General features: G+C 68.3%; 52 protein-coding genes and 2 tRNA genes (1 of these 54 cut by a window edge). 38 read left to right on the forward strand and 16 right to left on the reverse strand.

Annotated features, from left to right (window positions below; genetic code table 11):
• Positions 1-270 precede the first annotated feature (270 nt).
• From ACZ6YV_RS29245 to ACZ6YV_RS29255, 3 genes are all read right to left on the reverse strand, one after another.
• Positions 271-714 (reverse strand): GNAT family N-acetyltransferase, encoded by a 444-nt coding sequence (locus ACZ6YV_RS29245; RefSeq protein WP_465512657.1) that lies wholly within the window; start codon positions 712-714, stop codon positions 271-273.
• Positions 711-1,748: an MBL fold metallo-hydrolase gene (locus ACZ6YV_RS29250; protein WP_465512658.1), complete on the reverse strand. Its 1,038-nt coding sequence runs from the start codon at positions 1,746-1,748 to the stop codon at positions 711-713. The genes ACZ6YV_RS29245 and ACZ6YV_RS29250 overlap by 4 nt, the downstream gene beginning before the upstream one ends.
• Before the next feature lie 363 nt (positions 1,749-2,111).
• Positions 2,112-2,921 carry an LURP-one-related family protein gene (locus ACZ6YV_RS29255; protein ID WP_465512659.1) on the reverse strand — a complete coding sequence of 270 codons (810 nt, stop codon included), beginning with the start codon at positions 2,919-2,921 and terminating at the stop codon, positions 2,112-2,114.
• A gap of 120 nt (positions 2,922-3,041) precedes the next feature.
• On the opposite strand from ACZ6YV_RS29255, the gene ACZ6YV_RS29260 reads away from it, so the two are divergent.
• The 4 genes from ACZ6YV_RS29260 to ACZ6YV_RS29275 are packed head-to-tail and all read left to right on the forward strand — an operon-like array spanning position 3,042 to position 7,439.
• The gene (locus tag ACZ6YV_RS29260; RefSeq protein ID WP_465512660.1) at positions 3,042-4,079 is read left to right on the forward strand and encodes a methionine synthase; all 1,038 of its coding nucleotides are present in this window, start codon (positions 3,042-3,044) and stop codon (positions 4,077-4,079) included.
• A 22-nt stretch (positions 4,080-4,101) separates the two neighbouring features.
• Entirely contained in the window at positions 4,102-4,806 is a 705-nt protein-coding gene (locus ACZ6YV_RS29265) for a hypothetical protein (RefSeq protein ID WP_465512661.1), read from the forward strand.
• A 10-nt stretch (positions 4,807-4,816) separates the two neighbouring features.
• Positions 4,817-6,949 carry an NAD-dependent DNA ligase LigA gene (ligA, locus tag ACZ6YV_RS29270; RefSeq protein ID WP_465512662.1) on the forward strand — a complete coding sequence of 711 codons (2,133 nt, stop codon included), beginning with the start codon at positions 4,817-4,819 and terminating at the stop codon, positions 6,947-6,949.
• Positions 6,942-7,439 carry a GNAT family N-acetyltransferase gene (locus tag ACZ6YV_RS29275; RefSeq protein ID WP_465512663.1) on the forward strand — a complete coding sequence of 166 codons (498 nt, stop codon included), beginning with the start codon at positions 6,942-6,944 and terminating at the stop codon, positions 7,437-7,439. Before ligA ends, ACZ6YV_RS29275 begins: the two co-directional genes overlap by 8 nt.
• 72 nt (positions 7,440-7,511) lie before the next feature.
• On the opposite strand, the gene ACZ6YV_RS29280 is transcribed toward ACZ6YV_RS29275, so the two are convergent.
• The gene (locus ACZ6YV_RS29280; RefSeq protein ID WP_378238009.1) at positions 7,512-8,165 is read right to left on the reverse strand and encodes an ACT domain-containing protein; all 654 of its coding nucleotides are present in this window, start codon (positions 8,163-8,165) and stop codon (positions 7,512-7,514) included.
• Between the two features lie 258 nt (positions 8,166-8,423).
• On the opposite strand from ACZ6YV_RS29280, the gene gatC reads away from it, so the two are divergent.
• The 11 genes from gatC to ACZ6YV_RS29335 all read left to right on the forward strand — a co-directional run bounded on the left by gatC (position 8,424) and on the right by ACZ6YV_RS29335 (position 18,694).
• Positions 8,424-8,723, forward strand: a complete 300-nt coding sequence (gene gatC, locus ACZ6YV_RS29285; protein ID WP_005162012.1) for an Asp-tRNA(Asn)/Glu-tRNA(Gln) amidotransferase subunit GatC — start codon at positions 8,424-8,426, stop codon at positions 8,721-8,723.
• The gene (gatA, locus tag ACZ6YV_RS29290) at positions 8,720-10,234 is read left to right on the forward strand and encodes an Asp-tRNA(Asn)/Glu-tRNA(Gln) amidotransferase subunit GatA (RefSeq protein ID WP_465512664.1); all 1,515 of its coding nucleotides are present in this window, start codon (positions 8,720-8,722) and stop codon (positions 10,232-10,234) included. The genes gatC and gatA overlap by 4 nt, the downstream gene beginning before the upstream one ends.
• Position 10,235: 1 nt before the next feature.
• On the forward strand, positions 10,236-11,516 hold the full coding sequence (locus ACZ6YV_RS29295; protein WP_465512665.1) for an AAA family ATPase: 1,281 nt from the start codon (positions 10,236-10,238) through the stop codon (positions 11,514-11,516).
• A complete protein-coding gene (locus ACZ6YV_RS29300) occupies positions 11,517-12,170 on the forward strand; it encodes a hypothetical protein (RefSeq protein WP_465512666.1) in 654 nt (217 codons plus the stop codon).
• Positions 12,167-13,672, forward strand: a complete 1,506-nt coding sequence (gatB, locus tag ACZ6YV_RS29305; RefSeq protein WP_465512667.1) for an Asp-tRNA(Asn)/Glu-tRNA(Gln) amidotransferase subunit GatB — start codon at positions 12,167-12,169, stop codon at positions 13,670-13,672. Before ACZ6YV_RS29300 ends, gatB begins: the two co-directional genes overlap by 4 nt.
• Positions 13,665-14,171, forward strand: a complete 507-nt coding sequence (locus ACZ6YV_RS29310; protein ID WP_465512668.1) for a hypothetical protein — start codon at positions 13,665-13,667, stop codon at positions 14,169-14,171. Before gatB ends, ACZ6YV_RS29310 begins: the two co-directional genes overlap by 8 nt.
• A 99-nt stretch (positions 14,172-14,270) precedes the next feature.
• Positions 14,271-15,332 (forward strand): Gfo/Idh/MocA family protein, encoded by a 1,062-nt coding sequence (locus tag ACZ6YV_RS29315; RefSeq protein ID WP_465512669.1) that lies wholly within the window; start codon positions 14,271-14,273, stop codon positions 15,330-15,332.
• On the forward strand, positions 15,329-16,246 hold the full coding sequence (locus ACZ6YV_RS29320; protein WP_465512670.1) for a DUF6807 domain-containing protein: 918 nt from the start codon (positions 15,329-15,331) through the stop codon (positions 16,244-16,246). Before ACZ6YV_RS29315 ends, ACZ6YV_RS29320 begins: the two co-directional genes overlap by 4 nt.
• Entirely contained in the window at positions 16,236-16,952 is a 717-nt protein-coding gene (locus ACZ6YV_RS29325; protein ID WP_465512671.1) for a cupin, read from the forward strand. The genes ACZ6YV_RS29320 and ACZ6YV_RS29325 overlap by 11 nt, the downstream gene beginning before the upstream one ends.
• Before the next feature lie 25 nt (positions 16,953-16,977).
• A complete protein-coding gene (locus ACZ6YV_RS29330) occupies positions 16,978-18,375 on the forward strand; it encodes an alpha/beta hydrolase family protein (RefSeq protein WP_465512672.1) in 1,398 nt (465 codons plus the stop codon).
• 88 nt (positions 18,376-18,463) lie between these two features.
• Complete coding sequence (locus ACZ6YV_RS29335; protein WP_465512673.1) at positions 18,464-18,694, forward strand: hypothetical protein; 231 nt, start codon at positions 18,464-18,466, stop codon at positions 18,692-18,694.
• A gap of 52 nt (positions 18,695-18,746) precedes the next feature.
• Here the strand turns inward: ACZ6YV_RS29335 and ACZ6YV_RS29340 are convergent, their stop codons facing one another.
• A complete protein-coding gene (locus ACZ6YV_RS29340; RefSeq protein WP_465512674.1) occupies positions 18,747-19,979 on the reverse strand; it encodes a PQQ-dependent sugar dehydrogenase in 1,233 nt (410 codons plus the stop codon).
• A gap of 62 nt (positions 19,980-20,041) precedes the next feature.
• On the opposite strand from ACZ6YV_RS29340, the gene ACZ6YV_RS29345 reads away from it, so the two are divergent.
• The 3 genes from ACZ6YV_RS29345 (at position 20,042) to ACZ6YV_RS29355 (ending at position 22,424) form a co-directional block, all read left to right on the forward strand.
• Entirely contained in the window at positions 20,042-20,947 is a 906-nt protein-coding gene (locus tag ACZ6YV_RS29345) for a 2-hydroxyacid dehydrogenase (RefSeq protein WP_465512675.1), read from the forward strand.
• Between the two features lie 32 nt (positions 20,948-20,979).
• Entirely contained in the window at positions 20,980-21,804 is an 825-nt protein-coding gene (locus ACZ6YV_RS29350) for a DUF72 domain-containing protein (RefSeq protein WP_465512805.1), read from the forward strand.
• A gap of 77 nt (positions 21,805-21,881) precedes the next feature.
• Positions 21,882-22,424, forward strand: a complete 543-nt coding sequence (locus tag ACZ6YV_RS29355; protein WP_465512806.1) for a DoxX family protein — start codon at positions 21,882-21,884, stop codon at positions 22,422-22,424.
• Between the two features lie 102 nt (positions 22,425-22,526).
• Here the strand turns inward: ACZ6YV_RS29355 and ilvD are convergent, their stop codons facing one another.
• Complete coding sequence (gene ilvD / locus ACZ6YV_RS29360; protein WP_465512676.1) at positions 22,527-24,371, reverse strand: dihydroxy-acid dehydratase; 1,845 nt, start codon at positions 24,369-24,371, stop codon at positions 22,527-22,529.
• Positions 24,372-24,444: 73 nt separating this feature from the next.
• The gene (locus tag ACZ6YV_RS29365) at positions 24,445-24,915 is read right to left on the reverse strand and encodes a PH domain-containing protein (protein ID WP_465512677.1); all 471 of its coding nucleotides are present in this window, start codon (positions 24,913-24,915) and stop codon (positions 24,445-24,447) included.
• Between the two features lie 321 nt (positions 24,916-25,236).
• Between ACZ6YV_RS29365 and ACZ6YV_RS29370 the strand changes: the two genes are divergently transcribed.
• The 4 genes from ACZ6YV_RS29370 (at position 25,237) to ACZ6YV_RS29385 (ending at position 29,041) form a co-directional block, all read left to right on the forward strand.
• Positions 25,237-27,105 carry an acetolactate synthase large subunit gene (locus ACZ6YV_RS29370; protein ID WP_465512678.1) on the forward strand — a complete coding sequence of 623 codons (1,869 nt, stop codon included), beginning with the start codon at positions 25,237-25,239 and terminating at the stop codon, positions 27,103-27,105.
• Complete coding sequence (gene ilvN / locus ACZ6YV_RS29375; RefSeq protein WP_005162051.1) at positions 27,102-27,608, forward strand: acetolactate synthase small subunit; 507 nt, start codon at positions 27,102-27,104, stop codon at positions 27,606-27,608. Before ACZ6YV_RS29370 ends, ilvN begins: the two co-directional genes overlap by 4 nt.
• 38 nt (positions 27,609-27,646) lie before the next feature.
• Entirely contained in the window at positions 27,647-28,660 is a 1,014-nt protein-coding gene (gene ilvC, locus ACZ6YV_RS29380) for a ketol-acid reductoisomerase (protein ID WP_465512679.1), read from the forward strand.
• A gap of 117 nt (positions 28,661-28,777) precedes the next feature.
• On the forward strand, positions 28,778-29,041 hold the full coding sequence (locus ACZ6YV_RS29385; RefSeq protein WP_465512680.1) for a DUF397 domain-containing protein: 264 nt from the start codon (positions 28,778-28,780) through the stop codon (positions 29,039-29,041).
• Here ACZ6YV_RS29385 and ACZ6YV_RS29390 read toward each other — a convergent pair.
• The 5 genes from ACZ6YV_RS29390 to ACZ6YV_RS29410 all read right to left on the reverse strand — a co-directional run bounded on the left by ACZ6YV_RS29390 (position 29,038) and on the right by ACZ6YV_RS29410 (position 33,722).
• Entirely contained in the window at positions 29,038-29,919 is an 882-nt protein-coding gene (locus tag ACZ6YV_RS29390; protein ID WP_465512681.1) for a nuclear transport factor 2 family protein, read from the reverse strand. The two genes, ACZ6YV_RS29385 and ACZ6YV_RS29390, sit on opposite strands and share 4 nt — an antisense overlap.
• Before the next feature lie 80 nt (positions 29,920-29,999).
• Entirely contained in the window at positions 30,000-30,941 is a 942-nt protein-coding gene (locus ACZ6YV_RS29395) for an NADP-dependent oxidoreductase (protein ID WP_465512682.1), read from the reverse strand.
• Positions 30,942-31,040: 99 nt separating this feature from the next.
• A complete protein-coding gene (locus ACZ6YV_RS29400; RefSeq protein WP_465512683.1) occupies positions 31,041-31,997 on the reverse strand; it encodes an ankyrin repeat domain-containing protein in 957 nt (318 codons plus the stop codon).
• Positions 31,981-32,817 carry a TIGR03620 family F420-dependent LLM class oxidoreductase gene (locus ACZ6YV_RS29405; RefSeq protein ID WP_465512684.1) on the reverse strand — a complete coding sequence of 279 codons (837 nt, stop codon included), beginning with the start codon at positions 32,815-32,817 and terminating at the stop codon, positions 31,981-31,983. The genes ACZ6YV_RS29400 and ACZ6YV_RS29405 overlap by 17 nt, the downstream gene beginning before the upstream one ends.
• A complete protein-coding gene (locus ACZ6YV_RS29410; RefSeq protein WP_465512685.1) occupies positions 32,814-33,722 on the reverse strand; it encodes a TIGR03620 family F420-dependent LLM class oxidoreductase in 909 nt (302 codons plus the stop codon). Before ACZ6YV_RS29410 ends, ACZ6YV_RS29405 begins: the two co-directional genes overlap by 4 nt.
• Positions 33,723-33,818: 96 nt before the next feature.
• On the opposite strand from ACZ6YV_RS29410, the gene ACZ6YV_RS29415 reads away from it, so the two are divergent.
• From ACZ6YV_RS29415 to ACZ6YV_RS29440, 6 genes are all read left to right on the forward strand, one after another.
• Positions 33,819-34,385 carry a TetR/AcrR family transcriptional regulator gene (locus tag ACZ6YV_RS29415; protein ID WP_465512686.1) on the forward strand — a complete coding sequence of 189 codons (567 nt, stop codon included), beginning with the start codon at positions 33,819-33,821 and terminating at the stop codon, positions 34,383-34,385.
• Positions 34,386-34,524: 139 nt separating this feature from the next.
• Positions 34,525-36,123, forward strand: coding sequence for a phosphoglycerate dehydrogenase (serA, locus tag ACZ6YV_RS29420; protein WP_465512687.1), 1,599 nt, complete (start codon positions 34,525-34,527; stop codon positions 36,121-36,123).
• Positions 36,124-36,417: 294 nt separating this feature from the next.
• Complete coding sequence (locus ACZ6YV_RS29425; protein ID WP_465512688.1) at positions 36,418-39,822, forward strand: S8 family serine peptidase; 3,405 nt, start codon at positions 36,418-36,420, stop codon at positions 39,820-39,822.
• A 236-nt stretch (positions 39,823-40,058) separates the two neighbouring features.
• Positions 40,059-41,102: a 3-isopropylmalate dehydrogenase gene (locus tag ACZ6YV_RS29430; protein WP_465512689.1), complete on the forward strand. Its 1,044-nt coding sequence runs from the start codon at positions 40,059-40,061 to the stop codon at positions 41,100-41,102.
• Between the two features lie 282 nt (positions 41,103-41,384).
• Positions 41,385-43,010, forward strand: coding sequence for a citramalate synthase (gene cimA / locus ACZ6YV_RS29435; protein WP_465512690.1), 1,626 nt, complete (start codon positions 41,385-41,387; stop codon positions 43,008-43,010).
• 19 nt (positions 43,011-43,029) lie between these two features.
• A complete protein-coding gene (locus tag ACZ6YV_RS29440) occupies positions 43,030-43,803 on the forward strand; it encodes a fumarylacetoacetate hydrolase family protein (RefSeq protein ID WP_465512691.1) in 774 nt (257 codons plus the stop codon).
• Between the two features lie 67 nt (positions 43,804-43,870).
• Here the strand turns inward: ACZ6YV_RS29440 and ACZ6YV_RS29445 are convergent, their stop codons facing one another.
• On the reverse strand, positions 43,871-45,109 hold the full coding sequence (locus ACZ6YV_RS29445; protein WP_465512692.1) for an FAD-dependent oxidoreductase: 1,239 nt from the start codon (positions 45,107-45,109) through the stop codon (positions 43,871-43,873).
• Between the two features lie 554 nt (positions 45,110-45,663).
• Between ACZ6YV_RS29445 and ACZ6YV_RS29450 the strand changes: the two genes are divergently transcribed.
• The 5 genes from ACZ6YV_RS29450 (at position 45,664) to ACZ6YV_RS29470 (ending at position 47,307) form a co-directional block, all read left to right on the forward strand.
• Positions 45,664-46,398, forward strand: coding sequence for an HAD family hydrolase (locus ACZ6YV_RS29450; RefSeq protein ID WP_465512807.1), 735 nt, complete (start codon positions 45,664-45,666; stop codon positions 46,396-46,398).
• A gap of 51 nt (positions 46,399-46,449) precedes the next feature.
• Positions 46,450-46,521: transfer RNA gene (locus ACZ6YV_RS29455), tRNA-Gln, on the forward strand.
• Positions 46,522-46,650: 129 nt separating this feature from the next.
• Positions 46,651-46,723 (forward strand) — tRNA-Glu (locus tag ACZ6YV_RS29460).
• Positions 46,699-46,995 (forward strand): hypothetical protein, encoded by a 297-nt coding sequence (locus ACZ6YV_RS29465; protein WP_465512693.1) that lies wholly within the window; start codon positions 46,699-46,701, stop codon positions 46,993-46,995. Before ACZ6YV_RS29460 ends, ACZ6YV_RS29465 begins: the two co-directional genes overlap by 25 nt.
• Before the next feature lie 42 nt (positions 46,996-47,037).
• Positions 47,038-47,307, forward strand: coding sequence for a hypothetical protein (locus tag ACZ6YV_RS29470; RefSeq protein WP_465512694.1), 270 nt, complete (start codon positions 47,038-47,040; stop codon positions 47,305-47,307).
• 198 nt (positions 47,308-47,505) lie between these two features.
• Here ACZ6YV_RS29470 and ACZ6YV_RS29475 read toward each other — a convergent pair whose 3' ends face one another.
• On the reverse strand, positions 47,506-48,306 hold the full coding sequence (locus tag ACZ6YV_RS29475) for a recombinase family protein (RefSeq protein ID WP_465512695.1): 801 nt from the start codon (positions 48,304-48,306) through the stop codon (positions 47,506-47,508).
• A gap of 80 nt (positions 48,307-48,386) precedes the next feature.
• On the reverse strand, positions 48,387-49,004 hold the full coding sequence (locus tag ACZ6YV_RS29480; protein ID WP_465512696.1) for a TetR/AcrR family transcriptional regulator: 618 nt from the start codon (positions 49,002-49,004) through the stop codon (positions 48,387-48,389).
• A 543-nt stretch (positions 49,005-49,547) separates the two neighbouring features.
• Between ACZ6YV_RS29480 and ACZ6YV_RS29485 the strand changes: the two genes are divergently transcribed.
• The 5 genes from ACZ6YV_RS29485 (at position 49,548) to ACZ6YV_RS29505 (ending at position 54,744) form a co-directional block, all read left to right on the forward strand.
• Positions 49,548-50,378, forward strand: a complete 831-nt coding sequence (locus tag ACZ6YV_RS29485) for an SDR family oxidoreductase (protein WP_465512697.1) — start codon at positions 49,548-49,550, stop codon at positions 50,376-50,378.
• Positions 50,371-51,642 (forward strand): MFS transporter, encoded by a 1,272-nt coding sequence (locus ACZ6YV_RS29490; protein WP_465512698.1) that lies wholly within the window; start codon positions 50,371-50,373, stop codon positions 51,640-51,642. Before ACZ6YV_RS29485 ends, ACZ6YV_RS29490 begins: the two co-directional genes overlap by 8 nt.
• 533 nt (positions 51,643-52,175) lie before the next feature.
• On the forward strand, positions 52,176-52,517 hold the full coding sequence (locus ACZ6YV_RS29495) for a type VII secretion target (protein ID WP_465512699.1): 342 nt from the start codon (positions 52,176-52,178) through the stop codon (positions 52,515-52,517).
• A gap of 465 nt (positions 52,518-52,982) precedes the next feature.
• Positions 52,983-53,525, forward strand: a complete 543-nt coding sequence (locus ACZ6YV_RS29500) for a DUF4232 domain-containing protein (protein ID WP_465512700.1) — start codon at positions 52,983-52,985, stop codon at positions 53,523-53,525.
• Between the two features lie 184 nt (positions 53,526-53,709).
• The gene (locus ACZ6YV_RS29505; protein WP_465512701.1) at positions 53,710-54,744 is read left to right on the forward strand and encodes a helix-turn-helix domain-containing protein; all 1,035 of its coding nucleotides are present in this window, start codon (positions 53,710-53,712) and stop codon (positions 54,742-54,744) included.
• On the opposite strand, the gene ACZ6YV_RS29510 is transcribed toward ACZ6YV_RS29505, so the two are convergent.
• A protein-coding gene (locus ACZ6YV_RS29510) for a S8 family peptidase (RefSeq protein WP_465512702.1) crosses the window boundary here: on the reverse strand, positions 54,707-57,424 show its 3' portion. Its footprint extends 1,242 nt past the window's final position; the window shows 2,718 of its 3,960 coding nt (coding positions 1,243-3,960); its start codon lies beyond the right edge, outside the window; it ends in the stop codon at positions 54,707-54,709. The two genes, ACZ6YV_RS29505 and ACZ6YV_RS29510, sit on opposite strands and share 38 nt — an antisense overlap.

Below are 57,424 nucleotides of genomic sequence, written 5' to 3' on the forward strand. Positions count from 1 at the left end.
TCCCAAATCCTTCACCGTCGATCTGGGCGTCCGCCGGGATCGTCACCTTCGCGCAGGTCGGCGGCAGGTAGGCAAATACCGGTCCGCCCTAACCCCACTTGCCACTCACGACCACCTCGACCCGGCGCGGTCTGGCGGGGCGGCGATGTCGCGAAAGCCACTTTCGGGACACCAGACGTCGCGAAAGTGGCTTTCGCGACACGCTGCGACGAGCATCACCCGCAATGGGGGCTTCGACCTCCGCGTTTAGTCGACTAAACGCGGCGGGAGTCAGAACTTCAGCTTGAAGCCGGTGTGGCTCGCCTCGAAACCGAGCCGCTCGTAGAACCGGTGCGCGTCCTCGCGTTTCACGTCCGACGTCAGCTGCACGAGCGCGCAGCCCCGTCGCCGTGACTCCTCGATCGCCCACGTCATCAGCTCCCCGCCGAGGCCGGAGCCGCGATGGCTCGCCCGCACCCGGACGGCCTCGATCTGCCCGCGCAGCGAGCCTTTCCTTGCCAGGCCGGGAATGATCGACAGCTGGAGCGTGCCGACGGCCTCTCCGGCGTCGTCGGCGACGATCAGCAGCTGTGCCGGATCGGCGTCGATCTCCTCGAACGCCTTGAGGTACGGCGTGAGGTCGTCGGCGGAATCGCGGGTGCTGCCGATCTGGTCGTCGGCGAGCATCCCGACGATCGCCGCGACGTCTTCCCGGCGGGCTTCACGGATGATCATGAGACGTAGTGTCGCACCCCGTCGGACTCGGTCGCGGTGAGTTTCCCTTGCGCCACCAGCAGATCCAGATGCGAACTGGTCTCGAGGACGGCGAGCATCTGGTTGAACGGGTCCATCTCGTCGAGTTTGCGCTTCCGGCGGGTCCAGCCCAGCCGCAGCGCGACCTCGTACGCCGTCGTGACGTCCGCGGTGATCTCGGCGCCCATGACCTCCAGGCGGTCGCGGTGGTGCTCCAGCAGTTCGTCCACGCGGGCGTGGACGCTGTCGGTGACGAGGCCGTGCGCGGGCAGCATGCGCCGGTCCGGCATCTCGCGCACCAGGCGCAGGGAGTCGAGGTAGTCGCGCAGCGGCAGTTCGGCGGGCACCGGCTGGAATCCGATGGACGGCGTGATGTGCGGAAGCACGTGGTCGCCGGAGAACACCAGCCCCGCCTCGTCGTCGACGAAGACGACGTGCCCGGCCGTGTGGCCCGGCGTGTGCACGATGTCGAACTCGCGGCCGGGCACGATCGCGCGTTTGCCGGGGGCGAGCCATTCGTCGGGCTGCTCCCACAGATGCGCCTCGGTGTGTCGGACATCGCCGAAGGCCTTGGCGAGCACCTCGACGACGGGGGCCGCGCCACAGCGCTCCAGCAGGCCGACCTGCGCCTCCATCGGGAAGCGGTCCGGATCGCCGGAGCGCGTCAGCGACGGCTCTTCGAGCTTGCCGAGCCCGACCTTGCCGCCGAATTCGCGGCGCAGTTCCACGGCCATCGTGTAGTGATCGCGATGTACGTGGGTGATCAGGAATTCGTCGATGTCGCCGAGACCCGCGCCGAGCGCCTTGAGTCCACGCGAAAGCCGCTCGCGCGCCGACTCCAGCGCCCAGCCCGAGTCGACGAGGACCAGGCGGGTGCCGTCGGTGACGACGTAGACGTTGACCGCGCGCAGCGCGTCGTGCGGCAGGGGCAGCGGGATCCGGTGGACCCCCGGCGAAACCGTGTAGACGCCTGGCTCGGCCCAGTCCCGGTCGCCGTCTTCGGGCAACGGCTCCATGGTGACCTCCGTCCCGGACGCACTCCAGTGTGCCGCCCCAGTTCCTCCACTTTGTGCCGCCGGAAGCCGAGTGTCCACTTGAGTGGGGTGAGACCCCGGTCACTTGCCGGGAATGGGCCGCTACCGCGAGGTCCGCGACGCGGATCGATGCGGACCACTGCGGAACATGCCGGGCGATGTGCTGCGTATAGGCAGTCCGGCCAGGGTTACCGCGAGGTTCACCGTCAGTGTCAAGTCGAACTTGACGCTGACGGTGAACCGGTTACTCCGGCCCTTTTTGCCATGGGCCATCACCTCCACCCCTGAAATGCTGCGCGGGCGTGCGCTCGGCAGCATCGACGGGGTTCGGAACCCCGTTAGCGCTCAGCCCTTGTCGTCCTGCTTCAGCGCGGTGTCGATGGTCAGCGCCGAGGCGACCACCATGGAGGCCAGCGGATCCCGCAGCGGCCGGTGGATCTCGACGACGTAGTTGTCGGCGGTGGTGAACGCGGCCTTCACGAAACCGCCCCAGGTCTTGGTGATCCGCGCGATCTCGACGTCGGCGTCGTCCTTGATCACGAAGTTCCACGCCCGCCAGTTCTCCGCGAAGATCCCGCCGACCTTCTGACCGTTGACCAGGAAGCCCAGCCGGATCTTGCCGAAGACGTTCTCCTGCACGATCTCCCCGATCGGGGAGTCGTCGGCCTTCGTCACCAGGAACCGGGATTTGAACACCTTCGCCGGTCGCGTCACCTTCAGCACGGTGCTGTGGTTCGCGTCGCGGATTTCGAAGCGGTGGGTCAGGTACTGGTCGTAATTCGTCAGCAGCCGGATGGCCTTCTTGAACGTGCTCTGCCCGACCTGGACGACGCCGCCGAGCCGGTTGCCGTTCTGGTCGAACACCCCGAACTCGTTGGACATCTCGATGAGTTTCGCGCGCTGGTTGACCACCAGCACGGGTTCGGAGAACAGGGTCCCGCCGCCGGTGGCCCCACCGCCCCGGCTCTGGGTTCCCTTCGCCACCTGCGCCCGGATCTTGTCCGGGTCGTGCGCACCCTCGATGTCCAGTTCGATCATCTCGGCGTCGTGGGACGGCCGTGTGTTGGCCGTCCAGGCCTGCCCGTCCCACCACCGGTACATCCGGGGGTTCTGCTGGTCGGGATACCAGCCGGCGGGCTGTGGAGAGCTCGTCATGGCAGGTCAGCGTAATGCGCTCGGTGCCGCCACGGGCTCGTCGATGGCAATTGCGTCGAATGTCCGTGTCCTCCTGTGCCCCGCCGCCCCGCGCACTCGGACCAAGGGGAGAATCCGGGTGTGAACGAACGACCTTGGCCTCCGGGCGCGGCGACGGCGATCGGTTCCCTGCCCGGCATCGATCCGGTCGAGGCCGCGTCGGTCGTGTTCGGCGAACTGCCCGAATTCCCCTTTCTGCCCGAACTTCCCGCGCGCGGCGTCGGGGCCGACATGATCGGCCGGACGGCGGCGCTGCTGGTCGATCTCGCGGTCGAGGTGGTGCCGAGCGGCTATCGCGTCGCCGCCCGTCCGGGGCACGACCACCGCCGGGCCCTCGACCTGATGAGCTGGGACCTCGACGCCGTCCAGGAGGCGCGGGAAAAGGCGGGCGTCGCCCCGCCGGTGTTCAAGGCGCAGGTCGCCGGACCCTGGACGCTCGCCGCGAACGTCGAACTCCAGCGCGGGCACCGGATCCTCACCGACAGAGGCGCGCTGCGCGATTTCTCCGCGTCGCTGCTGGACGGCCTGGCCGCCCACGTCGCGGAGCTGAAGTCACGCGTCGGCGCGCCGGTGGTGCTCCAGTTCGACGAACCGTCGCTGCCCGCTGTCCTCGACGGCGATCTCCCGACGGCGTCCGGCTACGGCACCGTTCCCGCCGTGCCCGCGCCGGAGGCCCGCGAGCTGCTGTCGACGGTGATCTCCGGGGCGGAGCGCATCACCGGACAGCCGGTCGCGGTGCACTGCTGCGCCGGAAAACCGCCGATTTCGTTGCTGCGCGCGGCGGGAGCGAAGGCGATCGCCTTCGATTTCGCCCTGCTGAGGGGCGCTTCGCCCGCGCAGCTCGACGAAATCGGCGAGACGCTGGACTCCGGCACGACGCTGATGCTCGGGCTCGTCCCCACCGCCGACCCCGGGGTTCCGGTGGAGCTGCGTGACGTGGTCACGCCCGTGCTCAAGCTCGTCGACAGGCTCGGCTTCCGCCGCGAGATCCTCGCCGAACTCGTCGTGCCGACCCCGGCTTGCGGTCTCGCGGGCGCCACCCCCGAGTGGATGCGCCGCGCGCTCACGCTCAGCCGGGAGGCCGGCAAGGCTTTCACCGAACCGCCTGAAGGCTGGTGACCGGCGCGGTAGCGTGCCCTTCATGCGTTTGTTCCGCCGTTCCCGCAAGTCCGAGGACGTTCCCGACCCCCGCACCGCCTGGCCGGAGCAGCCGGTCCCCGAGGACGCGGCCGCCGCGGCGGTGACGTTCTGGGAGGCGTGGTTCGAGCTCCTGCCGGAGGTCAGCGCCGCGCTCGGCGACCGCGAACCGCACCGCGTGGAACACGATCTCTGCACCATCGTCGAGGCGCTGCACCCCCGCCTGCACTTTTCCCTCGATCGGGGGCACCGGGCGATCTACTCGCTGGTGCTCACCGGCCAGGAGGATCCGGAACTGCGCCCGTACACCGACGCGTGGAAGGCCGCCGCGCCGCCAGAGGACGCGATCTGGGAGTACCACGACTCCGTGCCGCCGGTCCCCGATCCGAGTGAGGTGACCGTCAACCTCGGTGAGACGAGCGTCGCGCTCGCCGACGTCCGGGTGACCGCGAAGGTGGACGAATCAGCCGGACGGGTGGACGTCACGGTGTTCCATCCCCTGATCGGGGAACTCCGCCCGGAGACCCGGACGACCATGACCTTCCTGCCGCTGGACGCCACGCTGGGTGAGCGCGTCGCGGCCGAACGGCTGGGCAAGGTCGAGCTCGTGACCGAGGCGCGGGACGGGCAGCTGACCCTTCTGGAACTGCGCGAAGTGGTCGCCCGACTCGACCCGAGGGCGTCCGGAATTGTCGGTACCCCCGACTAGGCTTACCCCCGTGAGCAGCGAACTTCCGGAAAACCCCGAGCCAGTGCAGGACATCACCGAGGTCCCCGCCGAGGTCCGAGAAAGGCACGCCGAACTGGCGGAGGAGATCCGCGGGCACCAGTTCCGGTACTACGTGCTGGATTCACCGATCGTGTCCGATGGCCAGTTCGACGAGCTGCTCAACGAACTCCAGGCCATCGAAGACGAGCATCCGGGGCTGGTGACGCCGGAGTCGCCGACACAGAACGTCGGTGGCACGTTCTCGACGGAGTTCGTCGCGCACGACCACCTCGAGCGCATGCTCAGCCTGGACAACGTCTTCGACGGTGAGGAGTTCGAGACCTGGGTCGAGCGGGTCCAGAAGGAGATCGGCGCGACGAAGTACCTCGCCGAGCTGAAGATCGACGGGCTCGCGATCAACCTGCTGTACGAGAACGGCCGCCTGACCCGCGCGCTGACCAGGGGTGACGGCCGCACCGGCGAGGACGTCACGCTCAACGTCCGCACGCTGGAGCAGGTGCCGGACAGACTGACCGGAACGGACGAGTTCCCGGTGCCCGCGCTGGTCGAGGTCCGCGGCGAGGTGTACTTCCGCGTCGAGGACTTCCTGGCGCTCAACGCGAAGATGGTCGAGGCGGGCAAGGATCCGTACGCGAACCCGCGCAACACCGCCGCCGGATCGTTGCGGCAGAAGGATCCCAAGATCACGAAGTCCCGCAACCTGCGGCTGATCTGCCACGGGCTGGGCAAACGCGAGGGATTCGAGCCGAAGCGCCAGTCCGAGGCGTACGACGCGCTCGCCGCGTGGGGCCTGCCGGTGTCGCCGCACAGCAAGGTGCTGGGTTCGGACAAGGAACTGCTGGAGCACATCGAGTACTGGGGCGAGCACCGCCACGACGCCGAGCACGAGATCGACGGCGTCGTCATCAAGGTCGACGAGGTCGCGCTGCAGCGCCGTCTCGGCACGACCTCGCGCGCGCCGCGCTGGGCGATCGCCTACAAGTACCCGCCGGAAGAGGCGATCACCACCCTGCTGGACATCCAGGTCAACGTCGGCCGCACCGGGCGGGTCACCCCGTTCGCGGTGATGGAGCCGGTGAAGGTGGCGGGCTCCACGGTCGCGATGGCGACGTTGCACAACCAGGAAGAGGTCAAACGCAAGGGCGTGCTGATCGGGGACAAGGTCGTCATCCGCAAGGCGGGCGACGTCATCCCCGAGGTGCTCGGCCCGGTGGCCGACGCGCGCACCGGTGAAGAGCGCGAGTTCGTCATGCCGCTGCGCTGCCCCAACTGCGACACCGAACTGGCGTACCAGAAGGAGGGCGACATCGACATCCGTTGCCCGAACTCGCAGTTCTGCCCGGCGCAGCGGCGGGAACGGCTGTTCCATCTGGCGAGCCGGAACGTCTTCGACATCGAGGTGGTCGGGTACGAGGCCGCGGTGGCGCTGCTGGACGCCGGGGTCGTGCACGACGAAGGGGACATCTTCGACCTGGACGAGGAGAAGCTGCTCGAAGTCGAACTGTTCCGAACCAAGGCGGGGGAGCTGTCGGCCAACGGGCGGAAACTGCTGGAGAACCTCGAAACCGTCAAGGACCGTCCACTGTGGAAGGTCGTCGTCGGGCTTTCGATCCGGCACGTCGGCCCGACGGCCGCGCAGGCGCTCGCGCGGGAATTCGGTTCGCTGGAAAAGATCGAGAACGCTTCCGAAGAGGAGCTCGCCGCCGTCGACGGGGTCGGCCCGACAATCGTGCGAGCCGCGAAAGAGTGGTTCGAGGTCGATTGGCACCGCGAGATCGTCGAGAAGTGGCGTGCGGCCGGAGTGCGGATGGAGGAGGAGCGCGACGAGTCCATCCCGCGCAACCTCGAAGGACTTTCGATCGTCGTCACCGGTTCGCTGAATCTCTACTCCCGCGACGAGGCCAAGGAGTTCATCATGGCCCGCGGTGGGAAGGCGGCCGGTTCGGTGTCGAAGAAGACGGCGTTCGTCGTCGTCGGCGACGCGCCGGGGACGAAGTACGACAAGGCCGTCCAGCTGAAGGTGCCGGTGCTCGACGAGAACGGCTTCCGGGTGCTGCTGGAAGTCGGCCCCGAGGCCGCCGCCGAGCTCGCGTTGCCGACCGAGGAGGAGACCGGTGAGTGACCTGGAGATCCGGCCCGCACGGGCCGAGGAACTGAAGGCGGTCGGGGAACTCACCCTGGCCGCGTACTCCGCGGAACGGGGCCTCGTGGAGGGCGTCGGCTACGCGGCCGAGCTCGTCGACGCAGCCAAGCGGGCGGAGCAGGCCGAGCTCCTGGTCGCGGTGGACGGTGACGGCACGCTGGTCGGCACGGTCACCATCGCGCGGCCGGACACGCCGTTCGCCGAGCTGTCACGCGAAGGCGAACTGGAGTTCCGGATGCTCGGCGTGGCGCCTTCGGCGACAGGGCGCGGCATCGGCGAAGCGCTGACCAGGGCGGTCATCGCGCGGGCCCGGGAACTGGACGCGGACCGGGTGGTGCTGTGCAGCCTGGTCACGATGGAGCGGGCGCACCGGCTCTACGAGCGGCTCGGGTTCGTGCGGCTGCCCGAGCGGGACTGGGAGCCGCATCCCGGTGTGACGCTGATCGCCTACCGCCTGGAGCTCGCGTAGGTACGGCGTTTCGTCCTCCGAATGCGGTGCTTGCGCGTGCAACTACCGCATTCAGAGGACGAAACGCGGAGGTCAGCTGTCCAGGACGACGGCGACGATCCCCGCGAAGTGCGCCAGCCGTGCCACCTCGGCGGCCCGGAAGTTCGGCCCGCCCGGCCGCGCGACCAGCAGCGCCTTACCCGGCTTCCCCAGCGGCGTGGCCGCGAGTTCGGTCCCCAGTTCCTTCCACGTCTCCGGCACCCACGCCTCTTCGGCGTCGAGGATGGTGGCGCGTTCCAGCGGCAGCCACGGCAGGTCGGTGATCGGCGTCTCGGGCGCCGCGCTGGACGACGCCAGCCGCAGCGCGCCGGGCTCCGAGTGCTCGACGACGACCGCCCAGCCTGCCCGGATGATCCGCGGCACCCCTTCGGCGAGGATCTCCAGCCCCGAAGCGGGCTTCGCGGCGATCTCCTCGACCAGTTCGAGTTCGCGATGGGTGTCCAGCACCCCGGCGTACGGGCGGACGGCGTCGACCTCGACACCGTCGACGCTTTCGGCGGCGGTGATCAGCGCGTCCGGCAGCCTGCCGGAGGGGATTTCGACGACGAGGTCGTCGATGGCGATTCCGCCGCCGCGTTCGACCACGTCCACGCTCAGGATGTCGGCGCCGACGGTGCCGAGCGCGGAAGCGACCGCGCCGAGGGTCCCCGGGGTGTCCGGTAATTGGACCCGGATCAGGAACGACACACGCGCCCCTCTCGCCTCAGGCGTTCCAGCCTCGCCGTGGAACGCGCTACGCCGGGCGCCGATTGTGACAGACCGGACGGTGTAATGGGGCCCGCCATCCGGCCTTCGGGATAACGAACCAGGCACTCCTTACCCGAAGTGCCCTACCCCGGGCCGGAGCGCGGGCCGCGGCGTAACCCAGTCGAGTCCGCCGACACCGCCACCATAGACTTGCAGCTTCCGACAGAACCCGCACAGCACACCCCGGGAGTCACCCGCGTGCCCAACATTTCCCGCGACGAGGTCGCGCACCTCGCCAAGCTGGCCAGGCTTGCCGTCACCGAAGAGGAGCTGGACGTCTTCGCAGGCCAGCTCGACCAGATCCTGGACTCGGTGGCCAAAGTGAGCGAGGTCGCAGGCGAGGACGTCCCGCCCACGTCGCACGCCGTGCCGCTGACCAACGTGTTCCGTGAGGACACGGTCCGACCGGGGCTGACCCAGCAGCAGGCGCTGGCCGGTGCGCCGGCCAGCGAAGAGGGTCGTTTCCGGGTGCCGCGGATTCTGGGAGAAGAACAGTGACCGAAATCGTCAAGCTGACCGCCGCCGAGCTGGCGGAAAAGATCCAGTCCCGTGAGGTCTCGGCCGTCGAGGTCACCCAGGCCCACCTGGACCGGATCGCCGAGGTCGACGACCACATCCACGCGTTCCTGCACGTGGACACCGAGGGCGCGCTCGCCGCGGCCCGCGCGGTGGACGCGGACGTCGCCGAGGGCAAGGCGCCGAAGTCGGCGCTCGCCGGGGTGCCGCTGGCGCTCAAGGACGTGCTGACCACCAAGGGCATCCCGACCACCGTCGGTTCGAAGACGCTGGAGAACTGGATCCCGCCGTACGACGCCACCGTGACGCGCAAGCTGCGCGAAGCCGGTGTCGTGGTGCTCGGCAAGACCAACATGGACGAGTTCGCGATGGGCTCCTCCACGGAGAACTCCGCGTTCGGCCCGACGCACAACCCGTGGGACCACGCCCGCATCCCGGGTGGCTCCGGCGGTGGCTCCTCGGCGTCCATCGCGGCGTTCGAGGCCGCGATCGCGATCGGCACCGACACCGGCGGCTCGATCCGCCAGCCCGGCGCGGTCACCGGCACCGTCGGCGTGAAGCCGACGTACGGCGGTGTCTCCCGCTACGGTCTCGTCGCCTTCTCGTCGTCGCTCGACCAGGCCGGACCCTGCGCGCGGACGGTGCTCGACGCCGCCCTCTTGCACGAGGTCATCGCCGGGTACGACCCGATGGACTCGACCTCGATCGACGCGCCGGTCCCGCCGGTGGTCGCCGCGGCCCGCCAGGGCCTGACCGGTGACCTCAAGGGCGTCCGCGTCGGCGTGGTGAAGGAATTTTCCGGCGACGGTTACCAGTCGGGCGTGTCGCGGTCGTTCGAGGCCGCTGTCGAGCAGCTTCGCGCGCTCGGCGCCGAAGTCGTCGAGGTCTCGTGCCCGAGCTTCACCTACGCGCTGCCCGCGTACTACCTGATCGCGCCGAGCGAGTGCTCGTCGAACCTCGCCCGGTTCGACGCCATGCGCTACGGCCTGCGCGTGTCCGACGACGGCGCGCACAGCGCCGAAGAGGTCATGTCGCTGACCCGCGAGAAGGGCTTCGGCCCCGAGGTCAAGCGCCGCATCATGCTCGGCACGTACGCGCTCTCTTCGGGCTACTACGACGCCTACTACGGCTCGGCGCAGAAGGTCCGCACGCTCATCACGCGCGACTTCGAAGCCGCGTACGAAAAGGTGGACGTGCTGGTCTCGCCGACCACGCCGACGACGGCGTTCAAGATCGGCGAACGCGTCGACGACCCGATGGCGATGTACCTGGCGGACCTCTGCACCATTCCGTCGAACCTGGCGGGCAACGCCGCGATGAGCGTCCCGAGTGGACTGTCGCACGAGGACGGCCTGCCGGTCGGCCTGCAGATCATGGCCCCCGCGATGGCCGACGACAGGCTGTACCGCGTCGGCGCCGCCTACGAGGTCGCGCGCGACGCCGCCAACGGTGGTTCGCTGGTGCACGAGGTTCCGGAGCTGGGAAAGGCGTGACTTGCTGACACGCATCGAGATCGACGGCTTCAAGTCGTTCGATCACTTCGGGTTGGACCTGCCGCCGTTCCTGGTCGTCCTCGGCCAGAACGCCAGCGGCAAGTCCAACCTGTTCGATGCCATCCAGCTGCTGCGGCGCATGGTCAGCGCGCCGACCCTGCTCGAGGCCTTCGCGGACACGCGGGGCAATCTCGCGGAGCAGTTCCACAAGGGTGGCAACGGAATTGTCACCTTGATGCGCTTCGCGGCCGAGATGCACCTTGAACCCACGGTGACGGACTCATTCGATCAACAAGTGGAGATCCAGCATCGCCGCGTTCGGTACGAGTTGGACATCGAGCTGAAGTTCGATAGGGATATGAACCGCAGGGTTTATGTATCCCGCGAAACGGCATACTCTCTTGAAGAGCCCACCGTGCCGTTCCTGGAAACCGTGGACTCGGACGATGCTCGGGAGTTCGTGATCCATCCCGAGAGGCAAGAATACGGATTGCGTCGCCCTGCGAAGTCGGCTCGGGCGACAGTGCTTTCCGGTTTCACCTCGGTGGCTGATTTCCCGTCCTTGTTCGCGATCCGTGGTGAAATGGAATCCTGGCGGTTCCTGCAGTTGGATCCCGTCGCGCTCCGTAAGCCCAGTCCTCCGGATCGAGTAGACGGGCCTTTGGCGTCGGATGGTGCCAATCTCGCGAGCGTCCTGCGCAGGATCGAAGAATCCACTCATAATGACTACGGCAGTTCGCTGGACGAGATCGCTGTCGATCTGGTGCGAGTCGTGCGCGGCGTCTCCCGTGTGGGTGTCAGCAAGAACGCGAGTGAGGAGTGGGAAGCCCACTTGGTCAATCGCGACGGGCAGATCAGCGCGCGTGTGGCGTCTGATGGAACTCTGCGTGTGCTGGCCTTGCTCGCGGCTCTTTACGATCCGTTGTATCGAGGGCTGATGTGCTTCGAGGAGCCTGAAAATGGCATCTTCCCGGAGCGCTTGCGCAATTTGATAGGGGCATTGAAGGACATCGTCACCAATCCGATTCCAGGCGAACCGCGTGCTCAGTTGATTCTCTCCAGTCATTCTCCTCTGATGCTGTTCGAACTCGACTCCGAGGATATGCTCGTAATGGACTGGGTCACCAGGATCGAGCCGGGTGAGCCGGGACGAGGCAGCAGCATGGTGTCGCGAGTTCGAGCCTTGACCGAATCGAGTGAACTCGAAACGTTGTCCAGGCACGAGCAGCGGGCCTTGCCAGGCATTAGCCGGGACGAAGCGCGAGAGCTGCTGGGGGCTTGAGTGCGGCTGCTGAGGACCGCTGTCGCGGTCGAAGGTTCGTCTGACGAGAGCTTCTTCAAACCGTTGATGGAGCGGGTGCTCAAGGACGTTTCCGAAACACACTACGGCGCAGGTTTCGACGTTGCCGTGCCGTTGGTGTTTCGTCGCGGCCCGGATACCTGGACAACCCTGTGCGAGCAGTTCCTCGGCCGATCGCCGGGTCTCGACCTGGCGTTCTTTCATTACGACGGGATGGCAAAGCCCGAGCGTGAGGCCAAGAAATGCTGGGAACCGATGCTCCGCGAGTGGGGCAAGGCGAGTGGTACCAAACCTCTGCTGCTCCAGCTGGTGCCTGTCAGGGAGATGGAGAGCTGGGCCCTCGCCGACCTCGACGAGGTGAACCAGCTGATCGGCAGGAGGATCGACGCCTCACGGGTGTTCGAAGCAGGCCATCTGCCGGCGGTGGAGCGGCTGTCGGATCCGAAGCGGACGCTTGCCGAGACACTACGATCGAGCGGGCGAAGGCAACGATCCATCCATTTCCACCTGGAGCTCATCGCCGAGCGGATCAGTTTGACGAAACTGCTGGGCGTGCCGTCCTTCCAGGATTGGCACGAGGAGACCGTCGCCGGGTTGCGCAAGCTCGGGTTCATCGAAACTGGAGGAAAGAAGTGACCGCCGTGGTTGAGTTGATGGACTACGCCGACGTCATCGAGCGGTTCGACCCGGTGCTGGGCCTCGAGGTGCACGTCGAGCTGAACACGAACACGAAGATGTTCTGCGCCTGCGCCAACGAGTTCGGCGGAGAGCCCAACTCCAAGGTCTGCCCGACCTGTCTCGGGCTGCCCGGCTCGCTGCCGGTGGTGAACGGCAAGGCCGTCGAGGGAGCGATCCGCATCGGCCTCGCGCTCAACTGCGAGATCGCGTCGTGGTGCCGGTTCGCCCGGAAGAACTACTTCTACCCGGACCAGCCGAAGAACTTCCAGACGTCGCAGTACGACGAGCCCATCGCCTTCAACGGCTACCTCGACGTGACGCTGGACGACGGCGAGGTCGTCCGCGTGGAGATCGAGCGCGCGCACATGGAGGAGGACACCGGCAAGTCGCTGCACGTCGGTGGCGCCACCGGCCGGATCCACGGCGCCGAGCACTCGCTGCTCGACTACAACCGCGCCGGCGTGCCGCTGATCGAGATCGTCACGAAGACGATCGAGCACACCGGCGCCCGCGCGCCCGAGGTCGCGCGGGCGTACGTCACCGCGCTGCGGGATCTGCTGAGCGCGCTCGACGTCTCGGACGTCCGGATGGACCAGGGGTCGGTCCGCTGTGACGCCAACGTGTCGCTGATGGCCAAGGACGCGACCGAGTTCGGCACGCGCACCGAGACCAAGAACGTCAACTCGCTGCGCAGTGTCGAGCGCGCCGTCCGCTACGAGATGACCCGCCAGGCGGCGATCCTCGCCGAGGGTGGCTCGATCAAGCAGGAGACGCGGCACTTCCAGGAGGCCGACGGCACCACGTCGCCCGGCCGCACCAAGGAGACCGCCGAGGACTACCGGTACTTCCCGGAGCCCGACCTGGTCCCGATCGCGCCGTCGCGCGAGTGGGTCGAGGAGCTGCGCAAGACGCTGCCGGAGATGCCGTCGGAGCGTCGCAAGCGCATCCAGAACGAGTGGAACCTGACCGACGAGGCGCTGCGAGACCTGCTCAACGTCGGCGCGGTCGACCTGGTCGCCGAGACCGTCGAAGCGGGCGCGACGCCGGACGAGGCCCGCAGCTGGTGGGTCAACACGCTGGCGCAGGAGGCCAACTCCCGCGAGATCGAGCTGACGGAGCTGGCGATCACCCCGGCGCAGCTGGCCGAGGTCATCGCGCTGGTCAACGCCGGTGAGCTGACCAACAAGCTGGCCAAGGAGGTCGTGCAGGGCGTCCTCGCCGGCGAGGGTTCGCCCGCCGAGGTCGTCGAGAAGCGCGGCCTGAAGGTCGTCTCCGACGACTCCGCGCTCATCGCGGCCGTCGACGAGGCGCTGGCCGCGCAGCCGGACGTCGCCGAGAAGATCCGCGGCGGCAAGGTGGCCGCGGCCGGGGCGATCGTCGGTGCGGTCATGAAGGCCACCAAGGGCCAGGCCGACGCCAAGCGCGTGCGCGAACTGATCATCGAGCGAGTCGGTGCCTGAACTCGCTCTGAAGAAGGTCACCTGGCGTGAGTGGCTCGGCCTCGCGGCCGGGCTGCTCGCGCTGGTGGCCTTGTTCCTGCCGTGGACGACGCTGACCGCGTCGCGCCCGGAGATCGAGGACGTGCTGACGACGCTGCCCGCCAACGATGTCACGCGCGACGCGTGGCACGCGGGTTTCCTCGCCTGGGCGCCGCTCTTCATGGTGTTCCTGCCCGGCCTCGCCGTCGTGCTGTTCGGCCGCGTCGACGCCGTCCGCCGCGCGGGCCTGCCGCATCTGTGGCTGATGGCGGTCATCGGCGGGCTGCTGCTGATGGTGCTCGGCCTGGTCACCCTCGACTGGCAGTTCGACGCCGACCAGCGCGGGATCTTCTCCGCCGCCGGCATCGAGATCGGTGCGGGTCTCGGCCGCTACCTCGGCCTGGTGGCGGCTGTCGTCTCCGCCGTCGTCGCCTTCTTCGACGTCCGGCTCCTGTGCGCCGAAACCCGCGCTCGCCGCTGACCCCTCCGCGCGGTTAGTCCTCTGAATGCTTGGGGGTTGCGGTAGAAAGCGCTTTCTGCCTACCGTAGGAGTGCCTCATACGGACGGTGGAGGTCACGGGTGACGACCGGGAACCCCCTCCGGGCGGCCATCATCGGCACCGGAGCGATCGCCAAAAGCCATCTAGCCGCCTACGAAGCCCATCCGTCGGAAGTGACCGTGGTCGCCGCGGCCGACGTCGACGAAGCCAGGGTCGCCGGATTCCGCACCGGCGATATCAAGCCCTACACCGAAATCGAGCGGCTCCTCGCCGAGGAGAAGCCCGACCTCGTCTCGCTCTGCACCCCGCCCGCGCTGCACGCCGGGCAGACCTCGCGGGCGCTGGCCGCCGGGGCGTGGGTCTGGTGCGAGAAGCCGCCTTGCCTGTCCCTGTCCGAATACGACGAGATCACCGCGGCCGAGTCCGAGGGCGGGCCGTACGCGGCTTTCGTGTTCCAGCACCGGTTCGGCTCCGCCGCCGGGAATTTCCGCGAGTTGCTGGCCGCGGGCGAACTCGGGCGGCCGCTGGTCGCGCACTGCCAGACGACGTGGTTCCGCGACGCGGAGTACTACGCCGTCCCTTGGCGTGGCGACTGGGCGACCGAGGGCGGCGGCCCCGCGATGGGCCAGGGAATCCACCAGATCGACCTGCTCCTGCACCTGCTCGGCGACTGGGCCGAGATCCGCGCGATGACCGGCAGGCTCGTGCACGACGTCCGCACCGACGACGTGTCGACGGCCTTGGTGCGCTTCGAATCCGGCGCGCTGGCCACGGTGGTCAACAGTGTCCTCTCGCCGGACGAGGTCAGCCGGATCCGCATCGACTGTTCTCGCGCGACCGTCGAGCTGACCCATCTCTACGGCTACGGAAACGAAGACTGGGCCTACACGCCCGCGCCGCACGTGGCCAAGGATTGGCGCGCGCCGGCGACGAACCTCGCCAGCTCGCACACCGCTCAGCTGACGCAGGTTCTGGCCGCGATCAGGGCAGGGGAACGTCCACCGTGCAGCGGCGCCGACGGGCGGCAGGCACTCGAATTCATCGCCGCGCTGTACAAATCCGCGTTCACCGGCCGCCTGGTCCACGCGGGCGAGATCACCTCCGAGGATCCCTTCTACGCATCCATGAACGGGGAATCGTGAGCGCACCCATCACCGTCACCCACCGGCACGGCGAACGCGTCACCGTCGAGTCCGCGGGTGTCGAACTCCTGTCCTATGTGTACAGACCAGATCCCGCCGCCTACGAGTCGCGCAAGCCCTACACGCATCCGCTCCGGACGCTGGCCGGGCGCCAGGTCAGCGCCTATCGGCCGTCGGATCACCGCTGGCACAAGGGACTCCAGATGACGTCGAGTCATCTGTCCGGCCAGAACTTCTGGGGCGGCTGGAGTTACGTTCCCGGGGATCGGTACCAGGACCTGCCGGACCTCGTCGGTTCGATGCGGCACGACGGTTTCGAGGAGTTCGCCGTCGAGGACGAAAGCCTGACACTGGGCGAGAAGCTGACCTGGATCGAGAACGGCGGCGGGGAATGGGCGCGCGAGCGGCGCGACCTCGTCGTCCACTCCGTGGCGCCGGACGAGGGCAGCTGGGCTCTCGACTGGGCGATCACCCTGACCAACATCCGCGGCGAGCCCCTGGAATTCGGCAGCCCGACGACGGCCGGACGCGAGATGGCGGGCTACACCGGCCTGCACTGGCGCGGGCCCCGCGAGTTCAGCGGCGGCGAGATCCTCGGCCCCGGCGCCCTCGGCGGCGAGGAGATGATGGGGCGGCAGGCGCCGTGGCTGGCGTTCGTCGGCGAACACGACGAGGTCGACGCGAAATCGACGCTGGTCTTCGCGCACGCGCCGGAGAACGAGCACGCGATCCACGAGTCGCATTGGTTCGTCCGGTCGCACGACATCCCGACGGTGGCGTTCTCCTGGGCGTTCTTCGACGAGTTCACCCTGCCGCCCGGCGAGAGTTTCCACTACCGCTACCGCGTGGTGGTCGCGGACGGCGCCTGGGATCGCGACCGCGTCGAGCACTACCTGAAGTCCCATGGATTCTGAGGAGGTCACCGTGTTCCCGCTTCCCGGCGGTATCGGCCTTTCCCATCTGTGCGCCTACGAATGGGAGGCCGTGGACGGGGTGTGCGGCGGCAGTCCGCATCTGCACCTGGCCTGTACCGAGGCCTACGTCGTCACCGGTGGCCGCGGCGCGGTGCAGACGCTCGACGTCGGCGGCTACCGGGAGATCGACCTCGAAACCGGGGTGGTCGCGTGGTTCACGCCCGGCACGGTCCATCGCATGGTGCAGCGCGACGATCTGCGGATCACCGTGCTCATGCAGAACAGCGGCCTGCCCGAAGCGGGTGACGCTGTCTTCACCTTCCCGCCGCCGATCCTCGCCGACCCGGACGCGTACGCGGAGGCCGCCGCGATGCCCGGCGACGACGATGCGGCCCGCCGTCGCCGGGATCTGGCGATCGAGGGCTACCTGCCGATCCGGGACGCTCTCGTCTCGGGAGACCCCGGCCCGCTGAGGGACTTCCACCGCGCGGCCGCCGCGCTGGTCGCGCCGAAGGTCGACGCGTGGATCCCGCGCTGGCGGTCCGGTGCGCTGGCCGCCGCCGAACTGACCGGAGAACACCTGAGGGCACTGGCGAACGGTGACGCGAGCCATCTCGGACAGGCCGGTGTCCGGGTCGCCGTCCCGTCCAAAAAGGACGGTTACGGGATGTGCGGGCGGCGGGCGGAGTACCGGCTTGACGTGTGACCATTTGGTCACCTATTTTTCCGGTATGACTCACTCACGCAGGACGCTCGCCGTCGTGCTCGTCGCGTTGCTGTTCGGCGCACTGGTCACCGCGGTGCCCGCCACCGCCGAAGAACGCCGGCGCGAGCACAGGGGCACGATCGGCGGCGCGGATTACCTGGTCAAAGTGCCGAAACGCTGGAACGGCACCCTGGTGCTTTACAGCCACGGCCTCTACGTGGAGCCATGGAAGCCGGAGCGGATCGCGCTGGCCACCCGGCCCGAGACCGAGACCTGGCTGCTCGAACACGGCTACGCGCTGGCCGCGTCGAACTACACCGGCGTCTTCGGGCACGTGATCGAGGAGGCGCGGGCCGATCAGCTCGCCCTGCTGGACTGGTTCCAGGCCACCGTGGGCAAGCCGCGGCGGACAATCACCAGCGGGATGTCCATGGGCGCCGTCATCTCCCTGAAGCTGGCCGAGGACAACCCTGGCCGTTTCGACGGCGTGCTGACGCAATGCGGTGAGTACGATGCGAACGGCACCTGGAACAGCGGGCTGGACATGCTCTTCGCGCTCAAGACCCTGCTGGCGCCGGACGCGGACATCGACCTGGTCCGCCCCCGCGATCCGCAGGGCGCCCAGGCGGCGCTCGAAGCCGTGGTGACGGAAGCCCAGAAGACCGGCGCGGGCCGGGCTCGCATCGCGTTGGCCGGAGCGCTCGGGACCATTCCGGGCTGGGCGCTCGCTCACGAACCGGAGCCGGTGGCGCTCGCGGACCGCCTCGCCCAGCAAGCGATGTGGGTCACCGGGGCCTACCTGTACGGCTACGGACCGGCCGCGCGTCCCGAGATCGAGCGCAGGGCCGGTGGAAACCCGTCGTCGAACGCCGGGATCGACTACCGGCGACTGCTCACCCGGTCCACCGGTCTCGACCTGGTCCGGCACGCCTATCGGGTGGGCGGCGTAAATCTGGAAGCCGACCTGGATCGCCTCGCCGCGGCCCCGCGGATCGCGGCGGATCCGAAGGCGCGGGCCTACCTGAACCGCCACACCGTGGCGCGCGGGACCACGCCGTCACCCGTGCTGACCGCGCACACCACCGGCGACGGTGGCGCGGTGCCGGGCCAGGCCCGGTGGTACGGCGAGCAGGTCCGGCGCCATGGCGATCCCGGCCTGCTGAGGCAGACCTACGTCGACCGGGGCGGCCACTGCTCGTTCAACGCGGCCGAGGAGATCGTCCTGTTGCGCACCCTGCTGTCCCGTGTGGACACCGGCCGCTGGCCCGTCACCGACCCGCGCCTGCTCACCGCCGCCGCGACCGCGCTCGGGACGGCGTACCGGCTCGTGTCGGACCTGTTCGACCCGCAGGGCGAGGAAAAGGCCATGCCGCCGTCGTTCACGCGGTTCACCCCGCCGGTGTTCCCGCGACCGTCCCGATGACCGTGGGGAACCCACCTGTTCGGACATCTTGTGGGCGAATTTCCGAAAAGCGCCGATATGGTCACCTCGATCCTGGGATGATCTTGAGGTGAAGAAGACACTGGGGCGAATCGCCATCTTGACCGCAACCGCGGCCATCCTGTTCGGCGGTGCCACCGGCACCGCGTCGGCCGTCGACTGGGTGTACATCGACAGGTATCCCACGGAAGCGCAGTGCCTCGTCGCGGCCGACGCGTGGGCGTCCAGCGATGTGCGCACCAGGTGCCAGTACACCCAGGACGACGGCTGGCACCTGTACGCCTACTCGATCGGCGGCTGATCCGGCATCGAAAAAAGGGGGCTGGGCCGGATATCGGCCCAGCCCCCTTTCGCTAGTCCTTGCCTCCGGTGCCGGCACTGGTCGACGGCGTGACGATGAGGACGCGGTCGTCGCTCGAAACGGGTGCCCCGCCGTCCTTGTTGAGGGTCCCGGTCAGTGCCATCTGCGGGTTGATCATGCTCAGCGCGGACAGCCTGCCGAAGGTCCTCGGCGGCTTGCCGACCTTGCCGTCCATGAGGACGTTGGGTTTCCCGGTCACCGCGCCGTCCGGGGTGACCGGCAGGTTCTGCAGGTTGCCCGCGATCGACGTCGTGAGGGTGAGGTAGCCGGTGGGACCGACGAAGTCCGCACAGCCCGCCACGCCGGGCTTGTCGGTCCAGCTCCACGCAGGGGTGGTCAGCGGCTGGCCTCCGCGAAGCCGGTACAGGACGTCCTTGTCGGCCAGCCTGTCCGTCAGCCAAAGGCGCGAACCGCTCTGGTCGCGGCACATCCCGCCGGGGGAGTGCACGCCGGTCGAGAAGACCGCCGAGCCCGCCGTGGGGTTGCCCGGCGCCGGTTTGCCGGAGGTGTCGATGCGCAGCACCTTCCCGGCCAGCGACCCGGGATCGGCCGCGAGCCCGGGATTGCCCGCGTCGCCGGTGGCGACCAGGAGCGCGCCCTTGGCGTCGGTGCTGATCACGCCGCGGTTGCCGGTGGCGCCCTTGGGGATGCCTGTCAGCACCGGTTTCGGCGTCTGGCCCTTCGCGAGCCGGACGACCCGGTTGTCGCTCGGGGTGGTGATGTAGGCGAAGACGAGCTGGTCTTCGGCGAAACCGGGGGAGAGCGCGAGCGAGGTGAGTCCGCCGTCGCTGGAGCCGTCCACGGCGATGGTGGCCCAGCCGGCCGGGTCCTTCCCCGCGGCGGCGAGCATGATCCGGCCGCTCTTGCGTTCGCCCGCGAGCCCGCTGGGCGCGCTGCCGTCGCCGGGGAGCGCGGCCACGGCGGCGACGGTGTCCAGGCACGTCGCGATGACGGCCTTGTCGAAGTCCTTGCAGCCCTGCGGCGGCGGGACCGGCGTCGGCGGCTGGTTCGGCCCGTTCCCGCGGCCAGGGCCGCCGGGGCCCGAGTCGCCCGCGTCACCACCGGGCCCGACCTGCGGCGGGACCTCGGGGGACGGCGGGTTGACCGGGGTGAACTTCTGTCCGGCGGCCGTGTTGTCGAAGTCGGCGCAGCCGGAGAGCATCAGCGCGCTGCAGGCCAGCAGGGCCAGCGGCGCGGTCCATTTCCGCCGGTACCGGGTACGCACGAGGCAAGCCTAGGTGGGCGTACGTGAGCCAAGGGTAAGCGGTAGTCGATACCGTGGCGATCATGACGGTGACCGTGCTCGTGCCCGACGAAGAGGGAGTGGCCGCGCTTTCGGAGATCGAGGGCGTGCGTCCGGTGGTGTACCGCCGCGGGGAGCCAGTGCCCGCCGAGGCCGCCGAGGCCGAGGTCCTCGTGACCGGTGAGGGGCCCAGCGAGGAACTCTGGCGTGAACTGCCGAACGTCAAACTCGTGCAGCTGCTGGTGGCGGGGGCCGAGGACTGGGTCGGCAAGGTGCCGGACGGTGTCCTGCTCTCGACCTGCCGCGGCGCGCACGGCGGGAGCTCGGCCGAATGGGTCGTCGCGGTCCTCCTGACGATCTACCGCGGTCTCGGCGGTTTCGCCGATGGTCACCGGCGGAAGCACTGGGAACGCCGGATCACCGACACCCTGCAGGGCAAGCGGGCCCTCGTCATCGGCGCGGGTGACCTCGGCAGGCATCTGCGACGGCGGCTGGAGACGTTCGACGTGCGCTGCACGATGGTCGGCACGACAGCCCGCGAAGACGTGCACGGCGTCGACGAGCTGCCCGAACTGCTGCCCGAACACGACGTCACGGTGCTGATGGTGCCGCTCACCCAGCACACCCGGGGCCTGGTCGACGCGGAGTTCCTCGCCGCGATGCCGGATGACGCGATCCTGGTCAACGTCTCGCGTGGGCCTGTCGTGGTCACCGACGCGCTCGTCGCGGAACTTGCTTCGGGACGGCTTCGCGCCGCTCTCGACGTCACCGATCCCGAGCCGCTGCCCGACGGGCATCCGCTGTGGGAGGTGCCGGGACTGCTGCTGACGCCGCACGTCGCGGGCGCCGTCAGCGGGAGGCGGCAGCGCGCCTACGCGGTGGCTGTCCGGGAGCTGAGCCACTACATGAGCGGGGAGCTGCCGAAGAACCTGGTCCACGGCGAATACTGAGCAGCGTGGCGACACTTCATATCGGCTGCGCGATGTGGACGCACAAGGCGTGGGCCGGGCGGTTCGTGCCGCGATCAGCGCCGTCCGGGGAGCGCCTGCGGGCCTACGCCGGCTGGTGCAACGCGGTCGAGGGCAACACCACCTTCTACGCGACCCCTGCCCGGGACACCGTCGTGACGTGGGCGCGGCAGACCGGCCCTGACTTCCGGTTCGTGGTCAAACTGCCCAAGACCGTCACGCACGAGCGACGGCTCACCGGGGTCGAGACCGAGATGCGAGCCTTCCTGGACGCGATCGAACCCCTCGGCGAACGGGCGGTCCTGTGGACCCAGTTGCCCGCCTCGTTCGGCCCGACGGACGTCGACACGCTCGGCCGCTTCCTGCGGCGGCTCCCCGCCGGCCTCCGACGGGCCGTGGAGGTCCGCCATCCCGACTTTCACACCGACGCCCGCGCGACATCGCTGCTGGAGAGGACCCTCACCGACGCGGACGCCGAGTGGGTGCCGTTCGACACCGTGGTCTTCTTCGGGAAGCCGCCGGTCAGCGAGGCCGAGCAGGACGCCTGGGCCAAGAAGCCCCGGCTGCCGCGACGGACACGGGCGCTGACCGACCGGCCTGTCGTCCGCTACCTGGGCCGCGACTCCGTCGAGGAGACCGTCGAGGGGTGGCGCCCGTGGACCGAGGTGGTCGCCGGCTGGCTGCGCGAGGGCCGGTCGCCGACGATCTTCCTGCACACCCCCGACAACGACGACGCACCGTCGCTCGCCCGCCGGTTCCACGACGACGTGCGCGCCCTGGTGCCCGGCCTCGACCCGCTGCCCGAACCCGAACCGGTGGAGCCCGCGACCCTGTTCTGAGCCGTTTCGGCGGTTCAGTCGCTTGACGGGCTCGTTTCCCCTACCCTTCGCGCGTGAGCGATGACTATCAGACCAGCATGATCTCGGACGTGGCCGACGCCGACAGCGGCCCCGGCCCGGCGGAGACCCGGGGTGGGATCGACCTCGGTCTGCTCGTCCTGCGAGTGGTGCTCGGCGTGACCATGGGCGCGCACGGGCTCCAGCACCTCTTCGGCGCTTTCGGCGGACCTGGGGTCGGCGGCTTCGCCAAGGTGCTCGGCAGCCTCGGCTACACCAGCCAGACCACGCTGCTCTCGTGGATCACCGGGATCAGCGAGGTGCTCGGCAGCGCGCTCGTACTGGTGGGCCTGTTCACCCCGGTCGGTGCCGCCGCGCTGCTGGGGGTCTGCGCGAACATCGTCTTCGTGAAGTTCGGCGGCGGGTTCTTCCAGAAGGAAGGGCAGGGCTTCGAGTTCGAACTCCTGCTGGGCGCGGCCTCGCTGACCGTCCTGCTCGCGGGCTCCGGGCGGCTCGCGCTGGACGCCAACACCCCGTGGCGGAAGCGGCCGCTTTCGTTCGGGCTGATCGGGCTGCTGCTGACGGCGGCGGCTTCGGTCGTGGTGATCGTCCTCTGCCGCTGACCACCTGCCGCGGGCTCCCCGTGCCGTGCGTGTCATAAAAGGGTCGTTCAGGACATTTTTCGTCCTGAACGACCCTTTCATGACACTTGGGGGAGGTGACCCCTACTTGTTCGGGTCCCGCACGGCGCCGGTGTCGGCCGAGGTCGCCATCCGCGCGTAGGCCCGCAGCGCCGCGGTGACCTTCCGGTCCCGCGAGACAGGCTGCCAGGGCCGCTCGCTCGCCTCCATCTTCGCGCGCCGCTCGGCCAGCACGTCCGCGTCGACGAGCAGTTCGAGACGGCGCTCGTGGACGTCGAGCAGGATCCGGTCGCCGTTCTGGACCAGGCCGATCGCCCCGCCCGCGGCGGCCTCGGGCGAGATGTGCCCGACCGAGATGCCCGACGAGCCGCCGGAGAACCGGCCGTCGGTGATCAGCGCGCACTTCTTGCCGAGGCCGGAGCCCTTGAGGAACGCCGTCGGGTGCAGCATCTCCTGCATGCCGGGGCCGCCGGCCGGACCTTCGTAGCGGATCACCAGCACCTCGCCGGGCTGGATCTCCTTCTTGAGGATGGCCGAGACGGCCTCCTCCTGGCTTTCCAGCACCCGTGCCGGGCCCTCGAAGCGCCAGAGTTCCTCGTCGATGCCCGCCGACTTGATGACGGCGCCGTTCTCGGCGAGGTTGCCGCGCAGGATCGCGAGCCCGCCGTCCTTGGTGTAGGCGTGTTCGACGTCGTGGATGCACCCGTCTGAAGCGTCGGTGTCCAAAGAGGACCAGCGGTTCTCCGTCGAGAACGCCTCCGTGGTCCGGACCCCGCCCGGCGCGGCGTGGAACAGTTCGACTGCCCGTGCCGATGGCTCCTTCGCGCGGATGTCCCAAGCGGACAGCCACGAGTCGAGGTCCGGGGAGTGCACGGAGTGGACGTCGGTGTTCAGCAGCCCACCGCGATACAGCTCACCGAGGATGGCCGGGATTCCGCCGGCACGGTGGACGTCCTCCATGTGGTAATCCGAGTTCGGCGCGACCTTCGACAGGCACGGCACGCGGCGGCCGATGGCGTCGATGTCGTCGATGGTGAAGTCGACCTCGCCCTCCTGCGCGGCGGCGAGGACGTGCAGCACCGTGTTGGTCGAACCGCCCATCGCCATGTCGAGGGCCATCGCGTTCTCGAAAGCCTTCTTCGACGCGATCGTGCGCGGGAGCGCGGACTCGTCGTCGTTCTCGTACCAGCGCTTGCACAGTTCGACGACCGTGCGACCGGCGTCCTCGAACAGTGCCTTGCGGGCGGCGTGCGTGGCGAGGGTGGACCCGTTGCCCGGCAGGGACAGCCCGAGCGCCTCGGTGAGGCAGTTCATCGAGTTCGCGGTGAACATGCCCGAGCACGAACCGCAGGTCGGGCAGGCCGAGCGCTCCACAATGGACAGGCCTTCTTCGTCGACCTCGCTGCTGGCCGACGCGGCGATCGCGGTGATCAGGTCGGTCGGCGCCTGCGCGACCCCGCCGACGACCACGGCCTTGCCCGCCTCCATCGGCCCGCCGGAGACGAACACCACCGGGATGTTCAGCCGCATGGCGGCGTTCAGCATGCCCGGGGTGATCTTGTCGCAGTTGGAGATGCAGACCAGCGCGTCGGCCTGGTGGGCGTTCACCATGTACTCGACGGAGTCGGCGATGATCTCACGCGAGGGCAGCGAGTACAGCATTCCGCTGTGCCCCATGGCGATCCCGTCGTCGACGGCGATCGTGTGGAACTCGCGGGCGACACCGCCCGCCTCCTTCACCGCACCGGCCACGATCTCGCCGAGGTCCTTGAGGTGCACGTGCCCCGGCACGAACTGGGTGTAGGAGTTCGCGATGGCGACGATCGGCTTGCCGAAGTCGCTGTCGGTCATTCCCGTGGCGCGCCAGAGCGAGCGCGCGCCCGCCGCGTTGCGGCCGTGGGTGGTGGTCCGGGAACGGAGTTGAGGCACGGCTGACTCCAAGGTTCGGGATGGGGACCAGGGCCTTGCCGGACGAACCGGCGCCAAACTGGTCCTACCAATCCTACTCCCCGGAGCTCTCGTCCTTTTCCGGAGCCGTCTCCTCGGCCTTGGCGACGTCGTCGGTCAGTCCGGAGGGGTCGGCCATGTGGCCGGCGCTGACCAGCGAGATCACCGGCAGGTGGCGGGTGCGCACGGCGGGCAGGGCGATCTTGGACTCGTCCTTCAGCACCGCCTGCACCTTCGCCTTGTCGGTGATGGCGAGGCCCTTGAGGGAGGACCACGGCAGGTCCCGCCGCCCGAACAGCGTGCGGACTTCCAGTCCCTCGGCCGTCGCCGTCGTGCGGGTCCGGATGACGAACACCGCCAGCGCGATCGGGAAGAGGTAGAGCCATTGGAGGTACGGCACGTCGCCGAACGCGACAGGCGTCACACAAATGACGAGGAAAGCGATCGCCAACAGCGCCGTGTTCGGAATCTTGAAGACGGCTTTGGGAGCCTCGTTCGCCTGTTCTTGCTGCTTTTCTTCGGCCACGTCAAAGATGGTGCACCGCCGCCTTTCGGACCCCGAACGCGGGTCGCGCCATGCGCCGAAGGTGTCCAGCATGCGGAACCGCCGTCCCGCAGAGTTGACACTCTTGACGGCGACCGACTAACTTCACTCTCGTGACAACGCAGACCGGCCTCGTACTTCCCAAGCGCGTCGACGCTTAGGGAAGTCTCCGCTGCGTCGACGCGCGACCCTCGTGCGACCACTCCGGTCGGCGGGGGTTTTTTGTTGCCTGGAACAATATTCACTGCCGAACCAGCCAATGAATACCCGAACGAGTGACTAGACAAGACGAGGCAAACAGCGATGACTAGTGCCACCTCGCGAGCTGAAGCGAACACCTCTGGAGCTCGTCCCAAGCCGGCGCCGCCGGCCGGGACCCCGGTGCGGGTCACGGGCGCGCAGTCGCTCGTCCGCTCGCTAGAGGCGGTGGGCGCGGAAGTCGTGTTCGGTATTCCCGGCGGCACCATTCTCCCGGCGTACGACCCGTTGCTCGACTCGACGAAGGTCCGCCACGTCCTGGTCCGTCACGAACAGGGCGCGGGCCACGCCGCCACCGGGTACGCGCAGGCGACCGGCAAGGTCGGTGTGTGCATGGCCACGTCGGGCCCCGGCGCGACCAACCTGGTCACCCCGCTGGCCGACGCGAACATGGACTCGGTCCCGGTGGTCGCCATCACCGGCCAGCAGTCCCGCGCGCTGATCGGCACGGACGCCTTCCAGGAAGCCGACATCTGCGGCATCACGATGCCGATCACCAAGCACAACTTCCTGGTCACCGACCCGGCGGACATCCCGCGCACCATCGCGGAGGCCTTCCACCTCGCCTCGACCGGCCGTCCCGGCCCGGTCCTGGTGGACATCCCCAAGGACGTCCTGCAGGAGATGACCTCCTTCTCCTGGCCGACGGAGCTGCGGCTGCCCGGGTACCGGCCCACGCTGCGCCCGCACGGCAAGCAGGTCCGCGAAGCCGCGCGGCTGATCAGCAAGTCGCGGCGCCCGGTCCTCTACGTCGGCGGCGGCGTGATCAAGGCCGACGCCTCACGCCAGCTGATGGAGCTGGCCGAGCTGACCGGGATCCCGGTCGTCACGACGCTGATGGCCCGCGGCGCGTTCCCCGACTCGCACCCGCAGCACCTCGGCATGCCGGGAATGCACGGTTCGGTCTCCGCGGTCGCGGCGATGCAGCGAGCGGATCTGCTGATCGCCCTCGGCGCCCGCTTCGACGACCGTGTCACCGGGCAGCTGTCCTCGTTCGCGCCGGACGCCGCGATCGTCCACGCCGACATCGACCCGGCCGAGATCTCCAAGAACCGCAAGGCGGACGTGCCCATCGTCGGCGACTGCGCGGAGATCATCACCGAGCTGATCGAGGCCGTCCGCGCCGAGACCGACAAGTCCGCGAAGCCGGATCTGAAGGACTGGTGGACGCAGGCGAGCGCCTGGCGCGACGACTACCCGGCCGGCTACGAGTGGCCCGAGGACGGGACGCTCTCCCCGCAGTACGTCATCGAGCGCATCGGTTCGCTCGTCGGCCCGGACGCCATCTACACCGCGGGTGTCGGCCAGCACCAGATGTGGGCCGCGCAGTTCGTGAAGTACGAGAACCCGCGCACCTGGATCAACTCCGGCGGCCTCGGCACGATGGGCTTCGCCGTCCCGGCCGCGATGGGCGCCAAGTTCGGCGTCCCGGACAAGCAGGTCTGGGCCATCGACGGCGACGGCTGTTTCCAGATGACGAACCAGGAACTGGCCACCTGCGCCATCGAAGGCGCGCCGATCAAGGTCGCCGTCATCAACAACGGCAACCTGGGCATGGTCCGCCAGTGGCAGAACCTCTTCTACTCGGAGCGGTACTCCAACACCGATCTCGGTACCCACAAGCACCGCATCCCCGACTTCACCCTGCTCGCGGAGGCGCTCGGCTGCGCCGGGCTCCGCTGTGAGACCAAGGAAGACGTCGACGCCACCATCCGGCGCGCCATGGAGATCAACGACCGTCCCGTCGTGATCGATTTCGTGGTGGGGAAGGATGCTCAGGTGTGGCCCATGGTGGCCGCGGGCACCGGTAACGACGAAATCATGTCCGTGCGCGGGATCCGCCCGCTCTTCGACGACGACGAAGTCGCGGCTGAGGCGGAGATCAACGCGGCGGCAGAAGGAGACGCGCGATGAGCGTGCACACCCTGAGCGTTCTGGTGGAGAACAAGCCCGGTGTCCTCGCGCGGGTTTCCGGACTGTTTTCCCGACGCGGTTTCAACATCGAATCCCTCGCCGTCGGACCCACGGAGAATCCCGAGGTGTCCCGGATGACGATCGTGGTCGCCGTCGAAGAGCTACCGCTCGAACAGGTGACCAAACAGCTCAACAAGCTGGTCAACGTCATCAAGATCGTGGAATTGGAAAAGTCCACAGCCGTGCAGCGTGAACTGCTGCTCGTGAAGGTCCGGGCCGACAACACCGTGCGCAGCCAGGTCCTCGAAACAGTGCAGTTGTTCCGCGCGAAGGTGGTGGACGTGTCTCCCGAGGCGCTCACCGTCGAAGCCACCGGGACCTCGGACAAGATCGGTGCCCTGCTCCGGATGCTGGAGCCCTATGGCATCCGGGAACTGGTCCAGTCCGGAATGGTCGCGGTCGGCCGGGGGTCTCGCTCGATCACCGCCACCTCCGCTCGATAAACTTTGTTTGTAAGTCAGGAAAGGAAGTAGTACCCCTCATGGCAGTGGAAATCTTTTACGACGACGACGCGGACCTTTCGATCATCCAGGGTCGCAAGGTCGCCGTGATCGGCTACGGCAGCCAGGGTCACGCGCACTCGCTGAGCCTGCGCGACTCCGGCGTCGATGTCCGCATCGGTCTGCCCGAGGGCTCGAAGTCGCGGGCCAAGGCCGAGGAGCAGGGTCTCCGCGTGCTCACCCCGGCCGAGGCCAGCGCCGAAGCCGACCTGATCATGATCCTCGCGCCGGACACCAAGCAGCGCGCGATCTACGAGAAGGACATCGAGCCGAACCTCAAGGACGGCGACGCGCTGTTCTTCGGTCACGGCTTCAACATCCGCTACGACCTGATCAAGCCGCCGTCAAACGTGGACGTCGCCATGGTCGCGCCGAAGGGCCCGGGCCACCTGGTCCGCCGCCAGTTCGTCGACGGCAAGGGCGTCCCGGCGCTCATCGCGGTCGAGCAGGACGCTTCCGGCACCGCGCAGGCGCTCGCGCTCTCCTACGCGGCCGCCATCGGTGGCGCCCGCGCCGGTGTCATCAAGACGACCTTCACCGAGGAGACCGAGACCGACCTCTTCGGTGAGCAGGCCGTTCTCTGCGGTGGCGCGTCCGCGCTGGTGCAGACCGGTTTCGAGGTGCTCACCGAGGCCGGCTACGCCCCGGAGATCGCCTACTTCGAGGTGCTGCACGAGCTGAAGCTGATCGTCGACCTCATGTACGAGGGCGGCATCGCGCGTCAGCGCTACTCGATCTCCGACACCGCCGAGTACGGCGACCTGACCCGCGGCCCGCGCGTCATCTCGCCGGCGGTCAAGGAAGAGATGAAGAAGATCCTCGGCGAGATCCAGGACGGCACCTTCGCCCGCGAATGGGTCGCCGAGGACGAGGCCGGGCGGCCGAACTTCACCAAGCTCGAGAAGCAGGGTGACGAGCACCCGATCGAGGCGACCGGCAAGAAGCTGCGCGACCTGATGTCGTGGGTGGACCGGCCGATCACCGAGACCGCCTAGTTGTTGGGCTGAAGGGGCCCTTCACCGCATCCAATGCGGTGAAGGGCCCCTTCGCTGCATCTGATGCGGTGAAAGTCCCCTTCAGCTTCCGCACCGGAAAGCGATAGCGTGGGCACCATGAGTGAGCAGCCGGTGGACGACAAGGCCCATATCCGGCACGAACTGGACTTGAGCGGCGCTCAGTGGATCCGGGCGGAACCGGACGGCGCCACCCTCGAAGACTGCGTCGAGTACGCGATGGTGCCGCATACCGACGGCGTCACCTACACCGCGATGCGCCAGTCTTCGCAGCCGGAGGACACCGTCCTCGTGTTCACGCCGTCGGAATGGGACGCGTTCGTGAAGGGCGTGCGGGACGGCGAGTTCGACCTTCCCGGCTAAACGCGCGCGAGCAGTTCTCCGAGCCGCCCGGTGGCGGCCGCGATGGCGAGATGGTCGGCGTAGTCGCGGGATTCGACGATCAGCCCGTCGCGGACGCGCAGCACGAAGATGTTGGAGACGCGGAATTCCGGGCTGTCTCCCGCCGTGCCCTGGTAGTCGAACTCGCCGATCACGACCTCGGGGTCGAGGGTCTCGTGGATCACCAGATCCCGGACCTGGAACCGGACCTTGCCCTGCTCGCCGAACTTGAAGTGCTCGCGCAGGTCTTCCCGGCTCCTCAGGGTTTCCGCCCCGGGCAGGAACGGGTGCGTGACATGGGTTTTCTCGGCGTAGAGATCCGGCAGCCCGGCCCAATCGCCGTCCGCGACGCCGTGGACGAGCCGCTCGAAGACGCCGCGCGGGCTCTTCGGGTCCGCCGTCGACGCCGGGCGCGGCGGGACCGGCGTGATCTCCCGCTCCGCGGTTTCGTAGCTCTTTTTCAGTGCCTCCAGGCCATCCTGCGCCGCGATGAGGCGCAGGTAGTCGTGATAGTCGCGTGAGTGGGCGATGAGCCCGTCGCGGACCCGGAGCAGCTGGATGTTGGCGATGTCGAAGGACTTACCGGTGTCCAGCGCCTCGCCGACATTGCGGTACTCGGCGATGAGCACCTCCGGGTCGGTTGTCCCGTGAATCAGGACATCTGCCCTGCCCATCCGCACGTTGAACCCTCCGCCGAAGATCTTGCGGAGCGTCTCGCGGCCCTCGAACCGGGTCGGTACGGGCGGGCGCTGCGGGTTCTCGACGACGGCGTCTTCGGCGTAGAGCGCGAAGAGCTCATCCCAGTTTCTGGCGGTGATGCCTTCGGAGAGCTTGTCGAAGACGTCGCGGGGTGTGGTCATGAAGGTCTCCCAGTCAGACAAAAACGGAGTCTGTAGTCCGCCTTCGACGATACGGACTACAGACTCCACTTGTCCACTGGTCAGTCGACGAGCGACAGCACGACCTTCCCCGTGGTCTTTCCGGTCGCCACGAGTTCTTGGGCCTTCGCCGCCTCTTCCAGCGGGAACACGGTGTCGATGACCGGCTTGAGCCGTCCGTTCTCGATGAGTTCGGCCAGGGCCAGCAGGCCGGTGCGATCCGGTTCGGCGAGGGTGAACCCGGCGGTGACGCCCGCCGCCGCGGCCAGTTCGGGCATCCGCTCGTCATTCGTCCGGGTGAGCTGGACGATTTTGCCGCCGCGGCGCAGGGTCTTGAGGGAGCGGGGCCCGTACTCCAAGCCGATCGTGTCGAGGACGACGTCGACGTCGCGGACCTCCTCGGCGAAATCCGCTGTCCGGTAGTCGACGAGTTCGTCCGCGCCGAGACCTCGAAGGAAGTCGTGCTTGGCCGCGCCTGCCGTGCCGATCACGTACGCACCACGCGCCTTGGCGATCTGGACCGCGAGATGGCCGACTCCGCCCGCCGCCGCGTGGATCAGAACCCGTTGCCCGGGCTGGATGTCCGCCGTGTCGACGAGGCTCTGCCAGGCGGTCAGCCCAGCGAGCGGGACCGCGGCCGCGTGCACGTGGTCCAAAGTGGACGGTTTACGGGCGAAGTGACGGCTCGGCGCGGCGACATACTCGGCGTACGCCCCGGCCTGGAAGGGGAACGACGGCATGCCGAAGACCTCGTCGCCGGGAGAGAACAGGGACGCGCCCGCGCCGACCTCCTCGACCACGCCGGAAACGTCCCAGCCGAGGACGAACGGCGGATCGCCCATCGGGCCGATGCCGCCGGTCTCGCGGGTCTTCCAGTCGACCGGGTTGACGGCGGCGGCGTGCACCCGGACCAGGATCTGGGTCGGGCCGGGGGCGGGTCTTTCGAGGTCGACGAGTTCGAGGACTTCGGGGCCGCCCAGGCGGTTTTGGCTGATCGCTCGCATGGGCTCATTGTTCGGTGAGCGTCGTACTTTCGGCGAGGCCTGGGTGGGCCAAGGGGCGTCAGGATCGGGACAGCGCCGCGGAGGCGGGGGAGCGGCGCCTCACGAGCCCCGAAGAACCGCCAAGATCTCCCGCTGCTCGAAGTGCTCAGCCCACCCCAAGGCGGACGACGAGTACAAAGAGTCCTCAAGGGACGCGTCCGCCCCCGCCGCCAGCAACGCCCGAACCGCGGCCAGATGCCCACCTTGCACGGCCAGGTGCAGCGCCGTGACACCCTCTCCGTGCGAGAGCCCGCCAAAGGTGCCCTGACGGTTCACCGAAGCCCCGAGTTCCGCCAAGGTTTCGATCGCCGAAGCCTTCCCCTGCGCGGCGGCCCAGGTCAGCGCGGTTCCCCGATAGACGTCGGCGTCCACCTTCGCGCCGCGCGCCACCAGGGTGCGCACCGCTGAAGACCGGTCGTTCCGCGCGGCCCACGAAAGCGCCTCGTCGACGATCTCGGCCGGATCGTCGCTCGGCCGCCATTCCGGGAAACCGCTGTGCGGCCGGTGGAACTCGCGATGCGCGCCCGCCGCGGGGGAGAGCGTGCCGTCCGGCGCGAGCAACTCGTCCAGGAGTTCGGCCCGGCCGAGTCCCGCCGCCACCCGGAGGTTGCCGGGGGCGAGGTCACGCGAGGCCAGGACCTCGGCGGCCTCGCGGTGACCCCAGAACAGCGCGACCACCAGCGGTGTCCCGCCGTCGCCACGCGCTGGCACGCCGACCGGGGCGCCCGCGTCGAGCAGCATCGTGACCAGCAGCGGCAGCCCGACATACCCGGCCTGGTGCAACGCTGTCCAGCCGTGCACGTTGGCCGACGCCGGATCGGCCCCGTGGTCGAGCAGGAGCCGGCACAACCGCTCGTCGCGGGTGGCGGCGGCCATCCCGAGCAGGTCGTTCCCGTTCTTCCCGTGCGCGTGGACGAGTGTGGGCAGGTCGCCGATCAGGCGCGCGAGACCGGCGAGGTCCCGCGCGTCGACCAGTTCCCGTGCTTGCTCGAAAGCGAGTTCAGCCGGTGACGTCACGCTTCCGCACGCTACCGCCCACCCCCGACAAAACCCGCCACTCGGCCAGCGGGATCCGCTCGTCCCCGGTCAGGACCTGCAGGCAGACGTGGTCCGCCCCCGCGTCCAGATGCGCCTGCACCCGCGACGAGATCGCGTCCTCCCCGACGGCGACCAAGGCGTCCACGAGCCTGTCGGAGCCGTAGTCCTCCTCGGTGAACCCGAACCGCCGCAGATTCGCCCGATGGTGGGGAGCCAGTTCCAGGTACATCGACACGTGCTGCCGCGCGATCTCCCGATCCGACCCGAGCACGACAGCCTGCTCGACGGCGAGGAAGGCCGAAGGCCCCATGATCTCCCTCGCCCGGACAGTGTGCTCGACAGGGACGAAGTACGGATGCGCCCCGTCGGCGCGCTCCGCGGCCAAAGCGAGCATCTTCGGCCCCAGCGCGGCCAGCAGCCGCCGATGCGGGGAGTCCGGTGTGGACAGTTCGGCCGCGTCCATGGCGTCGAGGTACCCGCTCATCGCTTCCAGCGGTTTCGTGCCCGGCCGGTGCCCGCCCAGCCCGAGGACGAACCGGCCGGGATAGGCCTCGGCGAGCGTCCGGCCGGCGGCCGCGGCGGTGGCCGGTTCTCGCTGGTCGAACCGCGCGATCCCGGTGGCGACCGTCAGCCGGGACGTCGCCGCCAGCAGCAGTCCCGCCTGAGTGAAGGCCTCTCGCCCCAGGTATTCCCCGAACCACAGCGTGTCGAAGCCGAGCTCTTCGACTTCCGAGGCAGCCTCGCGGACTTCGCCGATTTCCTTGCCGTCGAACGAGAACGTCCAGATCCCGACGCTCACCTTGTCACCTCCGTCAGCGCCGGCGCCAGCCGCTCCAGCTGGCTCAAGATGGCCGGGAGGTCGTCCCCGTCGGGAGTGACGAGCACGGTGTCCGCACCGGCGTCGACGAGTTCCTTGATCCGTCCCGCGATCTTCTCTTCCTCGCCCCAGGCGGTCAGGCCGTCCACGAGCCGGTCGCTGACCCCGTCGATGTCGGCGTCCGTGTAGCCGAGCCGTTTCCAGCCGTTGAAGTAGTGCGGAACGTCGTACTGCTTCATCGCTTTGATGTTCTTCGCCACGTTCTCCCGCGCCTGCTCACGATCGCCGAGCAGGACCGAATGAGTGGGAATGAGCAGTTTGTCCGGGCCGAGGATCTCGCGGGAGTACGGCGTGTGCTCGAAAGGCTGGGCGAACGGATGCGCGCCGTCCGCCCTGTCCCGCGCGAGTTCGAGCATCTTCGGCCCGACGGCGGCGAGGATCCGCGGATACGGCACGGGCGCCGGTGCTTCGGCCGCTGCCTCGTCCATCTCGGTGAGGTACGCCCGGGTCTGTTCGAGCGGGCGGTAGTCCACACCGGACTTCGCGGCCTGGAAGGCGTGCCCGATGCCGATCCCCAGCACGAACCGGCCGGGGAAGGCGTGCGCGAGCGAACTCGCGCCACTGTGCGCGGTGCGTCCCGGCCGCGACCAGATGTTGGCGATCCCGGTGCCGATCACCACCCGTTCGGTGGACGCGAGCGTGATGCCGCCGTGCGCGAACAGCTCCCGGCTGCCGGGACCTTCACCGGCCCACACGGTGCGGTATCCCAGCTCTTCCAGTCGTCGTATCGCCGCCAGCTCCTCGTCTGGCGACGGGTGGGTCATGCCGAGCGGCAGCCAGACACCCACCGGTCCCAGCCGGTCACGGGTCTCTTCGATCAGGTTCACTTCAGTCTCCCCAGCTAACATGAGGCACCCTCCGGTTACGCTGTCAGACTATACGGAGGGTGCCTCCGATTTGTCGAGGCTAGGCTCGGGAGTGCGATGGACACCGACAAGAAACCGCTGCGCGCGGACGCCAGGCGCAACTACGAGCGCCTCCTCGAAGAGGCGAGGCACGCCTTCGCCGCGCATGGGGTCGACGCCTCGCTGGAAGAGATCGCCCGCCGGGCCGGTGTCGGCATCGGGACGCTCTACCGGCATTTCCCGACGCGGGAGGACTTGGTCGAGACTGTGCTCCGCGAACAGTTCGACGGGCAGGCCGCGGCCGCTCGCGAACTCCTGGACTCGCCGGAGCCGCTGGGCGCGCTGAAAGCCTGGCTCGCCGGGATGGGCAGGCAGTCGGCCAGCTACCGCGGGCTGCCCGAACTGATGGTCGACGTCCTCAACGACGAGACCTCGCCGCTGTACGCGTCGTGTCACGCCATGCGGGACGCTGTATCCCATCTGGTGGAACGCGCGAAGGCCTCGGGTGAGCTCCGGGCGGATGTCACAGCGCACGAATCACTGGTGCTGCTGCACGCGCTTTCCTGGGCCAGCGAACACCTTTCGGGTGACAAGGCGCTCGAACGCCTCCTCGATCTCGTTTTCGCGGGATTACGGGCGAGTTAACAATCCCGGCGTCACCCGGTCTAAACTGCGGCGCAACGGGCACAACGGCGTGACCGACAACCGCTTCGAGGCACTTTTCCCGCCGAGAAGCCAATCAGCCCCGAGTCGCAGGCACAGACCAGATAGTGGGAGCCGTATCGTGACCAAGCCGAACAAGCCCGTCGTCCTCATCGCCGAGAAGCTCGCGCCCTCCGTGCTGAGTGTCTTCTCCGACGAGGTCGAGGTCCAGCATGTGGACGGCACGGACCGTCCCGCGCTGCTCGAAGCCGTGAAGACGGCGGACGCGCTGCTCGTGCGGTCCGCGACGAAGGTCGACGCCGAGGTCCTCGCCGCCACCACCTCGCTCAAGGTGGTCGCCCGCGCCGGCGTCGGGCTGGACAACGTCGAGGTGCCCGCCGCCACCGAACGCGGTGTGCTGGTGGTCAACGCGCCGACGTCGAACATCGTCTCCGCCGCCGAGCACGCCGTCGCACTGCTGCTCGCGGTCGCCCGCCGGGTCCCGGCCGCGGACCAGAGCCTCCAGGGCGGCGCGTGGAAGCGCAGCGCCTACTCCGGCATCGAGATCCAGGGCAAGACCGTCGGTGTGGTCGGCCTCGGCAAGATCGGCCAGCTGTTCGCGCAGCGGCTCGCCGCGTTCGACACCAAGCTCATCGCCTACGACCCCTACGTCTCGGCCGCCCGCGCCGCGCAGCTCGGCATCGAGCTGGTCACGCTGGACGAGCTGCTGGAGCGCGCCGACGCGATCTCCATCCACCTGCCGAAGACCCCGGAGACCAAGGGCCTGATCGGCGCCGAGGCGCTCAAGAAGGTCAAGCAGGGCGTCATCATCGTCAACGCCGCGCGCGGTGGCCTGATCGACGAGCAGGCGCTGGCGGACGCGGTGAGCTCCGGCCACGTCGGCGGCGCGGGCATCGACGTGTTCGTCACCGAGCCCACCACCGAGAGCCCGCTGTTCGGCCTGCCGAACGTCGTCGTCACCCCGCACCTCGGCGCGTCGACCGCCGAGGCGCAGGACCGCGCGGGCACCGACGTCGCGAAGTCCGTGCTGCTCGCGCTGCGCGGCGACTTCGTGCCGGACGCGGTGAACGTCGCGGGCGGCGGCACGGTCGGCGAGCACGTCCGGCCGTACCTCTCGCTCACCCAGAAGCTCGGCACCGTGCTGACCGCGCTCAACCCGAAGGCGCCCGCCTCGGTCACCGTCGTGGTCAAGGGCGAACTGTCCAACGAGGACGTCAGCGTGCTGCCGCTCGCGGCCGAACGCGGCGTGTTCTCCGGCGTCGTCGAGGACCAGGTCACCTTCGTGAACGCGCCGCGCGTGGCGGAGGAGCTGGGTGTCCAGGTCGATCTGGTCACCGAGCCCGAAAGCCCCAAGTTCCGCAGCCTGGTCACCGTCCGCGCGGTCTACGCCGACGGCCAGACCCTTTCGGTGTCCGGTTCGGTCACCGGCAAGGACGAGGTCGAGAAGCTGGTCGAGGTCAACGGCCGCCACTTCGACCTGCGCGCCGAGGGCAACGTGCTGCTGCTCGAGTACCCGGACCGCCCGGGCATCATGGGCCGCGTCGGCACGCTGCTCGGCGAGGCGGGCATCAACATCGAGGCCGCGCAGATCAGCCAGACCACTGACGGCGCGGACGCGGTCATGCTGTTGCGTGTGGACCGTTCGGTGGACTCGCACCTGCTGGAGCCGATCGGCGCGACCGTCGGTGCGCACACGATCCGGGCCGTCAACTTCGGCTGACCTGAAAAGCCTGTAACGAAAGCCGCGTCCCCGGACGCGGCTTTCGTTATATGGCAACACGTTACCGGCGTTACAAGAATACTTTTCCCCAGTAGTCGCGGGGTTGCGAAGAGCAAGATTCAATAACGGTGAAAAATGCCTACTGAAGTCGGGCTGGTCCCCGGATAGGTTCTTCCGGCGAGGCCGAACCATCGCGCCGTCAAGGGCACGGCGCGGCGCCGGGGCTCACCGTCGGGGGTGTGTTCGAGCGGCAGGCAGGTTCCGAGTCTAGGCCTCGAGTGAGGGCACTTACTCATGAACAGATCCCGCGTACCCCGATGGGCCATCCGCTCGTCGGCCGCGGTCTTCGCCGCGTTGCTCGCGACGTCCATGACAGGGGCGACCGCAGCCGCACAGGACGTCCCCCTCGCGGACGGCATCACGCCGGCGAAGATCGACCGTAACGGCTTCCAGGGGAAGGTCGAGCCGAAGCTCAAGGCCGCCCAGGGGCAGATCACCGCGTTCGTCGAGCTGGCCAAGCAGCCCGCCGTCGACGCCTTCAACGCCGAGCAGAACAAGGGCGCGGGCAAGGAGAAGGCCAAGAAGGCGGCGAAGAACGCCAAGGCCGACGCCGCCGCGACGGTGAACTCCGTCGTCGGGCAGCTCAAGGCCGCCGACGCCGGGACCCAGCTGGTCACCCAGACCTCCAACGCGGTCGCCGGCGCGGTCGTCACGGCCGACGCGGCGAAGATCCGCGAGCTGGCGAAGCGGCCGGACGTCGTCTCGGTCAAGACGGTCGTGCCGAAGACCCGCACGAACTCCAGCGCGGTCCAGCTGACCAACACCCTCGCCTCCTGGCAGCAGACCGGCCGCTACGGCGACGGCATCCGGGTCGGCGTGATCGACGACGGCATCGACTACACCCACGCCGACTTCGGCGGTCCGGGCACGGTCGAGGCGTACAAGGCGATCAACCGCGACCAGGCCACCCCGGCCTTCCCGACCGACAAGGTCGTCGGCGGTGTCGACCTGGTCGGCGACGCCTACGACTCGGGCAGCGCCGACCCGGCCCTCAAGACCCCGAAGCCGGACCCCAACCCGCTCGCCTGTGGCCACCACGGCACGCACGTCGCGGGCACGGTCGCCGGATTCGGTGTGGACGAAGCGGGCAAGACGTTCACGGGCGACTACAAGAAGCTCAACAAGAAGAAGCTCGAAGCGATGCAGATCGGCCCGGGCACCGCGCCCAAGGCCCTGCTGTACGCGATCAAGGTCTTCGGCTGCGCCGGGTCGACCAACGTCACCTCGCAGGCGCTCGACTGGGCGCTCGACCCGGACGGCGACGGCGACTTCACCGACCACCTCGACGTGGTCAACCTGTCGCTGGGCGGCGACTTCGCCACCCCGGACGACCCGGACTCGCTGTTCGTGCGCAAGATCGCCGCGAACAACGTCGTCCCGGTGTTCTCCGCGGGCAACGGCGGCGACCTCAACGACGTCGGCGGCGCGCCGGGCAACACGCCCGAGGCACTGACCGTCGCCAGCAGCCGCGACGCGTCCGTCCTGCGCGACGCCGTCGAGGCCGTGGCCCCCGCCGGGGTCAAGGGTTCGAAGACCGGCCAGTTCAGCCAGAACTACGCGACCTACGACACGCTCGACGTCACCGCTCCGGTCGTCGCGCTGTCCGCGGCCAACGCGGCCGGTTGCCTCCCGTACTCCGACGCCGACAAGGCCAAGGTCGCGGGCAAGATCGCCTGGCTCGAATGGGACGACAACGACGCGACCCGCGCCTGCGGTTCGGGCGTCCGCTCGAACAACGCCCAGGCCGCCGGTGCCAAGGGCGCGCTGTTCTCGTCCACGCTGGAGCACTTCTCGGCGGGGATCGCGGGCAACGCGGCCACGCCGACGTTCCAGCTGACCGGCGGCGCGACCGCTTCGCTGCGCCCGGCGCTGACCGCCGGCACGCTGCAGGTCCGCATGACCGGCAAGGGCCGCGTGTCCGTGCCGACCTACGACCAGTCCATTGTGGATACCCCGAGCTCGTTCACCTCGCGTGGCGGGCGCGGACCGGCCGTCAAGCCGGACGTCGCGGCGCCCGGTGACTCGATCTCGTCGGCGCTGGCCGGCAGCGGCGCGGGCCGCCTGGTCATCTCCGGGACGTCGATGGCGGCTCCGCACACTTCGGGTATCACCGCCCTGATCCGTCAGGCGCACCCGGACTGGTCGGTCGAAGAGGTCAAGGCCTCGGTCATCAACACCGCCGGGCACGACATCCACGACGCGTCGGGCCGCACCTACGGGCCGCAGCGCGTCGGCAGCGGCCGGATCGACGCGAAGGCCGCGCTGGACAACCAGGTCCTGGCCTACGTCGTCGACAACCCCGGCTCCGTCACGGTCAACTTCGGCGTCGTCGAAGCGGGCGGCCCGGTCACCCTGACCAAGACGGTCAAGGTGGTCAACAAGGGCATCAAGCCGGTCGAGTACTCGGTGGGCTACGAAGCCGTGAACGCGCTCCCCGGTGTCGAGTACACAGTGGACAAGCCGACGGTGAAGCTGAGCCCGCGCGGTGTCGCGCTGGTGAAGGTGACCCTGAAGATCGCCGACCCCAAGGCGCTCCGCAAGGTCATGGACCCGACCATGGCGGCGGCGCAGGTCGGGCTCGCCCGGCAGTTCGTGGCGGACGCCTCCGGCCGGATCGCGTTCACCCCGAAGAGCGGCACGACCGTTCCGCTGCGGCTCTCGGTGTACTCCGCGCCGAAGCCCGTCTCGTCCATCAACACCCCGGGCAACGTCAACTTCGGTGCCGGCCAGAACCAGGCCGTGCTGAACCTGACCGGCAAGGGCGTGGACCAGGGCACCGGTGCGCAGCGCTACCGCTCGCTGATCAGCGTGCTCGAGCTGCAGGCGGAGTCCCCGCAGCTGCCCGAGTGCGACGGCGGCGTCACCACCGACTGCACGCTGAACCAGACAGCCAAGGGTGCCGACCTGCGCTACATCGGCGCGGCGTCCACGGCTCCGCTGGCCAAGGCGCAGGGTGAGCCGGAGAACGCGCTGCTGGCCTTCGGTCTCACCACCTGGAGCGACCTGGCCAACCTGGGCAGCAACACTTCGCCGTTCGTGGACATCGACACCACGGGCGACGGGCAGCCGGACTTCGAGACCTATGTCACCAAGGTGACGGCCACCGACGTCCTCGTGGCGGTCACCGTGGCGCTGAAGCCGGGCTTCCCGCAGGTGGACATCCAGCCGGTCAACGGCCAGCTCGGCGACGTCGACACGAACGTGTTCGACACCAACGTCGTCGTCCTGCCGGTGAGCATCGCCGCGCTGGGCATCGACCCGAACGCCGCGTCGCACAAGATCAGCTACACGGTCGGGACCTCCGGGTTCTACGCGGCACCGGGTGCGGGCTCGTCGACGATCGACTACGTCGGCACGCCGCTCGCGTTCGACGCGCTGGCTCCCGCGTACTCGGTCCAGGGCGGCGGCGACTCCGCGCTGGGCTACGTCGCGAAGCCGGGCACGGCGCTGGTGGTCAACCGCAACCCGGCCGCGCAGGACACCGTACTGGGCCTGCTGGCGATCGATCACCACAACGCCTCGGGCAACCGGGCGAACGTGGTGAAGATCCAGACGAACGCGGGGAACGGCAACGCGGGCGTCGACCGACCGGGCAACGGCGGGCGGCACACCGGCCGTCAGCCGATCGGTGTGGGCTGACGCGATAGTGCGATAGCTCGAGTTCGATGAGGTGAGGGACGCCCTGGCGGCATGCTTTCCGCCAGGGCGTTCCTTCTTTTATTCACTCTTTCGGCTGTCTCGCTCTGTGGGAGGCTCCGGCATAAGGGTGGTGCGGCTACGGCTACCGGGCTACAGCCGGTAACCTTCCGCTGCTGGCGTTTTCTTGCGGATGGGCCATCCGGACTGCCGGTGGCCTGGTCTACGGAGGTGTGTGGATGCGGCTCGCGGTGATCCCAGGAGACGGGATCGGGCCCGAAGTGGTCGCCGAGGCGCTCAAGGTGCTCGGTGAGGTCGTTCCGACGGCGGAGACCACGAACTACGACCTCGGCGCCGCCCGGTGGCACTCCACCGGTGAGCTGCTGCCGGAGTCGGTACTCGGTGAACTCCGTCAGCACGATGCGATCCTGCTGGGCGCGGTGGGCGACCCGACGGTGCCGAGCGGCATTCTGGAGCGTGGGCTTTTGCTGCGTCTCCGGTTCGAGCTCGACCACCACGTGAACCTGCGCCCCGCCCGGTTGTACCCGGGGGTGCGCGGCCCGCTCGCCGAGTCGGGCGAGATCGACATGGTCGTCGTGCGTGAGGGCACTGAAGGCCCCTACGCCGGCAACGGTGGCTTGCTGCGCAAGGACACCGAGCACGAGATCGCGACGGAGGTCAGCGTCAACACGGCGTTCGGCGTCCGGCGTGTGGTGACCGACGCGTTCAACCGCGCCGAGGCGCGGCCGCGCAAGCACCTGACGCTCCTGCACAAGACGAACGTGCTGGAATACGCGGGTTCGCTGTGGTCGCGGATCGTCGAAGAGGTCTCGCTGGAGCACCCGGATGTGACCGTCGCCTACTCCCACGTGGACGCGGCGATGATCCACCTGGTGACCGACCCGTCCCGGTTCGACGTCGTGGTGACCGACAACCTGTTCGGCGACATCGTCACCGACCTCTCGGCGGCGGTGACCGGCGGCATCGGGCTGGCGGCGAGCGGGAACCTCGACATCACCCGGCGGAACCCGAGCATGTTCGAGCCGGTGCACGGCAGCGCGCCCGACATCGCGGGCCAGGGTCTCGCCGACCCGACCGCCGCGGTGCTGTCGGTTTCGCTGCTGCTGGACCACTTGGGACAGAAGGAATCGGCGCGGCGGATCGAGGCGTCGGTCGCCTTCGATCTCGCGACGCGCGATCAGGCGTCGCCCGGTGCGACGCACGCGATCGGTGACCGGCTGGCGGCCCTCGTGTCGTCGAACGTGCGCCCGGTCACGCAGTAGTTTTTCGGAAGTACATGAAGGCCCCCTTCCTTGCGCCTAGGTACAGGAAGGGGGCCTTCATGTACTGGGGCCTATCTCAGCGGGTGGGAACTCTCGCCCGGCCTGTGGACGCCCGGGGAGAGCGTGTGCCATGATGCGTTCGTGACCTCCTGCACCATCATTATCGCCGAGCGCGCCGGATAACAGCTCCACAAGAGCCCCCGGCGCGCAACCTCTCGCACCCATGCGGGAGGTTTTTTTGTTGCCTGAACCAGCTTTGCCTCCCTCCACAAGGAGATTCCCGTGACTCGCAAGGAGCCCGCCGATACACCGCTCGGCGACGCTTTCCACCTGTACGACACGACGTTGCGCGACGGCGCGCAGCGCGAGGGAATCTCCTACTCCGTCACGGACAAGCTGGCGGTGGCGAGGCTGCTCGACGATCTCGGGGTCGGGTTCATCGAAGGTGGATGGCCGGGCGCGCTGCCCAAGGACACGGAATTCTTCGCCCGCGCCGCTTCCGGCGAACTGAAACTCGACCACGCCGCGCTCGTGGCCTTCGGCGCGACGCGGAAGGCCGGTGCCAAGGCGGAGCAGGACAAGCAGGTGCGGGCCCTGCTCGATTCCCAGGCGCCGGTGATCACACTGGTGGCCAAATCGGACCTTCGCCACATCGAACGCGCGCTGCGGGTCGACGTCGACGAGGCGTGCGAGATGGTGCGCGACACCGTCTCGTTCCTTGTCGGCGAAGGACGACGCGTCTTCCTTGACGCGGAACACTTTTTCGACGGCTACGCGTTCTCCCCGGACACCGCCCTGAAGGTGCTCGACGCGGGGATGAACGCGGGTGCCGACGTCGCCGTGCTGTGCGACACCAACGGCGGTCAACTGCCGCTCGGCCTCGCGGAGACGGTCCGCGAGGTCAAGGAAAGGACCGGATTCCGGCTCGGGATCCATTGTCAGGACGACACTTCCTGCGCGGTGGCGAACTCTGTCGCCGCCGTGCAGGCCGGCGTGACGCACGTCCAGTGCACCGCCAATGGTTACGGCGAACGGGCGGGTAACGCCGATCTGTTCGCCGTGACGGGAAATCTGGTGACCAAGCTCGGAATGGAGGTCCTCCCGACCGGAGGTGCCGCCGAGCTCACCCGGGTCTCCCATGCTCTTGCCGAAATCGCCAACCTCGCCCCCTACACCCACCAGGCTTACGTAGGGGCGTCGGCTTTCGCTCACAAGGCGGGACTGCACGCGAGCGCGATCAAGGTGGATCCGTTGCTGTACAACCACATCGATCCAGCTTCTGTCGGCAATGACATGCGGGTACTGGTCACCGAGATGGCCGGCAGGGCCAGCCTGGAGCTCAAGGGACGTGAGCTCGGGGTCGACCTTGCCGGCCAGCCCGAGGCGCTGACGAGCGCCATACGCAAGGTGAAAAAACTCGAATCCGAAGGCTGGTCCTTCGAAGCCGCGGACGCCTCACTGGAGCTGCTGCTGCGGCGGGAGATCGACGGCCCGCAGAGCGACGTCCTCGACGAACCGCCGTTCGAGCTTGAGTCGTACCGGGTCGTCCTCGACCACCGGTCCGACGGGGAGGTCGTCTCGGAAGCGACGGTGAAGGTGCACGTCGCCGGGCAGCGTGTGATCGCGACCGCCGAGGGCAACGGCCCGGTGCACGCGCTCGACGCCGCGCTGCGCGAGGCACTCAGCCCGCATCTGTCCTGGTTGGACAGTGTGGAGCTGGCCGACTACAAGGTGCGGATTCTGCCCGGCCACCCCGGCACCGACGCCGTCACGCGCGTGCTCGTCGAGACCAGCGACGGCGAACGGGAATGGACCACCGTCGGCGTGCACGGCAACATCGTCGAAGCGAGCTGGCTCGCGCTGTGCGACGCGCTCGTGCACAAGTCCCTCAGCGAGGGCCCGGCGTGAGGAGTCGTACAGTGGGGGAGTGCGCCTAGCCCGAATTGCTCATCCTGGTGGTGTCGCGTTCGCTTCGATCGAAGGGGACGGCGACGACGCCCAGGTACTGGAAATCGCCGAGCACCCCTTCGGCAAGAACCCCAACTTCACCGGCAAGCGCTGGCCGCTGGCCGACGTCCGGCTGCTCGCGCCGATCCTGCCGTCGAAGGTGATCGCGGTCGGCCGGAACTACGCCAAACACGCGGCCGAGTTCGGCAACGAGGTCCCGACGGACCCGATGCTGTTCCTCAAGCCGTCGACCACGGTGGTCGGCCCCAACGTGCCCATCCGGCGTCCTCGCGGCGTCGGCCGGGTGGACTTCGAGGGTGAGTTGGCGATCGTCATCGGCCAGCCGGTCAAGAACGTGCCCGCCGCCCGTGCGGCGAGCGCGATCCTCGGCTACACCGTGGCGAACGACGTCAGCGCGCGTGACCTGCAGAAGTCCGACGGCCAGTGGGGCCGGGCGAAGGGTTTCGACACCTTCTGCCCGCTGGGCCCGTGGATCGAGACCTCGCTCGACGCGGCCGACCTGGCGCTCAAGTCCGAGGTGGACGGTGAGCTCAAGCAGGACGGCCGGACGTCGGACCTGGTGCACAAGATCCCCGAGCTGGTCGAGTTCGTGTCCGGGGTGATGACCCTGCTGCCCGGCGACGTCATCCTGACCGGCACGCCCGAGGGCGTCGGCCCGATCGAGGACGGCCAGTCGGTCTCGATCACCATCGAAGGCATCGGCACCCTGACCAACCCGGTCCAGGACGTCTGACGCGTGCTATGAAAGGCCCGTTACTGGCAAAATTTGCCAGTAACGGGCCTTTCATAGCATCCGGAGGCTAGCTCTCCGCGGGCTCCATCGCTCGCCGTGCGAAGGCCGGGGCGTGCTCGGGCCGCAGCCCCAGCCCCAGCAGTCGTGCGGGGAAGTAGGACAGCACGGGGAAGCGGGTGAACAGCTTCACCATCAGGGCGGGCGGGCCGTTGCGCCTGCCCTCCATGACCGGCCGCATGATGTTCTTGTGCAACAGCCGCTGCAGCCCCTGCACCAGCATCGTCGGCGCGAGACGGCGTTTGCGGACCTTCGCCAGGTCCGTCGCGGTCGGCCTGCCCCGGCGCAGCGGCTCGGCGAGCAGGGTGGCGGCCGCGACCGCGTCCTGCACCGCGAGGTTGATGCCGACCCCGCCGACCGGTGACATCGCGTGTGCCGCGTCACCGATGCACAGCAGCCCGTCGAGATGCCACTTCCGCAGCAGGTTCAGCTTGACGTCGAGGAACTTGACGTCGTCGGTCGTCTTCAGCTCGTCCACGCGATCGGCGAACTCGGGGCAGACGTCGGCCACGTTCTCCCGGAACCATTCGATGCCCTTGGTCCGCAGGTCCTCGCCCTTCGGGCCGAGGTAGGCGACCTGGAAGTAGCCCTTCCGCGGCAGCGGCACGGCGAACCGGCGATTCCGCATCTTCGGCGTCAGCCTGCCCTCGAGCTCGCCGTCCTGCCGCGAGATCCGGAACCACCACGCGTCGAACGGGGTGTCGTACTCCTTCGGGATCAGCCCGGCCTCGCGCCGGGCCAGCGACCAACGGCCGTCCGCGGCGATCACCAGGTCGGCGCGTAGTTCGCCGGTGTCGCCCTCGGCGGTGCGGTAGCGGACCCCGCTCACCCGGCCCTGCTCCATGATCAGCCCGGTCATCTCGGTGCTCCGCCGCAGCGTGAACGTGGGCTCCTTCCCGCCGGCGTCGGCGAGGAGGTCCAGGAAGTCCCACTGCGGGACCATCGCGATGTAGGGATGCGCCACCTTCAGCCGGGTCAGGTCGGCCAGGCGCATCATCGTGCCGTCCTCGGCGGGGAAGCCGGCGTAGGAGATCTCGCTGTGCGGCAGGCTGAGGAACTTTTCGCCGAGGCCCAGTTCGTCGAGCAACGTCAACGTCGACGGGTGCACGGTGTCGCCGCGGAAGTCCCGCAGGAAGTCCTTGTGCTTCTCCAGCACCGTGACCTCGACTCCGGCCCTGGCCAGCAGCAACCCGGCGACCATGCCGGCGGGTCCACCGCCGACGACCACGCAGTTCGTGCGCTCGTTCATCCGTTCCCACCCCTTCGGAACACTTATTCATCACTTGTTGAATAAACCCAGCATGCACCTGCCCGACCGGCCCGTCAAGCGCCATCCGGGCGCATGCGCTGTTCGGGTCATGGCCGGTCTCACCGGTTCGCGTGCTCTTCGCAGAGGGCCGAGGCAACTGTCCAAAAAGGACTTCAGGGAGAATGGGCGGTCCTCGATGGACGGCGATCGCGGAAGTGCCCTTGTGGACGGTCCGCTACTCAAGCCGGGCAAGGAATTTCGTTGCCGTCACAGGGTGTGCGCGCCTCGAATCGGATCGGCCGACGGGACTTGACTTTTCACCCGGCCGCCCGCATTAGCCGTTGCCCGGTAACTAAAACACGTCATCTCACCAACTGGGAGTAGAGTGCCCGCGCCGGAACAGAGCAGCCTTTATCACCTCATCGGCAGAGTCGCGATCGCGCTGAGTGCCCTAGCCTCACTTGGTGGATTTCGCTCTCGTGCCCCGGACCTCGTCACGAACCACGCCGGACGCTCCCGACGGAGCCCCTTGGGAGCCCCCGGAGTTGCGGTTGGTGTGCCTCGACATCGATGACACCCTGATCGACTGCACTGCCGCGATCCGGCTCAGCCTGCGTGCGCTCACCGGCCAGAACGACCTTTGGCCACTGTGGGATCTCATCACCGAAGAGCATGTCGCGCTGGTGGTCGCGGGTGAAATCGATTACACGACCATGCATCACAAGCGTACTGAATGCTTCCTGGCGGAGATCGGCATTCTCGCCGACGAAGAGCAGGTCAGAGGCTTCGAAAGACGCCGTCGTGAAATCCTCACCCGTTCGTGGCAATTGTTCGAAGATGTCCTCCCGTGCCTGGAATGGCTACGGGCCGCCGGCGTTCTCGTCGCGGCCGTCACGAACGCCTCGGGCACGCATCAGCGCAAGAAGATCGCCGACCTCGGCCTCGCCCGGTTCTTCGATCACGTGGCCATCGCCGGTGAACTCGGAGTAGCCAAACCGGATTCGGCGATGTTCCACTCCGTCTGCCTCGGCCTCGGCTGCGATCCGGCGCAGGCCGTCCATGTCGGCGACAAACTCGACACCGACGCCATCGGCGCCCGCGACGCCGGCCTGGGTGCCGTCTGGCTCGATCGGGACGGCATCGCCGAGCGCGCCCCGGCGGGTGTGCACACGATCTCCGGCCTCGACGAGCTGCCTGAGCTGCTCGTTTCCGAGTTCGCGAAGCTCGGCGTCCCGGTCCAGCGCGCCACGGAGACCCCCGCTTTCACGGTGCGGAACAGCGTGCTCTAGTATTTCCTCTCGTGCGGTGCTGAGCCGGTCAAGATCGGAACGGCACCTCACTGGGGTATGGTGTAATTGGCAGCACGACTGGTTCTGGTCCAGTTAGTCTAGGTTCGAGTCCTGGTACCCCAGCTGGAGAACTCTCCGGAGTGAAACACAGAGTGACCCCCCTGCCAAGGCGGGAAACCTGGTCTGGTAAGTTCTTCACAGCAACACAGCAGGTGAACAACTGAAAATCTCCTCTCAGAGGAGAAGATCCTAGCCCCCGTCGTCTAGCGGCCTAGGACGCCGGCCTCTCACGCCGGTAGCGTGGGTTCGAATCCCATCGGGGGTACGTACAGCTTCCACCCAAAAAGTCCCGACCGGTTTGGTCGGGACTTTTTGCATTTCGGTGGAGTTCATCGCGTCGCTGATCCTTTCTGCGGCTACAGCGGTTTCCGGTACCTGATCGACCGGCAATTTAATGGTAATGGTCACCTGGTCGCCAACGCCATGCACCTTGACGCTGAGCTGGGTGATCTCGAAGAGGCCGCGGAGCAATGCCTGGGGCGCCTTGGCCAAGTTGAGCTGGAGATGCGGAAGCGCTTCGAGACAGTTCAGGTCTGACGACGTGGCCTTCGTCGGCTGCAGCTTGTCTTCCGTGTCCAGGTGGGCGATCGCGGCCAGCGCGGTGGTCTTGTCGTCCTCGAGCTTGTTGTAGTTCTGGCGAAGTGCCTTGGCGAACGGATCGTCAGGAGCGCAGTCTTGAGCCTGCCGCAGAACCGAGTCCTGCCGCCGGGCCACCTCGGCCAGTTGGCGTTGGAGGCGTTCTCGCTCGGCTCGACGCCTGTGGTCGGCGCTGTCGTCCACTGTGGTCAGGTCGGCTTCGATGATGCTTCGCCGAGCGGCGCTGAAGAATCAGTCGGCGTAGAAAGCTGAAACGGCTTCGAGTGGTTCGTCCTCGCGGAGCCGGATAGCTGCTGGAAGCCCCGTGTGCGGCCCGGCGTCGCCGCTGTTGTAGGGGCTCGTGGACCGGCTTCGGTGACCAGGCCCACTTGAAGGGCTCGTTGACCTTGCCTTGCTTGGACGTGGTCGCGCGGCGGTTGAAGACTTGATAACCCGGGTGCTCGGGGTTCTTCAGGACTCCGGATACGGAGATCTTCCTCGGGCTCGGGTGCGGTACGACCTTGGCTTTGTAGCCGTACGGCGGCATGCCGATGTTCCAGCCGTCTCGGACGTGCGTGCACAGGCCGCCCCAGGACTGTTCGAGGGTGTTGAGGACTTCGTACTCGGCGATGGACCGGTTGATGCGGCGCTGGAGCACCCGTTGCGCTCGGCTGCCGGAGAGGGTGATCGGCTCGTTCGACGCGAACAGAGGGACATCGGCCCGTTCGAGTTCCCGCTCGACTGATAGGCCCTGCGAGCCACGCGGCTGATTCCCTCGCAGATGACCACGTCGAACGTCCGGGTGCGACTGGGAGCCTCTGAGAGAAGGTCGGTGATGCCGCCTGCACGGGGGACTGGGATGTCGAAGCGTTCGTAGTTCGCGCCTTGCCCGCGGTCGTCAAGCTCCATACGACCGGACTCGACGTCGTAGAAGTGCGCGACGATGATCCAGGACTCGGGTATCGCCGACTTGCAGTTGGCCAGCTGGCGCAACATCGATTGGCGCGGGTCCTGCAGGTCTTCTGTGGACGTTCGCCGCTCGTCTTCGGCGAGCTTGAGATCGGAAGCACAAGTCACTCCGCCGGTGAGCAAGCCCAGGGAATCGATCCACGTCTCCGTGTCGTACCGCGCTGCGGCGCCGTAGTCGACGATCCGGGTGCCGGCTTCGAAACAACTCATCACAGCGTTCTGGTATTTCTTGCTCTTGATCAGCTCGGGCAGGTACTCGCCCGCGACGGAGGCCGTTTCCCGAGCCTGTCCAATGTCGACCACTGGGTGGATTCTGCCGCACAGCCGACCCGCGGGTTCTTCGTAGCCGCCTGGTTGTCGAAGCGCATTTCGCGCTGTGATTGCTATTCGCCGATCCTGATCAGATCTCGGCGCAGGATGGTGGTCAGGCCGCGCATGGCGGTGACCATATCGAAGGATTCGTCGTGGAGCCACTGATCTTCGAGGCCGGAGATTGTCGCGATGATGACCGCGGCCAGCGACGATGCATCGACGTCGGGGCGCACTTCGCCTGCGCTGATGCCTTTTTCGATCAGTTGGGTGAGGTTGGTACGGAAAGTTCGAAGGCGGTCTTGCGCCCACGCTTTTGCCGCTTCGGGCGCGCTGTCGAAATTGAAGATGCTCACATGCGCCAGTTTGGTGAGCTCACGGTTCTGCTGGTTACGAGCGACGATCGCGTCGACGATGTCGAGCGCGCGTACCAGGGCGGGGCCCTCGAATTCCTGGTCGATCTCGACCGTTTCCAGGGTTTGGCGGTCCAGTTCGGCCAGCACCGCGGCCAGCAGCACCTCCTTGCCGGGGAAATGGTGCAAGAGGCCGGATTGGGAGATGTCTGCCGCTCGGGCGATGGCCGTCAGGGATGTCCCGCGATAACCGTGGGTGGCGAACAGGTTGATGGCCGCACCGATGATCTTGGCGCGGCGGGCAGTCCCGGTTTGTTCGGCATCGCGGGTCCGTGCCATCGCGTGGGATCTCCTGAGCGTGGAAGGTGTCGTTTTTGGCAGCCTAGCCGCTGATCAGTGGACCTCAAAAGCCCGCTGACCGAGTGCGCGGTGTGCCGGCGCGCCGGACCCAGTTGGCGATCCCGGTCGATATTCACCGGAGCAGGATTGCCGCTGCCGAATCGGGTTCCGAGGAAGCCGAGGGCCGAACCCTGCCCGCCGCCGGCTTCGCTGACGTGTGTGCCTTGCGGCTTGCGGATCGTCTCGACGGTCGCGCCGCTTCCGCACCAGGTCATCGGCCGCGGGAACGATAGATGCCGATCCGAGGAAGGTTGCGGTCGCCACCGCAAGACGCGAGAACACGGTCACCTTTCCGTCGCCGGGCTCGGCTTACCGGCGTGGCCGACCATGCCGGCTGACCGAGCGATCGGCCGGTAATTTCACCCCCAGCGCACTGCTGGCACACTGACCGAGTGCACGGTATGCTCGTGTCCAAGCTAACAGACTGACTGATTGGTCGGTGAGCTGCGACCGGCATCGGCGCAGCTCTGGGAAGGAACATCGATGTCCGGGACGGATAGCACAACCCAGGGCCGTACCGCGGTCATCACCGGCGCGGCCGGTGGAATCGGCGCCGCGATGGCCGCCGAATTCGGCTCTCGGGGTATGTCGATCGTGGCGGCCGACATCGACGGCGAAGGCGCGCAGTCCGTCGCAGACGAACTGACCTCGAACGGGGTACGCGCGATGGGCGTGCCGGTCGATGTGACCGACCCAGAGTCGGTCGAAGCCCTCAGGCAGGCCGCCTATCAGGAATTCGGCTCTGTCGAATTGCTCTGCAACAACGCCGGCGTGCTGCTGTTCGGCGATGTCGCGGACTCCTCGATCGGTGACTGGCGGTGGCTGTCGGCGGTGAATATCGAAGGCATGCTCAATTGCCTGCACGCCTTTCTGCCCGATATGCGGAAGCGGACCGGCCGGCGGCACGTGATGAACACCGCCTCGACGCACGCCTTCCTCGCAGACCCCGGCCACACCGCCCTCTACTCCGCGACCAAGCACGCGATTGTGGGGATGACGCTCGGGCTGCGATCCGAACTGGCGGCCGACGACATCGGCGTCACCGTGTTGTGCCCAGGTCAAGCCGCGACACGCATCATGGACTCGCAGAGAAACCGCCCGGCCGCGTACGGCCGCAAGGCTCCGGAACCCTTCGGCACCGGCACCATCCCGATGGCGATCGAACCGGTGGAAGTCGCGCGCCTGGCCGCTGAAGGCGTATCGCGAGATGCGCCGATAGTTTTCGCGCTGCCCGAACACGGACGCGACACGTTCCGCGCGCAGGTCGAGGAGATGTGGCGGCTCGCCGACAATGCCCTCGTCGAACGTGCGTGACGACGTACCCGGCCGCCGCGCCACCGCGCCGGACAGTGCGCCCCTGCCGCGTGGCTTCCTCTGTGGACTGTTGCTGGCCTACTTCGGGCTATTTCTCGCGGTGCTCACGCCGGTCATGGTCTCGATGGCCTTCAAATTGCAGCACATCACCGGATCTTCGCAGCGCGCGACGGCTGCGTTGGGGCTGGTCGCGGGCAGCGGCGCGGTCGTGGGCATGGTCGTGCACCCGGTCGCGGGTCGTTGGTCGGACCGCACCCGTTCGGTGTTCGGCCGTCGCAGGCCCTGGATTCTCGGTGGCACGATCACTGGAGTGATCGGGCTCGGCTGTGCCGGGCTCGCACCGAACGTACCGCTGGTGCTGATCGGTTGGTGTGTCGCGCAAGCGGGATTCAACGCGGCGATGACCGCGGTTCACGCGGCGGTCGCCGATCAGGTTCCCCGGGATCGGCTGGGCCGCATCTCCGGTCTCGCCGGGGTCACCACTCCGCTGAGCATCCTGGGCGGGAGCGTGCTCATCTCGGTGCTGGATGGGGATGTGGTGCGGTTTCTGGCACCAGGGCTGATTGCCCTGGTGCTGGTGATTCCGCTGCTGGTACGGCTGGACGATCGGCGCTTCGAGGGCGCCGCGGAACCCTATGGGCCACGGCAGCTCGTAGGCTCATTCGCCTTCGATCCGCGTAAGCACCCGAGCTTCTCCTGGGTGATGGTGTCCCGCTTCCTGGTGATGTTCGGCTACGCCGGAATCGGCACGTTCTTCCCGTTCTTCCTGGCCGGGAAATTCTCACTTGCCGAGCATGAGGTCACCCACACGGTGCTGCTGGTGAATGTGGCCACGGTCGTATGCCTGTCGTTGACCGCGCCCATCGGCGGATTCCTGTCCGACCGGATCGGGCGGAGACGACCGTTCGTGGCGGTTTCGGGGCTGGTGATGGGGGCGGGCTTGGCGCTGTTGGCATTCGCGCCCTCGCTGGGTGTGGTCATCGCGGCACAGGGCATGATCGGACTGGGTCTGGGCGCATTCACTGCGGTCGATCAGGCGCTGTCCATGCAAGTGCTGCCGAATCCCGAGGACACCGCGAAAGATCTGGGCCTGCTGGCCCTGGCCGGCACCCTCCCGCAATCGATAGGGCCGCTGATCGCACCCGCGGTGATCGCGGTGGGCAGCGCGACCGCCCTCGGCGGCTATCCGGCGTGGTACCTGCTCGGCGCTCTCGCCTGTGTGGCCGGCGCCGTCATGGTCTATCGCGTCACCGCCGTCCGATAGCGCAGCACGAAATGATCGCGCCGAGGGACGGCTTTCTTTGGCGTGCGGCAACTTCCGCGCACCGGACCGAAGGCAGAGCAAGTCGTCCGACTCCGGTAAGAGCGGTGTGCCTTCTGTCCGCCATTTTCGGAGGATGCGGCGGCCATAGTCGTGGGTGCCGGATGGGCAGTGTGCAGGTCGGGGGTGAATCAAAGGGCGGTGGGCTGGGCGTGTCTTGGGCACCGCAAACCCGCCAGACCTCAGGGAGCCTCCGTGACCGGACCTCGTGCCGACCTCGCCCCCGGCGAACTGCTCATCGTCCACGCTCGTGTTCGGGCGAGGGACTTGGGGTGGCGACTTGAGTCGACAATGGTCGATCGGCTATCACGCGGGCGAATCGCGGCGACCGCCGGGGCCGCGCTGCGCGTTCGTTCAACGAGTTCTGCACGTTCGTTCACGGTATCCCCAGGTATCCCAAGAAGCACCACGGCCGGAGGGCATCTTGGTCGGGTGAGACGCTCCCGCCGGGAGCGTCAAGGGGGAACGCGAGGGCCATGACCGGATTCAACGTCGCCACGGACGATCTCACCGCGCACGCGAGTCATCTCGACGCGTTGACGGACAGGCTGGGCACCGCGCTGTCGGCCGCGCAGACCGCCGCCATGTCCGACGATTGCTACGGTTTGCTCTGCTCCTTCATCCCTCCGGTGATCAATCCCATGGAGGAACAGGCGATCGAGCTGCTCGGGTCGGCGCGGGAAGCGATGGGCGCCACGGCCGGGAACGTGCGGTCCACCACCACCGCGTACGACGGACGCGACGACACCGCTGCTGAGCCGTTCAAGGGCCTTCTGGCCGGTGAGACCCTGAACTCGAGGGTGGGGCGGCAGCTGTGAGCGCTCCCCGGGCGACCGGCATCGTGGGGCGACCTCGAGATCGCCGGATATTATGACCCGGCGACCGGGGAACCCCTCACGTACTTCCCGGTGCTGTTCTGACGAGTGTGACCCGAGGTCAGCTCCGGGTCATGGTGGACGGGTAGCCGCCCCCGCCGGCACGCGGACCTCATCCGCGAGGGAACCGCGCTGATCGACAGGGTCTGGCGTCGTCGCGAGATCGGCCGGTACCGGCTGCAGGCGGCGATCGCGGCCGTGCACGCCATGGCCGGTCACCCGAGCGGACGGACTGGCCGGACGTATCGGCTCTGCCGAGGTTGCTTTTACCTGATCAATCTCACCTCGGCGCATGGCCGGATCGTGCGGTGGGCAATTCCGGTGGTGAGGGCGATCGAGGTCGATACGACCGCCGATCACCGCCGGGGCCGGACAGCCCGCCCCGGGTACGGCAGAAGGGGAAGATCGATGACCACTCGCACGAAGATCCGCCGGAGCGCCGCGATCCTGCTCGTCGCCGGAGCGGCGGCCGGAGCCACGGCACTGACCACCGGTACCGCCGCCGCGATGCCGACCGACTTCAACTGCACGTCGGGTCAGGTCACCAGCCAGCTCGTCTACGGCGGGGCGGGCGCGGGCGGACGGGACGCGGCCATCCAGTTCACCGCGAAGCAGGGGGAAACCTGCACGCTGCCCGGCTCGCTGCCCATCGACCTCGTCGGCGCCCGCGACGTGACGCTGTCCTCCGACGCCGCGCCGGACGCTCCCTCGGTGGAGATCAGTGACGGGTCCTCGGCTTACCTCCCGCTGCACTGGACCGCGATCGGCTCGCCGCGGCAGGAGACGCCGTTGGCGATCACGGTCACCGCGCCCCAGGAAACCAGCCCGCGCGGCGACACCAGCGACCCGCGGATCAGCCTGCCCTGGGACTTCGGCGCGGTCAACGCCGCCCCTGAGAGCCACACCATCCGCACCGGGGCGATGACGGCCGGTACGGCGCCCAGCGTCTGACCCCGGAGTCCGCCGTCTGCCGTAGAGCGGACAAAGTGGACGCCGTGCCCGATGCGTGGCCGGCGAAGCCGTCTGTCCTTATCGGACGATCCAGGAAAAGACGCACCTCGTCGCGCCCCTTTTGCCAGCCGAAGTCCAGCGGTAGGGTCGGACGAAAGCGACCGCGGCTGCAGCGGGGGAAAACGTGCTGGACATCATCGGCCTGAGTGAAATCGACGTCGAAGTCTACGATGCTTTCGCCGGCACCGGGTCGATGACCGTTGCCGAAATCCGGCAACGAACCGGGCTGCCCAAACAGCAGCTGCTGCGGGTTCTGCGTGTGCTGACCGGAAAAGGGTTACTCACCAAGCTTCCCGGCCCGGCGGAGGCCTATTCGGCGGTAAGACCGGAGATCGCGCTGGAGGCGATGCTCCGCCAGAAGGAGCAGGAACTCGCGAGTGCGCGGCTGGTCGCCGACAGGTTGCGTGAGCGGTATCGGGCGACGTCCGGTGAACGCCCGGTCGACCTCATCGAGGTGATCCACGGGAACGCGCTCATCGCCGAGAGGGCCGATCAGCTGCTGCGCTCGGCCGAGCGGGAGGTCGCCTTCGTCGACAAACCGCCTTACGCGCAAACGCCGAGTGTGCTGCATCCCGCCGAACGTGATCTCCTCGGCCGGGGCGTGCGGTTCCGCGGGGTTTACGAGCGCAGTGCGCTGGAAATGCACGACCTGGCATCCGACCTCGAGGCCGGCCTCGCCCTCGGCGAGGAGGCCAGGGTGGTCACCACCGCCCCGCTGAAGATGATCTTGATCGACCAGCGGATCGGCCTGGTGCCGCTGCGTGCCGATCTCCCCGACGTCGGCACGGCATTGGTGATCCACCCGTGCGCTCTGCTCGACGCGCTCAGCGCTGTCTTCGCTTTCCTTTGGCAGAAAGGGCTTCCGCTGCGCCTGCCCGGGTCGGCCGAACTGGCGGACGTCGCGCCCTCTGACGACGCCCGCCTGCTCGCCTTGCTCACCACCGGGTTGCCCGACAGAAGCATCGCCAAGCAGCTCGGCATGAGCTACCGGACGTTCCAGCGACGCCTCCGCGATCTCATGACCTCTCTCGGCGCGACCACCCGGTTCCAGGCCGGGCTTCAGGTCGCCACGCGGGGTTGGGTCACCTTGCCGGGGACCCAACCCGCGCGTGAGGAGGACGTCATCGAAGGCGCGGGTTCACCTTCGCCACGTCCGTGAGCGCGTAGGCCCGCTGGACCGTCTGCGTCACCGTGTTGCCCGAGCCGTCCCGTGCGTCCGAGCGCAGCCAGACGAACCCGTCGGTCGCCGCGAGCTGCGGATGGGGCACGGTCACCGACCACAGCCCGGCCCCGTTCGGCCGGACGGTCGCCGCTGTCCAGGTGCGCCCGCCGTCCGTCGAGGCCGAGACCTTCAGTTGCGTCACCGGACCACCGCCGCGTGCGCCGCTGTGCGAGCCGGCGAACACGTCGAAGGTGTACGGACGCCCCGCCGGTGCACGGCCGCCGAGATCCAGCGGCAGCCGCTGGTCCAGCTGGATGAGCGGCTGGAAGGAACACGCACTGCCCGAGACGTAGCAGGAGAACCCGGCGGGTGTCGTTGCGTTGGATCGTGCCGAGGCGAACGTCCACGACGTATCGGTCCGTGGGGCGTTCTGGAAAAGCACTCCGCTCGGGGCTCCGATCTGCGCCTGGCCGGGCATCACGTCGGTCACGTCCAGCCGGTAGGTGGCGGGGGTCGGTGCGAGCCGGAACTCCGGGACGAGTGCGTACGGATCGTCCATATTGGACCGTGGGATCTCGGTCCCGTCCCGGTACAGCCGTGCCGTGGTCGCCGAGAAGTACCGTGCGTTCTCGTAGGGATTCGAGTAGTGCCCACCCGTACCGGCCGTTCCGTCCATCCACTGCAACCCGGGGATGAACAGGTCGGGATCCACTCCGCCCCGGCACATCGAGCACAGCACCGTCCAGCCGTTGGCCGTCGCCGGGTAGCGAGCCGGATGGTCGGCCGGCAGTTCCACCGTGCCGCTGTGCAGCGGTGCGCGGAACCAGTACTCGTCCGGCCTCGACCGCTCGCCCGCGCGGTAGATGTTCTGCGCGTTCATGCTCAGCGCGGCGCGACGGCCCGCGGCGTCGGTGCCGGAAAGAGTGACCACCCGTTTCCAGACCAGCCGATCGTCGGCCGGGCCGGTGTACTCCGTCCACGCGCCCGGCACCGCGATCTTCGTGCCTTGCACCGCCTGGGTCTTCCACATGCCGGTCGGGAAGGCGTACCAGTTCTTCTGCCCGGTCAGCCCCGGCTTTTCGGCCTGATAGCTGGTTTTCGTCGCGACCAAGGATTTCTGGTCGACGCGCCGGACGAGATCCTTCGATACCCCGTTGGCGTCGAGGTAACTGAGGTTGTACATCACGTCAGGAGTCGCGCGCACCAGCAAGCGCACCGAGACCACACCCGCGGTCCGCAGCGCCTCGCCTTCGTCCCAGCCGAGGGACATGGTCGGCACCACCGAACTGCTGAGACCCGGAACGCTCAGCGAACCCGGTGAACCGGCGTAGGGGATCATCGCCGCGGCACCCGCGGCGGCCACCGCGCGGGCCGCGTTCGCGATGCCGGTGTTGACGGCCCCCACCGGGTCCGGTGATCCGGCCGGGACCGGAATCCGCACCAGCACGGCCTTTCCGCGGACGTCGAGACCGGCGAGATCACTCGCGCCACCCGCGCCGCCGAACACGACCGGAAGCGTTCGTTCACCGGGTGACTTCGCCGTCAGCGTCGGCACGTCGTACGCGGGATTCAGCACCTTCGAGTCGCCGCCGACGACCTGCATTTCGACCGCGGTCTGGGTCAGCGTCGCGCTGTCCTGCAACGAAATCGCACCTGCGGACGTGGCCGCCGCCGGTGTCACGCGCACATCCCAGCCAGCTCCGCCGGACAGTCCGGCTTCGCCGACGTAGCCGTTGACGCCCGCTCCACCGGGGATCACGCGCCTCAACATCACCGTGCGGTCCCGCAGGTCGGTGGGTGTGGGTGTGACCAGTCCCGCCGGCACGGCGCTCGCCGCGTTCAACGCGATCTCGGCCGGGGCCGAGACGGCGACCTGCGTCGCGCTCATCGCCGACCAGCGGCGCACGGTCAGTCCGCGCTCCATCACCCAGCCCAGTGCCGAATAGCGTCCGGCGGGGACGAGCACCCGGCCGATTCCGTCGACCAAGCCGATCTGCTGGCTGACCTGGTCGAGGAACGGGTCGTTGCGGTTGCCCGCGCCGGCCGTGTCGTCGATCAGCTGGACCGACGCGAACTGAGCCGGGCCACCCGCCGAGTCCTTTATCCGGATCGTCACCGGGAACAGTTCGGCCGCGTTGTAGACGCTCACGGGCGTCCGCACGGAGTTGGTCCCGTCCGCGGTCGTGGCCACCACGGCGCCGCCGTAGACACCAGCCGTTCCTTCGCTCGGGTCCACGGCGAGGTCGACGGTGGTGGTGGACTTGGCCGGGATCGTCAGGTCCGTCTTCGCCAAGCGCATCCCGGTGCCCGGCTTGGCTCCGCCGTCCCAGGGCTGCACGGTCAGCCTCAGGTTCAACGCCATCGGCTGGGTTCCGGAGTTGGTGTAGGACAGCTGCCGGACGACCTGCGCCGCGCTGTTCGTCGTCCGCTCGTTACGGCCGAAGCTCGCGACGGCGGTGCCGGTCGCCTTCTGCGAGACGGCCCGTGCGACGTCGAGAAGACCGGCTCCCTGCTCGTACCAGCGAAGGCCGACGTCCTTGGCCGTGGTGACGAGCGTGTTCTTGAGTGCCTGCCCGGTGAGCCCAGGCTGCTGCTGCAGCAGGATCGCCGCGGCCCCCGCGACATGCGGAGTCGCCATCGAAGTGCCTGACGCCGCGGTGTAGGAATCGTCCACCGG

The organism is Amycolatopsis sp. NPDC102522 (genome assembly GCF_055584485.1).

Excerpts from the sequence above, each read along its gene's own strand:
- ACZ6YV_RS29495 (WP_465512699.1), top strand. The coding sequence starts at position 52,176 with ATGACCGGATTCAACGTCGCCACGGACGATCTCACCGCGCACGCGAGT.
- ACZ6YV_RS29355 (WP_465512806.1), top strand. The coding sequence starts at position 21,882 with ATGATCTCGGACGTGGCCGACGCCGACAGCGGCCCCGGCCCGGCGGAG.
- ACZ6YV_RS29485 (WP_465512697.1), top strand. The coding sequence starts at position 49,548 with ATGTCCGGGACGGATAGCACAACCCAGGGCCGTACCGCGGTCATCACC.
- ACZ6YV_RS29395 (WP_465512682.1), bottom strand. The coding sequence starts at position 30,941 with ATGCGAGCGATCAGCCAAAACCGCCTGGGCGGCCCCGAAGTCCTCGAA.
- ACZ6YV_RS29415 (WP_465512686.1), top strand. The coding sequence starts at position 33,819 with ATGGACACCGACAAGAAACCGCTGCGCGCGGACGCCAGGCGCAACTAC.
- ACZ6YV_RS29385 (WP_465512680.1), top strand. The coding sequence starts at position 28,778 with ATGAGTGAGCAGCCGGTGGACGACAAGGCCCATATCCGGCACGAACTG.
- ilvN (WP_005162051.1), top strand. The coding sequence starts at position 27,102 with ATGAGCGTGCACACCCTGAGCGTTCTGGTGGAGAACAAGCCCGGTGTC.
- ilvC (WP_465512679.1), top strand. The coding sequence starts at position 27,647 with ATGGCAGTGGAAATCTTTTACGACGACGACGCGGACCTTTCGATCATC.
- ACZ6YV_RS29250 (WP_465512658.1), bottom strand. The coding sequence starts at position 1,748 with ATGGAGCCGTTGCCCGAAGACGGCGACCGGGACTGGGCCGAGCCAGGC.
- ACZ6YV_RS29370 (WP_465512678.1), top strand. The coding sequence starts at position 25,237 with ATGACTAGTGCCACCTCGCGAGCTGAAGCGAACACCTCTGGAGCTCGT.
- ACZ6YV_RS29330 (WP_465512672.1), top strand. The coding sequence starts at position 16,978 with ATGACTCACTCACGCAGGACGCTCGCCGTCGTGCTCGTCGCGTTGCTG.
- ACZ6YV_RS29255 (WP_465512659.1), bottom strand. The coding sequence starts at position 2,921 with ATGACGAGCTCTCCACAGCCCGCCGGCTGGTATCCCGACCAGCAGAAC.
- ACZ6YV_RS29265 (WP_465512661.1), top strand. The coding sequence starts at position 4,102 with ATGCGTTTGTTCCGCCGTTCCCGCAAGTCCGAGGACGTTCCCGACCCC.
- ACZ6YV_RS29345 (WP_465512675.1), top strand. The coding sequence starts at position 20,042 with ATGACGGTGACCGTGCTCGTGCCCGACGAAGAGGGAGTGGCCGCGCTT.
- ACZ6YV_RS29390 (WP_465512681.1), bottom strand. The coding sequence starts at position 29,919 with ATGACCACACCCCGCGACGTCTTCGACAAGCTCTCCGAAGGCATCACC.
- ACZ6YV_RS29445 (WP_465512692.1), bottom strand. The coding sequence starts at position 45,109 with ATGAACGAGCGCACGAACTGCGTGGTCGTCGGCGGTGGACCCGCCGGC.
- ACZ6YV_RS29350 (WP_465512805.1), top strand. The coding sequence starts at position 20,980 with ATGTGGACGCACAAGGCGTGGGCCGGGCGGTTCGTGCCGCGATCAGCG.
- ACZ6YV_RS29500 (WP_465512700.1), top strand. The coding sequence starts at position 52,983 with ATGACCACTCGCACGAAGATCCGCCGGAGCGCCGCGATCCTGCTCGTC.
- ACZ6YV_RS29425 (WP_465512688.1), top strand. The coding sequence starts at position 36,418 with ATGAACAGATCCCGCGTACCCCGATGGGCCATCCGCTCGTCGGCCGCG.
- ACZ6YV_RS29480 (WP_465512696.1), bottom strand. The coding sequence starts at position 49,004 with ATGGCACGGACCCGCGATGCCGAACAAACCGGGACTGCCCGCCGCGCC.
- ACZ6YV_RS29245 (WP_465512657.1), bottom strand. The coding sequence starts at position 714 with ATGATCATCCGTGAAGCCCGCCGGGAAGACGTCGCGGCGATCGTCGGG.
- ACZ6YV_RS29325 (WP_465512671.1), top strand. The coding sequence starts at position 16,236 with ATGGATTCTGAGGAGGTCACCGTGTTCCCGCTTCCCGGCGGTATCGGC.
- ACZ6YV_RS29430 (WP_465512689.1), top strand. The coding sequence starts at position 40,059 with ATGCGGCTCGCGGTGATCCCAGGAGACGGGATCGGGCCCGAAGTGGTC.